A 55,580-nucleotide genomic window follows, 5' to 3' on the forward strand; every position below is an offset into this window, starting at 1 on the left:
GGCGCGGGCCATCGACCGGTGCCGGGCGGCCGTCAGCAGGAAGCGCCACGACGGCACGTGCACCGGCTGCAGCATGTGCCCGGCGAGGGTGCGCACGTTCCAGTCGTTGCACAGCGTGGCGTCGCGAGCGTGGCCCTCACCGAGTGAGTCGAGGACATCGGCGAAGAGCCGCCGGTTGTCGGCGGTCAGGGCGAGGAGCTGGGCGTCGTCCACCGGCCCAGCCTGTCAGGGGCACTCGACAAGAGAAACCCTCCCTTCGCAAGGGTTTGGAACTCCTGCGAAGAGAGGGTTTCTCGGGTGACCCGGAAATCGTGGGGCCGATGTGACGCCTGAGCCGCCTCAGTCCTTCGACGTCTCGCCGGGCAGCGCGAGCATCTGGTCGAGCGCGACCTTCGCCCAGTGGGCGACGTCGGCATCGACGCTGATCTGGTTGACCACGCGCCCCTCGACGAGCGACTCGAGGGCCCAGACGAGGTGGGGCAGGTCGATGCGGTTCATCGTCGAGCAGTAGCAGACGTTCTTTTCCAGGAAGCTGATCTCCTGGTCGGGGAACATCTGCCCGAGACGCTGCACGAGGTTGAGCTCCGTGCCGACGACCCACTTCGTGCCGGCCGGCGCCGCGGCGACGGTCTTGATGATGCTCTCGGTCGAGCCGACCTCGTCGGCGAGCTCGACGACCTCGTGGCGGCACTCGGGGTGGACGATGACCTTGACACCGGGGATCTCCCGCCGGGCGGTCTCGACGGCGTCGACGGTGAAGCGGCCGTGGACCGAGCAGTGCCCGCGCCACAGGATCATCCGGGCGTCGCGGATCTGCTCGACCGTCAGCCCGCCGCGGGGCTGGTGCGGGTCCCACACGACGCAGTCGTCGAGGTCGCGGCCGAGGTCGCGCGCCCAGGTGTTGCGGCCGAGGTGCTGGTCGGGCAGGAAGAGGACCTTGCCCTCGCCGTCGAGGCCACCGGTCTGCTCGAAGGCCCAGGTCAGCGCCGTCCGCGCATTGCTCGAGGTGCAGATCGTGCCGCCGTTGCGGCCGGTGAAGGCCTTGATCGCGGCGCTGGAGTTCATGTACGTCACAGGGACGGTCGTCTCGGCCAGGCCGAGCTCGACGAGCTCGTCCCAGCAGTCCTCGACCTGGTGCGTTGCAGCCATGTCGGCCATCGAGCAGCCGGCGGCGAGGTCGGGCAGGACGACGGTCTGCTCGTCGCTCGTGAGGATGTCCGCCGACTCGGCCATGAAGTGGACGCCGCAGAAGACGATGTACGGCGCGTCGGGTCGCGCGGCCGCCTCCTTGGCGAGCTTGAAGGAGTCGCCGGTCGTGTCCGCGAACTCGATGACCTCGTCGCGCTGGTAGTGGTGACCGAGGACGAAGACGCGGTCGCCGAGCGCCTCCTTGGCGGCGCGGGCGCGCGCGACGAGCCCCGGGTCGGAGGGCGCCGGCAGGTCGCCGGGACACTCGACACCGCGCTCGGAGTGCGGGTCGGTGCCCTGCCCGAGGACGAGCAGGGAGAGGGGCTTCGGCGAGGACTGCGTCGTGGCGCTCACGGCAGGCATGATCCCACAGCGGTGAGCCGGTGCTCGGTACAGTCCACGGGTGCACGTGATCATCGCCCCGGACTGCTTCACCGGCACCCTCACCGCCACGCAGGCGGCCGAAGCGCTCGCCGCCGGGTGGCGCCGCCGGGCACCCGATGATCTCCTGACGCTCGTGCCCCTGTCGGACGGCGGGCCCGGCTTCCTCGACGTGCTGACGGCGAACGTGCCGGGCGAGTCCTCGATCGTCACCACCACGGACCCGCGGGGCCGGGCCGTGCCGGCAGCCCTGCACATCACGACGGACGAAGGGGGTCGACGCACTGCCTGGGTGGAGTCGGCCCAGGCGATCGGCCTGCACCTGCTCGAGGTGCCCGAGCGCGATCCCGGGGTGACGACGACCTGGGGTCTCGGCGAGCTGCTCGCCGCCGCCCTCGGCCAGGGCGTAGACCGGGTGGTCGTCGGCCTGGGCGGCTCGGCGACCAATGACGCCGGAGCCGGGATGCTCGCCGCCCTCGGGGCCGGCCCGCGCGAGGCCCTCGGGGGTGGCGGCGCCGGGCTCATCGCCGTGCGTGAAGCCGACCTCGCGGGGCTGGCGGCCACCCGCGAGCGCTTCGCCGGGGTCGAGCTCGTCGCGGCGACCGATGTCGCCTCGCCGCTCCTCGGCCTGCAGGGCGCGAGCGCCGTCTTCGCCGCGCAGAAGGGCGCCGACCCCGAGCAGTCCCAGGTGCTCGAGGGCGCGCTCGGTCACTTCGTCGACCAGGTCCGCCGGGTCCTGCCCGCCGGTACGGACCTGCTGAGCGGCCGCGGGCGGCGCCTCGACCGCGAGCCGGGGGCAGGTGCTGCCGGCGGCGTCGGCTACGCCCTGATGCTCCTCGGGGCGCGACGGGCCAGCGGTGTGGAGATGGTCCTCGACGCCGTCGGCATGGACGGGCTCGTCGCCGCAGCGGACCTCGTCGTCACGGGGGAGGGGCGGCTCGACTGGCAGAGCCTGCAGGGCAAGGTCGTCGCGGGGGTCGCCGAGCTCGCCCAGCGCCACGCGACGCCCGCCATCGCCGTTGCCGGCCAGGTGCTCATCGGGCGTCGCGAGTCGATGGCCCTCGGCCTGAGCGGCACGTACGCCGTCGCCGAGCGCGAGGAGGACGTCGAGCGGGCGATGGCCGACCCGGTCGGGACCCTGCGCTCGCGCACCGAGCGGATCGCGGCGACGTGGTCACCGCGACGGTGACCCTCCCTCGCCCCTGACGTATGGTGGAGGAGCGGGAACAACCCGCGCACAGCGCGTGTTGACCCCGTCGTGGCGGACCCCGTCACCCACAGTTTCCCCGAGTCGTGAGGACATCGCATGAGCGTCCAGGACACCCAGGCCACCACCACCGAGGCCGTCGAGACGGCTGCCGACAGCCACGGCGTCATCCTCACCGACGTCGCCGCCGGCAAGGTCAAGTCGTTGCTCGAGCAGGAGGGCCGTGACGACCTGCGCCTGCGCATCGGCGTCCAGCCCGGTGGCTGCTCCGGCCTGATCTACCAGTTGTACTTCGACGAGCGCTCGCTCGACGGTGACCTCGTGCGCGACTTCGACGGTGTCGAGGTCGTCGTCGACCGGATGAGCGCCCCGTACCTCGGCGGCGCGACGATCGACTTCGCCGACACCATCGAGAAGCAGGGCTTCACCATCGACAACCCCAACGCGGGCAGCTCCTGCGCCTGCGGCGACAGCTTCAGCTGATCCGCCCGGCCCCGTGACGAAGGGGGGTGCCCACCGCGAGGTGGGCACCCCCCTTCGTCATGCCGGGGCGCAGCCGCACGTCTGTAGGGTGGCCCGGTGCCCATCGCCATCGCCGGATCCATCGCCACCGACCACCTGATGACCTTCTCGGGTCGCTTCGCCGACTCGCTCGTCGTCGACCAGCTCGACAAGATCTCCGTGAGCTTCCTGGCCCACAAGCTCGAGATCCGCCGCGGGGGTGTGGCGGCCAACATCTCCTTCGGCATGGCCAACCTCGGGCAGCGCCCCGTGCTCGTCGGCTCGGTGGGCGAGGACTTCGCCGACTACCGCAGCTGGCTCGAGCGCCACGGCGTCGACTGCGCCTCCGTGCGGGTCTCGGAGACGCAGCACACCGCCCGCTTCGTCTGCACGACCGACGACGACATGGCCCAGATCGCGACCTTCTACGCCGGGGCGATGACCGAGGCCCGCGAGATCGAGCTCGGCCCGATCGCCGCGCGCGTCGGCGGTCTCGACCTCGTCCTCGTCGGCCCGGACGACCCCGAGGCCATGCGCCGGCACACCCGCGAGTGCCGCACGCGCGGCATCCCCTTCGTCGCCGACCCGAGCCAGCAGCTGGCCTTCGGCGACGGCGAGCTGATCCGCGAGCTCATCGACGGTGCCCAGTACCTCATCACCAACGAGTACGAGTCGCACCTCACGGAGCAAAAGACCGGCTGGACGCAGGCGGAGATCGACGAGCGCGTCCGCTACCGCGTGACGACCCTCGGCAAGGACGGCGTGCGCATCACCGGGGGAGACCTCGAGGAGCCGATCGTCGTCGGCGTCGCCCGCGAAGTCACCAAGGCCGACCCGACGGGCGTCGGCGACGCCTTCCGCGCCGGCTTCCTCACCGGTGTCAGCGAAGGGCTGCCGCTGCGCGAGTCCGCCGAGCTCGGCTCGATGCTCGCGACCTACGTCATCGAGACCGTCGGCACGCAGGAGTACGAGCTCGGCACCGCCCGCTTCCTCGAGCGGCTCGCGGAGGCCTACGGGCAGGAGAGCGCCGACCTCATCGCCGGCCACATCACCTGCCCGCGCCCCTGACCGGGCCCCACCCCCGCCGATGAGCCGACCCCCCTTCCCACCCGTCGAGCCGGCGGGCGGCACGGCGCTGTGGGCGGGCTACCTGCGGGCGGGCCTGTCGTCGGCGGAGCTGGCCCCCTCCGACGTCGGTGACGTCGTCGGGGTCGGCGGCACGCTCGACCCGGCGTCCGTGCTCACCGCCTACCGTCTCGGGGTCTTCCCCATGGGTCTGGGCGAAGGGGGGACCCCGCCGATGGGGTGGTGGTGCCCCACGTGGCGCGGGGTGCTGCGACCGGGCCACGTGCACGTCAGCCGGTCGCTGCGCCGGTCCCTGCGAAGCTTCGAGGTGAGCGTCGACGAGGACTTCGCCGCCGTGGTCGCGGCGTGCGCCGACCCCGACCGTGACGGGCACTGGATCACGCCTGACGTCGTCGCGGCCTACACCGAGCTGCACGCCCTCGGCTGGGCGCACAGCGTCGAGGTGCGCGATGGTGACGGGACCCTCGTCGGTGGCCTCTACGGCATCGCCGTCGGTGGGCTCTTCGCCGGTGAGTCGATGTTTCACCACGCCACCGACGCCTCCAAGGCGGCGCTCGTGCACCTCGACCGGATGATCGCCGCCGACGGCGACCCACGGCGGATCATCGACGTCCAGTGGCGCACACCGCACCTGGGCAGCCTCGGCATCGAGGAGATCCACCGGCAGGAGTACCTCGCCCGGCTGCGGCTGGCCCTCGAGGCGCCGACCCCCGACCTCGCGAGCCTCGTCTAGAGGCCGAGCCGGGCCCGGCACGTCGCGACGACGTCGGGCAGCTGCTCGACGAGGGCGGCGACGGCGGCCTCGCGCTCGGGTGCCACCGCGGCGAGCGGCAGCGTGATGCGGACATTGCCCTGGGTGAGGGCGCCCATCGCCGCGAGCACGTGGCTGGGCTCGAGGGTGTCCGACGTGCAGGCCGACCCCGACCCGACCGCGAGCCCGCGCCGGGCCAGCTCGTCGACGATCGTCTCCCCGTCGACGTAGAGCACCGAAAAGGTGCACACGTGGGGCAGCCGGTCGTCCGGGTCGCCGACGACGTCGACGTCCTCGATGGCCGCGGCCGCCTCACGGACCCGCGCCACGAGGGCGCGGGCGGCGCTCCCTTCGTCGTCGGCGACCGCCGCGGTCTGCTGCCACGCCTCCGCGGCCGCGAGGGCCGTCGGGACGTCGACCGGGTCGAGGGCGAGACCCCCTTCGTAGGGGCTCGGCGGGTGGTGGGGTGCGACCCGCGTGCCGGTGCGGACGACGAGCACCCCGAGGCGCGGCCCGCCCCAGGTCGTCGCGTCGCCGACGAGCACGTCGAAGTCGCGCACCGGCAGGTCCCGCCCCAGCCCGGCGCGAGCGTCGACGATCAACGGCACACCGTGCCCGGTCGTGATCACGCGGGCCGCGGCGAGGGGCTGGCGGGTACCGACCTCCTGGTTGGCCGACTGCAGCACCGCGAAGGGGGTCTCCGGGGTGACCGCCTCCGCCCACGCCGTGAGGTCGACCGCGCCGGTGGGGGAGACGGAGACCTCCACCGGGGGCGTCTCGCCCGCCCGCAGCCATCGCAGGACGGCGGAGTGCTCCACGGCCGAGGCCACCGGGGCGCCGGGCAGGCGCCGTCGGCCGCGGGCAAGTAGCTCCAGCGCCGCCCGGGTGGCCTGGGCACCGCTCGCGTGCAGCGTCACCTCGTCGGTGCGCACCCCGAGGCCCCGGGCGACGACCTCTCGGGCCCGGTCGAGCAGGGTCCGGCTGCGACGCGCCGCGGCGTGCCGGGCCGAGGGGTCCGCCCAGGCCACGTCGTGCGCCGCCAGCAGGGTGTCGCGGGCGCCCGGCAGCAGGGGGCCGGGGGTCGCGTCGAGCAGGCCCGACGCGCCTTGCGCGGAGGGGCTGCCGGGTGCCGTGTCGCAGGGGGCGCTCCCGGACGAATCGCTCTGTCTCGCCACGTGTCGAGGCTAATGCCCCCCTTCGCAGGGAGTGTGGGTGACCTGCGGTAACGTGATCCCCGTCTTCTGAAAACTTCGGACCAGTAGTAGGTGCCCCTTGCCTGTGTCTTCGAGCGCGAACTCCCGGCGGACCCGCCGCGGAGTCGGTGCCATCGGACTTGTCATCGCCGTCGTGGCTCTCTCGGCCTGCAGCGCGGTCGGTGTCAACACCGACCCCAAAAACGGGTACCTGCCCGAGGGGGTCACGGATGAGTCCCAGATCGTGGAGAACCTCTGGATCTGGGCCTGGGTCGCGGCGCTCGCCGTCGGGGTCCTCGTCTGGGGCCTGATCCTGTGGTGCATGGCCGCCTACCGTCGCCGTAAGGACGACGACGGCTCGCTGCCGGTCCAGCTGCAGTACAACGTCCCGCTGGAGATCCTCTACACCGTGGTCCCCATGCTCATGGTGGGGGCGCTCTTCTACTACACACAGGACGCCACGACCAAGCTGCAGGACGTCTCGCAGGAGCCGGACCAGACGATCAACATCGTCGGCAAGCAGTGGAGCTGGGACTTCAACTACGTCGACGAGGGCGTCCACGAGGCGGGCCAGATGGCCGAGCTCGACGGCAAGGAGGGCGCGGAGGAGGCTCTGCCGACGCTCTACCTGCCGAAGGGGGAGCGCGTCGAGTTCGTGCTGACCTCCCGCGACGTCATCCACTCCTTCTGGGTTCCGGCCTTCCTCGAGAAGATGGACGTCAACCCGGGCATCGTCAACCGCTTCCAGGTGACGCCCAACCAGACCGGCACCTTCCAGGGCAAGTGCGCCGAGCTGTGCGGCGCCTACCACTCGCAGATGCTCTTCAACGTCAAGGTCGTCGAGCCGGCTGAGTTCGACAAGCACATGGCCGACCTGAAGGCCAAGGGCCAGACCGGCCTGCTCGACAACGGGCTCAACCGCGAGAAGATCAACCCGCGCGACCAGGATCTCCTGGGCGAGGACGACTCCGCGCGCACCTCCGAGGAGAACTGATGTCGACCGCATCCGGCGCACTCGCCAGGAACACGAACGAGGCCGACGTCTCGGAACGCACGATCGCGAGGCGTGAGAAGGCAGGCTCGCAGTTCTTCCGCTACATCACGACGACCGACCACAAGGTCATCGGCAACCTCTACATGGTCACCAGCTTCGTGTGGTTCCTCCTCGGAGGACTCATGGCCCTGGTCATCCGGCTCGAGCTGTGGGCCCCGGGCCTGCAGGTGGTGGACAACCCCGAGCAGTTCAACGAGATGTTCACGATGCACGGCACGATCATGCTGCTGCTTTTCGCGACGCCGGCCTTCGCGGCCTTCGCCAACGCGCTGATGCCGCTGCAGATCGGTGCCCCGGACGTCGCCTTCCCGCGGCTGAACATGTTCGCCTACTGGCTCTACCTCTTCGGCGGCATCATCGCTGCCGGTGGTCTGCTCACCCCCGGTGGCGCGGCCTCCTTCGGCTGGACCGCCTACACGCCGCTGTCCGACCCGACCTACAGCCCCGGGATCGGTGGTGACCTGTGGGTCTGGGGCCTGGCGCTCAGCGGGTTCGGCACGATCCTCGGTGCCGTCAACTTCATCACCACGATCATCTGCATGCGCGCGCCCGGCATGACGATGTTCCGGATGCCCATCTTCACCTGGAGCGTGCTGATCACCTCGGTCCTGGTCCTCATGGCCTTCCCGATCCTGGCCGCCGCGCTCATCGGCCTCGGCGTCGACCGTCGCTTCGGTGGGCAGATCTTCGCTGCGGAGAGCGGTGGAGCACTGCTCTGGCAGCACCTCTTCTGGTTCTTCGGGCACCCAGAGGTCTACATCCTCGCCCTGCCGTTCTTCGGAGTGATCTCCGAGATCCTCCCGGTCTTCTCCCGCAAGCCGATCTTCGGCTACAAGACGCTGGTCTTCGCGACCATCGCCATCGCGGCGCTGTCCGTCTCCGTGTGGGCGCACCACATGTACGGCACGGGTCAGGTCTTCCTGCCCTTCTTCGCGATCATGACGATGGCGATCTCGGTACCGACGGGGGTGAAGTTCTTCAACTGGATCGGCACGATGTGGGGCGGCAAGCTCGTCTTCGCCACCCCGCTGATCTGGGCGATCGGCTTCCTCGTGACCTTCCTCTTCGGTGGTCTGACCGGTGTCATCATGGCCAGCCCCGCGCTGGACTTCCACATCACCGACACCTACTTCATCGTCGCGCACTTCCACTACGTGCTCTTCGGCACGATCGTCTTCTCCTTCTTCGGCGGGCTGTACTTCTGGTGGCCCAAGCTCACCGGCAAGATGCTCGACGAGGGCCTGGGCAAGCTGCACTTCTGGCTGCTGTTCATCGGCTTCCACATGACCTTCCTCATCCAGCACTGGCTGGGCGTCGAGGGCATGCCGCGCCGCTACGCGGACTACATGCCGGAGGACGGCTTCCAGCTCGCCAACCAGATCTCCACGGTCGGCTCGCTCATCCTGGCGGCCAGCTTCCTGCCCTTCTTCTACAACGTGTGGAAGACGGCCGTGAGCGCACCCAAGGTCGAGGTCGACGACCCGTGGGGCTATGGAGGCAGCCTGGAGTGGGCGACCTCCTGCCCGCCGCCACGGCACAACTTCACGTCGATCCCGCCGATCCGCTCCGAGCGTCCGGTCTTCGACATGAACCACCCCGAGTACGCACCGGCTGCCATCCGGTCGCGCCACGAGCGCGCCGCGGTCGCCGCCACCTCCAACACCGACGGTGAGGGCACCCGATGAAGACCGAGGTCAACTTCTTCGCTGGCATCGGCATCTTCTTCGCCGCGGTCGCCGCGTGGTACGGCCTGTGGACCGACTGGTCAGAGCCCGTCGGATGGGTCACGCTCTTCCTGAGCGCGGGCATGGGCCTGATGATCGCCTTCTTCCTGTGGAACACGGCGCGCAAGCTCCCCGCCCGTCCGGACGACGACGAGGACGGCGAGATCGAGATGGCCGAGGGCCCCTACGGTGCCTTCGCCCCGTACTCCTGGTGGCCGCTGTGGCTCTCGCTCTCGGGCTCGATCATCTTCCTCGGCGTGGCCGTGGGCCTGTGGGTTGCCGCCTTCGGCGTCATCCTCGGCGTCTGGGCCGTCTGCGGCTGGGTCTTCGAGTACTACAAGGGTGAGCACGCCCACTGACCTCAGCGCGTACACTGGCTGAAGGGGCCACGGACCACGGTCCGGGCCCCTTCTGTCGTGCGCGGGGCGGGGATCCCGCCCGACACCTGCGTCAAACCTCTGGGGGTGTGTCCGTGCTCGTCGTCCGTCGCCTGCGCCTGATCGCGTTGGCCCTCGTCCTGTCCCTGCTCGTCGCGTCGTGCGCGGGTGGTGGGGACTCGCCCGGTGAGGCCGACGGCTCGTCCGGCAATTCCTCCTCGAGCTCGACCGCAGCCAAGGACCTGCCGCCGGCCGAGATCAAGGTCAACCCCGCCAAGGGCACGAAGGGCGTCATGCCCGACGACGAGATCAACGTCCAGGTCATGCGGGGCACGCTCACGGACGTCCAGGTGACCGGCGCCGGCCGTGCCGTCGAGGGCGAGATCGACGGGCAGTCGTGGACCTCCACGCAGCGGTTGGCTCCCGACACCACCTACACCGTGGCGGTGACGGCGGACGGCCCCGAAGGCGGCTCGACGACCCAGAAGTCGACCTTCACCACGCACGCCCCGGAGGTGACGGCCACCTACGGCATCGTCTACGACCAGCAGACCGTCGGTGTCGGCATGCCGGTGAGCATCCAGTTCGACTCCGAGGTGACGGACAAGAAGTACCGCACGGCGATCGAAAAGGCCGTCTCGGTCAAGACGACGCCGCAGACCGAGGGCTCGTGGGGGTGGCTCGACAACCGTCAGCTGATGTGGCGGCCCAAGGACTTCTGGGCCCCGGGTACCACGGTGTCGGTCGACGCGCCGCTCACCGGCTTCCAGACCGGTGAGGACAAGTGGGTCGCCGAGGACCGCTCCGGGTCGATGACGATCGGGCGCGAGCAGATGACCCGGGTCGACATCGACAAGCACACGATGACCGTCACCCGAGGCGGCAAGCAGGTCAAGTCCTTCCCGGTGAGCAGCGGCAAGCCGGGCAAGGACACTGAGACCCGCTCCGGGATGAAGGTCGTCATCGGCAAGCAGCGCGAGATGACGATGGACTCGGCGACCGTGGGCATCGACAAGGGCGAGCCGGGTTACTACAAGGTCGACACCAACTTCAACGTGCGCGTCACCTGGACGGGGGAGTTCGTGCACTCGGCGCCCTGGTCGGTCGGTGCGCAGGGCAGCAGCAACGTCTCCCACGGGTGCGTCAACGTCGCACCGGCGGGTGCCGAGTGGTTCTACGACAACTCCTTGCCCGGCGACCCGGTCGACTTCACCGGCTCCGAGCGAGAGTTCCTGCCCACCGAGGGCATCGGCGTGTGGCAGTACAGCTACGACGAGTGGCAGGAGCAGAGCGCCACGGCCTGAGGGGCGCCACGCCGTGCGCGACCGTGGCGCTCGGGTCACCCCCAGCCGAGCTCGTGGAGCCGCTCCTCGTCGATCCCGATGTGGTGCCCGGCCTCGTGGACGATCGTGATCGCGATCTCCTCGCGCAGCTCGGCCGCGTCGGCGCACATCCGGGTCAGGGGCCCGCGGAAGAGGATGATCCGGTCCGGGAGCGCACCGGCGGCCCAGCCACCATCACGCTCGGTGAGGGGGGTGCCGAGGTAGATGCCCAGCAGGTCGGTCTGCTCCTCGACCGGCCACGACGGGTCGACGTGCTCGGGGCCCGGCTCCTCCTCGACGAAGAAGGCGACGTTGTCGAGCATGGCGAGCAGCTCCTGGGGCACCTCGTCGAGGGCCTCGCCCACGAGCCGCTCGAAGTCCTCCGCGCTGATGGTGACCACCTCAGACCGCCTCGGGGGTGGTGAGGTCAGTGGCCTCAGGCAGGGTGCGAGAGCCCATGGCCGGTGTGCTGCCCCGGCCGGTGACCCGGTGGATGTGGAAGAGGGCGATCCCGAGCAGGAGCAGACCCAGGCTCGTCAGCGCCAGGCGGGCGAGGGAGGTCGCCGCCAAGGGGACGACCACAGCGGTCAGCGTGGCATTGAGGACGAGCATGACGAAGGTCGAGACCGAGGCTGCCGTCCCGCGCGCGTGCGGCACGGTGTCGAGCAGCGTGAGCTGGTAGACGGGCAGCGAGATCCCCGTGCCGAAGGCGATGGCCGTGGGGCCGACGACGGCCCAGGGGAGCGTCGCCGTCGCCGGCAGCATGGCCAGGACCACGCCCAGCAGCGCCCCGGAGAGGGCCACGACCTGACCCCCGACGATGAGCCGCGCACCGCTGACCCGCTCCGCCAGACGGCCGTTGGTGAAGGACCCGAGGACCATGCCGGCGACCATCGGCACGAAGAAGACCCAGAAGTCCTGCTCGCCGAGCCCGAGCAGCGTCACGATGAAGATCGGCGCGGCCCCGATGTAGAGGAACTGCCCGGCGAAGGAGAGGGCCGAGGCTGCTGACAGCAGCTGGAAGCGGGGCATCCGCGCCACCGAGACGACCCCACCGAGGACGGAACGCACGTCGAGGGGTGTCCGCAGGTGGGGCGGGTGGCTCTCCGGGAGGAGGATGAGCACGGTGATCGCGATGATGGCACCGAAGACCGAGAGGAACCAGAAGACGAGCGGCCAGGGCCCGGCGAGCAGGAGCCAGCCACCGATGATCGGGGCGATGGCCGGGCCGATGCCGAAGATCATCGCGATGGTGCTCATCAGTCGTTGGGCCCGAGCCCCTTCGAAGAGGTCGCGCACCACGGTGCGCGAGACGATCGTCCCCGCCCCGGCGGACATCCCCTGCAGGACGCGGAAGGCGAGGAGGACGGGCAGCGAAGGGGAGAGGGCGCACCCGATCGAGGCGAGGGCGTAGACCGCCGCTCCCGTGACCATCACGGGTTTGCGGCCGATGGCATCGCTGAGCGGCCCGTGGAAGAGGCTCATCAGGGCGAAGGCCCCGAGGTAGGCGCTCACGACGAGCTGCATGGAGGCGTCCGACACCTCGAAGTCCTCACCCATGGACTGGAAGGCGGGGAAGGGGGTGTCGATCGAGAAGGGCCCGAACATCCCGAGCAGGGCGAGCAGCACCGTCGTCACGGCCAGCGGCGCGGTGCGGGGTGGGGCTGCGGAGAGCCGGGATCGGATCATCGGGGTCATCCTCGCACCGGGGGTGACGCCCTTCGTCGGCGGTCTCGCACGCGACACGACGCAGGCCCCGGAGGACAACCTCCGGGGCCTGCGTCGTGAGCGGTGGGGATCAGTGCGTGGAGACCTTGTCCCCGGCCTCGATCGCCTCGTGGCCGTGCTCGTGGTGGGCCGCCTCCAGCTCCGCCGGGGTGACCGGCTGGACGGCCCCGTCGAAGTAGAAGGAGTGCAGCCGGGCACGCAGCTTGTTCTTGCGGGCCTTCTTCTTGTCCTCGACGCCGTTGGCGTCGACGGCCGGCTCGAGCTCCAGGGGAGCGACCGCCTCGTGCTGGACGAGGGTCCAGCGCGTGTGCGGGTCGAGCGGCTCGTGGATCTCGTGGAAGTCGCCGGCGGCACCGCGCTGGATGCGCCCGGTCTCCCGCCCGTGCAGGACGAGGTCGCGGTCGTGGCGCTGCAGGCTCAGGCAGATCCGCTTCGTCGCCCAGAAGGCGATGACCGGGCCGACGAAGGTCAGCACGCGCAGGATCTGCGTGATGTCGTTGATCGACATGCCGAACTTGATGGCGATGATGTCGTTGCTCGCGGCAAACATCAGCACGCCGTACAGGGTCAGCGCCGCCATGCCGAGCGCGGTGCGGGTCGGGGCGTTGCGCGGGCGGTCGAGCAGGTGGTGCTCGCGCTTGTCACCGGTGACCCAGGCCTCGATGAAGGGGTAGGCGATCATGCCGCCGTAGAAGGCGGGGATGACCATGAGCGCACCGACGATGACCGGCCAGGCCCACGTGAAGCCGAAGGTCTCGAACTCCATGAAGCCGGGCAGCAGGCGCAGCGCGCCGTCGGGGAAGCCCATGTACCAGTCGGGCTGGGCGCCTGCCGTCGTCGCGTTGGGCTCGTAGGGGCCGTGCACCCAGACCGCGTTGATCTGGACCAGCGCGGAGATCAGCGCGATGCCACCGAAGACGATGAAGAAGAAGCCACCGGCCTTGGCCGCGTAGACCGGCATGACGGGGAAGCCGACGACGTTGTCGTTGGTCTTGCCCGGGCCGGGGTACTGGGTGTGCTTCTGCAGCGCGACGAGCACGATGTGCACGGTGAAGAGCGCGATGAGCAGCGCGGGCAGCAGGAGGATGTGCACCGAGTACAGGCGCGGGATGATGTCCTCGCCCGGGAAGGTGCCGCCGAAGAGGCCGTAGCTGAGGTAGCTGCCGATGACCGGAGCGGCGACCATGAAGCCCTGCGCGGCGCGCAGACCCGTACCGGAGAGCAGGTCGTCCGGGAGGGAGTAGCCGGCGAAGCCCTCGACGAGAGCGAGGAGCGACAGGACGCAGCCGATGACCCAGTTGAGCTCACGCGGCTTGCGGAAGGCGCCGGTGAAGAACACGCGGAGCATGTGCACCGACAGGGCCACGATGAAGAGCAGCGCGGACCAGTGGTGGATCTGCCGGATGAGCAGACCGCCCTTGACGTCGAAGGAGATGTCGAGGGTGGACGCGTAGGCGCGGGACATCTCGACGCCTTGGAGCGGCGCGTAACTGCCCTCGTACGTCGTGTGGCCCATCGACGGGTCGAACCAGAAGGTCAGGAAGACCCCGGTGAGCATGCACACGATCATCGAGTACATGGCGATCTCACCGAGCATGAAGGACCAGTGGTCCGGGAAGACCTTGCGCATGAGGTACCCGACGCCCTTGGCGGCGCCGGTCCGGTCGTCGATCCAGCCGGCGACGCCGCCGACCTTCTTCACGCCGGGGGAGAGGGGCGCCTTGGCCGGTGCGTCATCGGCACGAAGGGCGTCCGCGGGACGGGCGTTGGCGGTCACGATCAACCACGCTCCCAGAAGCTCGGGCCGACCGGTTCCTGGAAGGGCTGGTCAGCGATGAGGTAACCCTCGCTGTCGACGGTGATCTTCAGCTGCGGCAGCGGGTGGCCGGCCGGGCCGAAGATGACCTCGCAGTCATTGGTCACGTCGAAGGTGGACTGGTGGCAGGGGCACAGCAGGTGGTGCGTGGTCTGCTCGTAGAGGCCGACGGGGCAGCCGACGTGGGTGCACACCTTGGAGTAGGCGACGATGCCCTGGTAGCCCCACTCGCGGGCCTTGCGGCCCTTGTCGGTGTCCTGGAAGTCCTTCGGGTCCAGACGCATGAGCAGGACGGAGGCCTTGCTCATCTCGTTGAGCTTGCCGTCGTGCAGGCTCAGCAGGCCCTCGGGCTGGATGTGGAAGACCGAGCCGATGGTGACGTCGCTCGGCTTGATCGGCGTGTCCTCGGGGTCGCGATGCAGACGCAGCTTTTTGGCGACGTACTTGCCGTCCTTGCCCTTCTCACCGTTCCAGAAGGTGACCGACAGGTCATTGCGCGGCAGCGGGCCGAGCGAGCCACCGATCTGGACGAGCAGCGGGACGGCGAAGAGGCCCATGGCCGCACCGAAGGTCATCTTCAGCAGCGGACGACGGGTGAGCTGCGAGCTCTCGCCGCCCTCGAGCATCGTGTCGACGAAGCCCTGGCGGTCCTCGTCGCTCGAGCGCATCGGGTGACGCATCTCGACGACCTCGGTGTCGGGCATGAGCGTCTTGGCCCAGTGCACGGCACCCAGACCGATGCCGAGCAGGCTGAAGGCCAGGCCCAGCCCGAGGAGCAGGTTGGACAGGCTCATCTCTTCTGTGAAGGGCACCCACACCTGGGTGTCCACGTCGACCATGAAGTAGGCCACGAGGAAGAGCACCGTGCCCAGGATCGACAGCAGGAAGAGGGTCGCGACCTGTCGCTCGGCGCGGTTGGCCGCCTTGTCGTCGAGGTCGGCATTGCGCAGCACGTGGGGCGGCAGCCCCGGGTTCGCGAACCGCTCCGGGATACCACCGGAGCCCTGCACGTGGCCCTGGTCGAGGCGCACCGGCTCGGAGCCCGTGGGCTCCTCCGGCTGTGCCCCTGTCGGGGTGTGCTCACTCATCTGTCGAAGGTCCTGTCTGTGTGGCGATGGTCAGTGATCAGGCGGACTTCTGGCCGAGCCAGACGGCGAAGCCCACGAGGAGGCCCAGGCCGATGGTCCAAATGAAGAGTCCCTCGGGGACCGGGCCCAGGCTGCCCAGCGGGTTGCCTCCGGGGTTGCCGGCCTCCTGCTGCGCCTCGAGGTAGGCGATGACGTCGCGCTTGCTCTCCGGGCTGAGGTTGGCGTCGTTGAAGACGGGCATGCTCTGCGGGCCGGTCTCCATGGCCTCGTAGATGTGCTTGCCCGAGACACCCTGCACGGACGGGGCGTCCTTGCCGCGAGTCAGGGCGCCGCCCGCGCCGGCGCTGTTGTGGCACATGGCGCAGTTGACGCGGAAGATCTGGCCACCCTTGCCCGGGTCGCCCTTCGAGCCGTCGGTGTACTCCTCGTCGGGGACCGACGGGCCGGGGCCGAGCGTGGCGACGTAGGCCGCGATGTCGGAGATCTCCTCGTCGGTGAACTTCACCTGCAGGTCGTCCTTGGCCTGGACGCCGGGCTCGGTCATCGGCATGCGGCCGGTGCCCATCTGGAAGTCGACCGAGGCAGCACCCACGCCGGCGAGGCTGGGGCCGGCCTGGTCGATGCCCAGACCGTTGGCCCCGTGGCAGGTCGCGCAGTTGGCGACGAAGAGCTTCTTGCCGTTGGCGACGCTGTCCGCGCTGGCCACGGAGGCGGTGGCCTCCTTGGGGGCCACCGCGGAGTACGCGGTGCCGGTGACGAAGAGCCCGAGCAGGAGCAGCAGGGCGATCGCCGCGGGGTGACGGCGAGAGAGGGTGGGCATGTGCAGTCCTGTCCTCGTGGAGCGGGTGGATCGGGGGAGGCGGCGCATCGGGGTCATCCGAGCAGGTAGATCGCGGCGAAGAGGGCGATCCACACGACGTCGACGAAGTGCCAGTAGTACGAGGTGACGACGGCACCCGTCTGCTGCGCGTGGCTGTAGTCACGAGTGGTGTACGTGCGGCCGATGATCAGCAGGAAGGCGATGAGGCCACCCGTGACGTGGATGCCGTGCAGGCCCGTCGTCAGGTAGAAGATCGACGCCCACGCGTCGGTCGAGATCGTCACGCCCTCGGTGACGAGGGTGGCGTACTCCAGGACCTGGCCGGAGACGAAGACGGCGCCGAAGATGTACGTGAGGATGTACCACTCACGCATGCCCCAGCCGGCGACGTTGAGCAGCGAGCCGGTGCGCGACTTTTGGCCGTGCTCGGCCTTGAGCACACCGAGCTGGCACCACACCGACGACACCACGAGGATCAGGGTGTTGGCGGCCGCGAAGGGCACGTTGAGCAGCTCGAAGTTGTGCTCCCACAGGTCGGGGCGCATCGCCCGGACCGTGAAGAAGATGGCGAAGAGTCCGGCGAAGAACATCAGCTCGCTCGACAACCAGACGATGGTCCCGACCGAGACCATGTTGGGTCGGCTGACGGGACCCATCGAGGGGTCGGCGGTCGTGTGCCCGGACACGTGTGAAGGCAGGGAGGTTGCAGTGGCCACGGGCCCATTATGTCTGTAACCGGACGCCGGTGTGCGCCACCCCCCTCCGCGAGTCTCGCGAGGCCCCTCACCGCTACGATCACAGGCATGACCGGAAGCTCCCAGCAGACCTCCTCCGCCCCCACCGTCGCGGCCGGGGAAGACGCCTCCGTCGCGGTCCGGGTCCTCGTGCACAGTGACAACATCACCATCCGCGACACGGTGCGCGCGGCGGTCGGTCGCCGGCCCGCGCGCGACGTCGAGGTCCTCTCGTGGCGTGAGTGCGCCACCGCCGACGGGGTGATCGAGGCCGTCGAGGCCGGCGGGCTGGACCTGTTGATCCTCGACGGGGAGTCCGCCAAGCTCGGTGGCATGGGCCTGTGCCGACAGCTCAAGTCCGAGGTGCTCGGGTGCCCTCCGGTCCTCGTGCTCACGGGGCGGCCGCAGGACGGCTGGCTCGCGACGTGGTCCATGGCCGACGCCGCCGTGGCCCACCCGCTCGACCCGATCGCCCTCGCCGACGCCGTCGCCGACCTGGCTCGCCGCGTGGCCGGCCGATGAGCGTACCGGGCGCCCACACCTGGCCCGCACTGCTCACCCGGCTCCTCGCGGGGGACGACCTGTCCGCGGACGAGACGTCATGGGCGATGCGCGAGATGATGTCGGGTGATGCCACGGCGGCGCAGATCGGCGGCTTCCTCGTGGCCCTGCGGGCGAAGGGGGAGACCGTCACCGAGTTGCGCGCGCTGGCCGACATCATGCTCGAGCACGCCGTGCCGATCTCGGTCGACGGTCCGACCCTCGACATCGTCGGCACCGGCGGTGACATGGCCGGCACGGTCAACATCTCGACGATGTCGGCCATCTGCATCGCCGCTGCCGGCGTGCGCGTGGTCAAGCACGGCAACCGCGCCTCGTCGTCGAAGTCGGGGTCCGCGGACGTGCTCGAGTCGCTCGGCGTCTCCCTCTCCCTCCCGGCCGACGTCGTCGGGGAGATCGCGGACCGCGCCGGCATCACCTTCTGCTTCGCCCAGACCTTCCACCCCTCCTTCCGTCACACGGCGGCACCGCGTCGCGACCTGGGGGTCGGGACGGCGCTCAACGTGCTCGGGCCGATGACCAACCCGAGTCGACCGACGTACTCGGTCGTCGGGGTGGCCGACCCGCGCGTGGCGCCCCTCATGGCCGGGGTCTTCGCCGACCGTGGGACCACGGCGCTGGTCTTCCGGGGCGATGACGGTCTCGACGAGCTGACCGTCGCCGACTCCTCCCACGTGTGGTGGGTCGCGGGTGGTTCGATCAGGGAGCTGGACCTGGCTCCGGAGCAGCTCGGGCTCACCCGCAGCCCGCTCGACTCCCTGCGGGGCGGCGACGCCGACTTCAACGCGGACGTGGCGCGACGGCTGCTGGCCGGCGAGCGCGGACCCGTGCGCGATGCCGTGGTGCTCAACGCCGGTGCGGCGGTCGCCCTGGCGCAGACCGGCCCCCACCACCCGGACGACGCGGTCGCTGCGGTCAGGGCGGGCATGGACACGGTCGAGGAGGTCCTCGACTCGGGCCGCGCCGCGGAGCAGCTCGAGCGCTGGGTCACGGCGACGCGGGAGGCCCGGCCAGCCTCCTGAGGGGAGGGGTCAGGGCTGGCCCGCTCGGGCCGGAGCGTCAGGGGGTCGCGGACTACTCGAGGCCGATGCTGAAGGCCGCGTCGAGGTCGTGACGGCTGTAGGCGCGGAAGGCGATCTGCGTCGACGTGTCGACGATGCCCTCGACCTTGTTGAGCCGGCCGGCGATGACGTCGTCGAGCTCCTCGTGCTGGTGGACGCGCACCATGGCGATCAGATCGGCGTCGCCCGCGACGGAGTAGACCTCGCTCACACCGTCGAGGCCGGCCACGGTCTCGGCCACCTCGGGGATGCGTGAGGTCTCGGCGTGGATGAGGACGATGGCAGTGATCACGAGGCCCACCCTAGAGCAGGAGCCAGAGCGCCGTGGGCCGCAGCGGCCCCTCCCACCGGGCAGGTCCACTCGCCGTCGATGTCGACGAGCCGGGTGCCCTCGGTCTCGAGCCAGCGCACGACCAGCTCGGTCTCCTCGGGCAGCGCGCTCGTGCCGGGACCGGTGGGCGCGGGCACGACCTCGGCGCTGGCCCGCAGCGCGGCGACATAGGGCATCGGGTCGGCGCCCGCGGGGGAGTGCGAGCTGCCGGCGAGGCGCCCGTGACGGATGCACATGAGGTCCCAGCCCCCGCGTGGGGTGCGGCGGGCGGCGATGATCTCGGGCGACTCCCGGACCGGCGTCGCACGCTGGCTGCGCGAGGTCGCCCGCACGAGCGAGCCGAGCCGGTCGCGCAGGACCGCCGCCTCCTCGTAGCGCTCGTCGACCGAGAGGGAGGACATGCGCTCACGGACCGCGGCGACCGCGGGTCGGACGTCACCGACGAGCACGGCCGCTGCCTCCGCGACGGTGATCGCGTACTCGTCGACGCCGACCGCGCCGGTGCAGGGGGCGGCGCAGCGGCCCATGTCGGCGAGCGCGCAGGCCGACGTTGGGCGGGTCGGTGACAGTCGGGTCAGGCACTGCCGCAGGGGGACCGCGTCGTGCAGTGCGGCCGCGGCGTCCTCTGCCGCACCGCGGGTGCCGAAGGGGCCAGCCCAGGCCAGGTCGTCGGCACCGATGGTGCGCACGATCGACAGCCGGGGGAAGGCCTCGTCGGTCAGCTTGAGCCACCACACCTTGTCCGGGCGGCGCGAGCGCGTGTTGTAGCGCGGCCGGTGCCGGGCGATGAGACGCAGCTCGCGCACCTGGGCCTCGAGGGTCGTCGCGCAGACGATCGGGGTGATCTCCGCGGCCAGCCGCACCATCTCGCCCATGCGACGACGCTGCTCCGAGGCCGTGAAGTAGCTGCGGGCCCGCGCCCGGATGTCGACCGAGGTGCCGACGTAGAGCACCTCGCCGCGGTCGTCCTTGAAGACGTAGACCCCGGGCGCCGAGGGCAGCCCGTCGGCGAGGACCCGCTTGCGCCGGACCTCGTCGCTGACCCGGTTGGTGTACGAGCCGAGCTCCTCGAGGGTGTCGACCCCGACGGACCCGAGTCGCCCGATGAGGCCGTGGAGCACGTCGACCGTCGCGCGGGCGTCGTGCAGGGCCCGGTGGTCGGGCGTCGTCGTCGCACCGAAGTACTGGGCGAGCGTGCCCAGCTTGTGGTTGCGCACCTCGTCGCGGGAGACGACCTGCCGGGCGAGGTGGACGGTGTCGATGACCTGCGGCCCCGGCCAGCGCAGCCCGTGCGCCGCGCACGCCGCCTTGAGGAAGCCGATGTCGAAGCCGGCGTTGTGGGCCACGAGCACCGCGCCGCGGGCGAACTCGAGAAAGCTGGCGACGGCCTCACCCGTGCTGGGGGCGTCGCGGACCATGGCGTCCGTGATACCGGTCAGCGACTGGATGAAGGCGGGGATCGGCTCGCCGGGGTTGACGAAGGTCTGCAGCTCGCCGAGCTCCTCGCCGCCGCGCACCTTGACCGCGCCGATCTCGGTGATGCCGCAGTCACGGGCGGAGCCGCCCGTGGTCTCGAGGTCGACGACGACGAAGGTGACCTCGGCCAACGGGGTGCCGAGGTCACCGAGCCTGTCCTGGACGACCTCCATGACGACGACCGTAGGTGCGGGCACCGACAACGGGGCGCAGACACGGCGTGGGAGGGTGGCCGCATGCGCGCGATGGACGACCTGGCCGACGTCTCCGACTTCTACCGACACTTCGCCGAGCACGAGGCGAAGGGGGAGTCCGCCACCTTCGAGGACTGGGCGCGGGGGGTCGCGGACGACCCCGAGGTCCGCGCCCTCCTCGAGGAGCTGCCGGTGGGCAAGCGGCAGCCCAACCTCGTCTTCGCGGCGGCCCGCTGGCACGGTGCGCTCACCCCTTCGGCCTACGACGGGCCCGGTGGGCTGCGCGAGGTGCTCCGCGAGCACTGGCCGCGGGTGCGCGAGACGGTGCTGGCCCGCTCGACCCAGACCAACGAGGTCGGTCGGTGCGCGACCCTCCTGCCGGTGCTCGGTGGGCTCGAGGGCCCGCTCGCGCTGCTCGAGGTCGGGGCGAGCGCCGGCCTGTGCCTGCACCCTGACCGGTGGTCCTACCGCTACGTCGGCGAGGCAGGCGACGAGCTGTACCGCCTCGACCCCGCCGACGGGCCCTCACCGGTCGTGCTCGAGTGCGTGCTGCAGGGAGCGGCGCCGGTGCCGTCCGCGCTGCCGGAAGTCGTCTGGCGCGGCGGCATCGACCTCAACCCGCTCGACCTGTCGACTCCGGACACGGCGCGGTGGCTCGAGACGCTCGTGTGGCCTGAGCACGACGACCGGCGGGCACGTCTCGCGGCAGCCTGCGCGGAGGTCGCGGACGTGCCCGTCGACATCGTCCGCGGTGACCTCCTCGAGGACCTCGACCAGCTCGTGGACCGGGCCCGTGAGCAGGCCCCGGACGCGACGCTGGTCCTCTTCCACTCGGCGGTCATCGCCTACCTCGACGACGAGGGGCGGGCACGCTGGCAGCAGCTGGCCCACGACGTCGTCGCCCGCGTCCGCGCCGCCGGCGGCCGCGCCCACTGGGTGTCCAACGAGGGCGCCCGCGTGCTGCCCGACGTCACCGCGACCGCGACGTGCGCGGGGGAGGGCAGCGACTTCTGCCTCGGCCTCGACGGCTCGGCCGTCGGCTGGACCCACGGCCACGGCCGCCGCCTCACCTGGTGCTGATCTTCGCCGCCCGTGACGGTGGGGCAGGGCGGGTTGGTCGCGGACGAAGGGTGGGGCGACACTGCCGACGTCCCTGCGTCCTCCTGTGGCCGGTGCGTCCCCTCGAGACGGTCGCTGCGCGACCTCCTCGGGGAGCGGGAGGTCGTGCAGCGCAGAGGGTTGTCGGGGGTCGCTCCTAGCGTGGTCGGTGTCGGGAAGGACCCGGCGACGACGAGGAGGTGACGGACATGACCCGTCGACCACTGCCGCTGACGATCGACTGCGGCACCTGCCCGGTCCGCGACATCGGCTGCGCCGACTGCATGGTGACCGCGCTGGGGAGCGCGTCCACCCCCGCTGACCCGGACCCGCAGCTCCTGCCGCTCGGTCGGCGGGAGCGCGAGGTGATCTCCCGGCTCATCGCCGTGGGCCTGGTGAGCGCCGAGACGGCGAACGAGGCCCGTGCGGTGCACGAGCCTCGTTCGGACTACGAGGACCTGCGCCGGCACGCGGTCTGACCCGCGCGCCGGCTGGCCGGTGGTCAGCTGCCGTAGAGGCCCTCCACCTCGTCCTCGAAGTCGCGCATGATGACATTGCGCTTGAGCTTCATCGACGGGGTGAGCGTGCCGTTGTCCTCGGTGAAGTCCTCCGCGAGGACGGAGAACTTGCGGATCGACTCCGCCTTGGAGACGGCCTTGTTGGCCTCGTCGACCGCGCCCTGGATCTCGGCGAGGACGGTCTCGTTGGTCCGGGCCTGCTCCACGGTCAGGGAGCCGAGGCCGTTGTTGGCCGCCCAGCCCGGCAGCATCTCCTCGTCGAGGGTGACGAGCGCGGCGATGAAGGGCTTGCCGTCGCCGACGACGAGGCACTGGCTGATGAGCGGGTGCGCGCGCAGCCGGTCCTCCAGGACACCGGGGGCGACGTTCTTGCCGCCGGCCGTCACGAGGATCTCCTTCTTGCGGCCGGTGATCTTCAGGTAGCCGTCCTCGTCGAGCTCGCCGAGGTCACCGGTGCTGAACCAGCCGTCGCGGATCGCGTCCTCGGTGGCCGACTCGTTGTCGTGGTACCCGCGCAGCACGTTGAGGCCCTTGATGAGGATCTCGCCGTCCTCGGCGATCCGCAGGGAGACGCCGGGCAGCGGCGGGCCCACGGTGCCGATCTTCACCTTGTCGGGCAGGTTGACCGTCGCGGGGGCGGTCGTCTCGGTCAGCCCGTAGCCCTCGAGGATCGTCACGCCGATGCCACGGAAGAAGTGGCCCAGGCGGGTACCCAGCGGCGCGCCGCCGGAGACCGCGTACTCGACCTGGTTGCCCATCTTGGCCCGCAGCTTGCTGTAGACGAGCTTGTCGAAGACGGCGTGCTGGACCTTGACCTTGAGCGGGATCGAGCCGGAGTCCTTGCCCTCGGACCACGCGATGGCGGTCTCGGCGGCCTTGGCGAAGATCTTGCCCTTGCCGTCGGCCGTCGCCGTCTCGTTGGCCTTGTTGAAGATCTTCTCGAAGACGCGGGGCACCGCGAGGATGAAGGTCGGCTTGAACGACTGGAAGTCGTCGAGGATGTTGGCGATGTCGGCGCTGTGGCCCATGCGCGCCTCGGCGCTGACCGCGAGCACCTCGATGAAGCGGGCGAAGACGTGCGCGAGCGGGAGGAAGAGCAGCGTCGAGGCGTCCTCACGCTGGACGACGTCGCCGAGCTTGGCCGTCGCGTTTTCCGCCAGACCGAGGAAGTTGTCGTGGGTGAGCTCGCAGCCCTTGGGGCGACCGGTCGTGCCCGAGGTGTAGATGATCGTGGCGAGCGAGCTGCGCTCCTGGGAGGCGATGCGCTCGTCGAGCTGCTCGTCGCCGACCTGCGAGCCGCCGGCGGTGAGCGTGTCGAGGTCACCGTTGTCGATGACGAAGACCTGCTCCAGCGTGGTGAGGTTGGCGCGCGCCTCCTCGGCGACAGCAGCGTGCTTGGCGGTCTCGACGACGAGGAAGCGGGTACCGGAGTCCTTGACGATCCACTCCACCTGCTCGGCCGAGCTGGTCTCGTAGATCGGGACGGGCACGCCGCCGGCCGCCCAGGTGGCGAAGTCGAGCAGGGTCCACTCGTACCGGGTGCGGGCCATGATCGCCAGCCGGTCGCCGGCCTGCAGGCCCTGGGCGATCAGGCCCTTGGCGAGGGCGCGCACGTCGTGGTTGAACTGGGCCGCGGTGACGTCCCGCCAGGCGCCGGCCTCCTTGACCGTGAAGGCCACCCGTTGGGGGTTCTTCTCCGCATTGCGCCCTGGCAGGTCGGCCAGGGAGTCGGAGGGGTCGCCCTCGAAGAGTCGAGGCATGACGCTGTCGTTCACGGGATCTCCTTTGTTCGCCGTGCCAGCAGACCGGAAGCTGGCTCGCGACGAGAGTACCCGTGGTCGTGGCCGACGATTTCGGAGTCGCTCCGTGACCGTGGCCATACTCTTGCCCCTGATCCGCGCCGCCCCGACCGAGAGGCCCACCGTGCTCCTGCGCCGCCCCCGTGCCGTCGTCGACGTCGTCGACGAGACCTATGTGCGTGCGGCCCCCCAGGTCGTGCGCGAGGCGCTCGACGCGCCCGGGCTGCTCGAGGGGCTGTGGCCCGGCCTGGAGCGGCAGGTCGTGCAGGACCGCGGGGCGAAGGGGGTCCGCTGGCGGGTCCGCGGCGAGGTCGAGGGCCGGGCGGAGGTCTGGCTCGAGGCATCGGGTGGCGGCACGATCGTCCACCACTTCGTCCACGGGCAGCAGGTCGGCGGGCCGCGGCGCTGGACGCAGACGCACCGGCGCCGCTGGAAGCACGGCCTCAACGAGATCAAGGATCGTCTCGAGGGCCGTTCGCGATAGTGTCGCCCGCATGGCCGACAGCACCCGATCCAGCATCGTCGTGGACGCCCCGCCCGCAGAGGTCCTCGACATCATCGCCGACCTCGAGGCGTACCCCGAGTGGGCCAAGGAGATCACGTCCGTCGAGATCCTCGCCGAGGACGGCGACGGGTGGCCCGACCAGGCGCGCTTCACGCTCGACGCCGGTGCGATCAAGGACACCTACACCCTCGACTACGCCTGGGACGTCGACGAGACCGGGGTCGGCGTCGCGTCGTGGACCCTCGTCTCCGCAACGATGCTCAAGGCGATGGACGGCTCCTACACGCTCGCGGCCCACGGTGACGGCACCGAGGTCACCTACGAGCTGACCGTCGACGTCAAGGTGCCGATGCTCGGCATGCTCAAGCGCAAGGCCGAGAAGGTCATCGTCGACACGGCGCTGCGCGACCTCAAGAAGCACGCCGAGGCCTGACCCGCACGTGCCTGCCCACCTCGTCGTCGGCGGCGGTGACCACAGCGCCCGCGTCGCCTCACGGTTGGTGGCGGGCGCGGCGCCGCACCGACGGGTGTTGCGCCCGGCGCGGGAGACCCCCTTCGTCGACCCGGTCGTCACCGCGGTCGAAGGACACCTCGACCACGTGCTCTCCGCGCTCGACCTGCCGGCGCCCGTCGTCGCCGACCTCATCGCGGCGATCCTGCCCAGCGAGCTCTCCGACCTGCTCGGCCTCGCCCGGGCGCTGACCCAGGCGGAGGCGGCCGGCGACGAGCTCGTCGCCGACGTCGACATCGAGGTCGCCCGGCTCCTCGACGTGCCGCAGCGCGTGGCACGGGCCTTCGCGGCCTTCGTCCCCGTCATCGCGCGCTGGGAGGTGCTCGTCGCCCCCGAGGGCATCGGGGCCCTGCCCGTGCCCACGCACCCCCTGCTCACGGCCCTGCGGGAGGGCGCGGAGCTGCTCGAGGGACTCGACCGCAGCCTCGCCGACGCCGACGCGACCGCCCTCCACCTCGCGGCCCCCGGCGGCCCGGTCGGCGCTGCCCGTCGAGCCGACGCCGAGGTGCTGCTTGCCCTCATGGGCCGCACCCTCACGGCCGTCCACCCCGGGGGCGGAGCAGGAGTCGAGTACCTGCCGGCCGCCCCGTCCGAGGGCCCGCCGCGACCGCAGCGGGGTCCCGACGGCACTTGGCTGCTGCACATCGCCGTGCCCGGCGTGCCCGCCGCCGACCTCGACCTCGTGCGGCACGACGACGAGCTCGTCCTCGGGTGCGCTGGTCGCACCCGCCGGCTGCGCCTGCCGTCCGTCCTGCGACGCTGCGACATCGACCGGGCCGGCGTCGCCGGCGGCGTGCTCACCCTGACGATGACCCCCGATGCGGCGGTGTGGCCCCGTGGCTGACGACACCCAGGACACCGGCGCGCAGGAGGTCGTCATCCAGCTGCTGCGGGTGCTCTCCGAGATCGACGTCGAGGCGCTCGGTGACGGCCTGCGCCAGCTCGACACCGCGACGACCCGCCGGGCGATGACCGGCGCGAGCCTGCTCGCCGAGGCGCTGACCCGGGCGACCCTCGGCTCCGACACGGTCGCGGCGGCACTCGGCACGGAGCTCACCGAGCCACCCGTCCACGTGCCCCACCGCGAGCGCGGTGTGCGGGTCACCATCCACGACGACGAGGCCGCGAGGGCCGACGACAGCGCGAGCGAGGCGTGATGACGACGAGTCAGGGCACGGCGATCGGCATCGACGTCGGCGGCACCAAGATCTCGGGTGCACTCGTCGACGACGCAGGGCGGATCACCCACCGCGAGCAGGTGGCCACCCCCGCCGACGACACCGCGGCGATCATCGCCGCGACGGCCGAGCTCGTCGGCACCCTCGAGTCGGTAGCCGCCGGACCGGTCGCCGGGGTCGGCATGGCCTGCGCCGCCTTCGTCGACGCCCGCGCCGGGCACGTGTGGTTTGCCCCCAACCTGCCGTGGCGCGACCTCGACCTCGCCGCCGAGGTGGGCACGGCGATCGGTCGAGAGGTCGTCGTCGACAACGACGCCAATGCCGCGGCCTGGGGGGAGTACCGCCACGGGGCGGGCAGCGACTGCGACGACATGCTCCTCGTCACCGTGGGCACCGGCGTCGGCGGCGGGTGCATCGTCGACGACCACCTGCTGCGGGGTGCCTTCGGCATCGGCGGGGAGATCGGTCACGTGACCCTCGACCCGGACGGCCCGCGCTGCGGCTGCGGCAACCACGGCTGCCTCGAGGTCTTCGCCTCGGGCACGGCGCTGGAGCGGGCAGCGCGCGAGCTCGTCGGCACGACGTCGCCGCGCGCCGAGGCGCTGCGCGAGCGGAGCGGCGGTGATGTCGAGGCCCTCTCGGGCCGTGACGTCACCGATCTCGCCCGCGAGGGTGACGTCGCGAGCATCGAGCTGCTCGACGACCTCGGGACCCACCTCGGTCGGGGGCTGGCGTCCATCTGCGCGGTCCTCGACCCCGGCCGCATCGTCATCGGGGGAGGCGTGGCCGACGCCGGCGAGCTGCTCGTCGGGCCGACCCGCACCGCCTTCGCCGCCCACCTCATCGGCCGGGGGCACCGCCCTTCGCCAGACCTGGTCCAGGCCACGCTCGGCAACGACGCCGGCATCGTCGGGGCCGCGACACTCGCCCGGGAGGCACAGGCATGACCACGAGCATCGGCATCGACATCGGGGGGACCAAGGTCTCCGGGGGCGTCCTCGACGCCGAGGGGCGCATCCTCGTGCGCACCCGGTGCGACACCCCCGACCGGTCGAGCGTGCCCCGGGTCGTCGAGGACACCATCGTCGAGGTCATCGAGGAGCTGCTCGTCCTCGCGGAGGAGGCCGGCGCGGAGCCCCCGAGCACCGTCGGTGTCGGCGCTGCCGGGTTCGTCGCCGCCGACCGCTCGACCGTCGTCTTCGCCCCCCACCTGTCGTGGCGCAACGAGCCGCTGCGGGCGGCGCTCAGCCAGCGCGTCGACCTGCCGATCTCGATCGACAACGACGCCAACGCGGCGCTGTGGGCCGAGCACCGCTTCGGCGCGGCACGAGGCGCGACGCACGCCGTGATGATCACCCTCGGCACCGGCATCGGCGGCGCCATCATCGTCGGCGGGCACCTCGTGCGCGGCCGCTACGGCATCGCCGGCGAGTTCGGCCACATGCAGGTCGTGCCCGGCGGGCAGCGCTGCGAGTGCGGCAACCGCGGCTGCTGGGAGCAGTACTCCTCGGGCAATGCCCTCGTCCGCGAGGCCCGCGGCCTGGCCATGGCCAACTCGCCGATGGCCACCGACCTGCTCGCCCACGTCGGGGGCGACCCCGCCTCGCTCACCGGTCCGATGATCACCGAGGCCGCCCGCGCGGGGGATGCCACCGCGACCGAGCTGCTCGCCGAGATCGGCCACTGGCTCGGCGTCGGTATCGCCAACCTCGCGGCCGCACTCGACCCCGAGGTCTTCGTCATCGGTGGTGGCGTGAGCGCCGCCGGCGACCTGCTCCTCGGCCCCGCCCGTGACACCTTCGCCCGGCAGCTCACCGGTCGGGGCTACCGGCCCGCGGCCACGATCGTCGCGGCTCGCTTCGGCCCCGATGCCGGGCTCATCGGTGCGGCGGCGCTGGGGGCCGAGGAGCAGATGTGAGCCTGCGCATCGCCTCGTACAACCTGCGCGCGCTGCAGGACGACGTCGCGGCGCTGGCCCGCACCGTCCGGGCCGTCGACCCGGACGTGCTGTGCCTGCAGGAGGTTCCCTGGATCGGTCCGGTCGACCACAGGATCGCCGACTTCGCCGCCCGCTGCGGGCTCGTGTGGTCCGGGCGCAGCCAGCGCGCCGGCCAGACGAGCGTGCTCACCAACCTGCGGACCAACGTCCTGTCCGTGACCCACCACCGGCTGCCCGCCCGGACGTGGCGTGACCGGCGCGGCTTCGCGGTGACGCGGGTGGCTCCCTTCGGCCACGTCCCCATCTCGATCGCGAGCGTCCACCTCAGCCTCGACGCCGACGAGCGGCTGGTCCACGCCCGCCAGATCATGGAGGGCCTGGCCGCCCACCCCGGCCCGGCGCTGCTCGCCGGCGACCTCAACGAGCAGTCCGACGGCGCCGCGTGGCAGTACCTCGGCGGGTCGATGCGCCCGGTGAGCCCGCTCGTGCCGACCTACCCCTCGGCGAAGCCCGACCGGGTGCTCGACGTCGTCTTCGCCACCCCGGACGTCACCGTCCTGCCGCACCGTGAGGTGCCGTGGGTGTGGGAGGACCTCAAGGCCGCGACCGACCACCGACCGGTGTGGGTGGACATCGAGACCACGCCTCTGCCCGAAGGGGCCGGGACCCGCACGGGGGAGTGACCGCAGCGCCTGCGGTGGTCCTCAGACGACGGCGCCGTTGCTCGGGTCGTCGTCACGGTCGCGCGGCTGGCGCACGACGACGCACACGAAGCCGCCGACGAGCAGACCCACGACAAGGACCGTCGCCCACCGGCCGACGTCCGGGCGGGCGATGGCCAGCCACAGCAGCCCGAGCACGCCCAGGGCGAGCCCGAGGAGGCCACCCCAGAAGAGGCGGTCCGTCGGTGGGGGCAGCGGCTGCGGCGGGGGCGGGGAGTAGCACTCGTCGGCATCGCCCTCGCCGGGGTCGTCGTCACCTCGCAGCAGGGCGTCGGCGACGGAGTTGGTCGGGTCGACCCGCCACGGCACGTCCGGGGTGCGGGGTCCCTCGGACCGGGCCGGCGGGAGCCGGACGTCACCGGTGGACTGGGTCGGCCGCCGTGGCGGGGCATCGAGGGGGCGCGGGAGCTGGTCGTGCTCCGGCGCGGAGCCCTCGGTCGACTCGTCGTCCCACCGGGCGATGATCGCCTCGAAGGCGGCGTCGACGTCCCGGTCGTCGGGGTGGTGCCGCTCCGCCATCTGCTGATCCGCTCGTCTCGACGTCGTCCTCGCCTCGCGGACATCCTCGCACGCGTCACCACAGCCGCCGTTACCGTAGAGTTCGCTAGCGATCAGGAGGTGGTGCGACAGTGCTGTACTGGATGCTCAAGAGGGTCTTCATCGGGCCGCTGCTCAGGGTCCTCTTCCGACCCAAGGTCGAGGGGCTCGAGCACATTCCCGCCGAGGGGCCGGCGATCCTGGCCAGCAACCACCTGTCCTTCTCCGACTCGATCTTCCTGCCGCTCGTCATCGACCGGCGGCTGACCTTCCTCGCGAAGTCCGACTACTTCACCGGCCCCGGCCTCAAGGGGTGGCTCACCGCCGCCTTCTTCCGGGGCGTCGGCCAGCTGCCCATCGACCGCAGCGGCGGCAAGGCGAGCGAGGCCGCACTGCGTGCCGGGCTGGCCGTGCTCGGTGAGGGCGACCTCCTCGGTCTCTACCCCGAGGGCACGCGCTCGCCCGACTCGCGCCTCTACCGCGGACGCACCGGTGTCGCGCGCATGGCCCTGATCGCCGGCGTGCCCGTCATCCCCGTCGCGATGATCGACACCGACAAGGCGCAGCCCACCGGTCAGATCGTCCCCAACATCCGTCAGGTCGGCGTCAAGATCGGCGCCCCTCTCGACTTCTCCCGGTACGAGGGGATGGAGGGCGACCGCTTCGTCCTGCGCTCGATCACCGACGAGATCATGTACGAGCTCATGCAGCTGTCCGACCAGGAGTACGTCGACATGTACGCGACGTCGATGAAGGAAAAGTTGCTCACCAAGGCCCGCCGGCGCGCTCGCGAGCTCCAGGAGGCCGCCCGCCCCGGTCGTGCCGTGCCCGAGCTCGAGGACATCATCGAGCAGGGCGACCGACCCGGCGAGGGCCCCTGGTCCGAGGAGAGCAAGGACGGGCTGTAGGCCGATGCTGCTGGACCCGGGGGAGAGCTCGCTGCGGCGGCACTACAACCCCTCGCCGCTCATCGACAGCGCCGGGGGGCGCGGGCTGGCGCTCTACCGCTTCGTCGCCCTCGTCTACGCCGGGATCCTCGTCGGCATCCACCAGGAGCACGTCATCCGGTGGTGGCCGATCCTGCTGTGGGGTGCCTGCGCCCTCGTCTGGTCGGTCGTCGCCCCCCTTCGCCCCCGGCCGACGACGACGGCGATCGTCCTCGAGCTGTGCCTCGCCGGCGTCGGCATCTTCGTCACCAACGTCGTCTACGACCCCGTCGAGGTGAGCAACGGCATCTCCACCGTGCCCGGGGTGTGGGCCGCCTCGCCGGTCATGGCGGGGGCCCTGCTCTCCGGGATCAAGGGGGGTGTGCTCGCCGCTGCCGTCATCGCGGCGACCAACCTCGGGCAGGCCGAGCACCCGAGCCAGCTGACCTGGCACAACATCTTCCTGCTCTTCATCCTCGGCGTGCTCGTCGGGCTCGCCGTCCAGCTCGCCCGGGAGAGCCAGCGACGCCTCGAGCAGGCGCTCGCCGTGAGCGAGCGGCTCGCCGAGCGCGAGCGGATCGGCCGGCAGGTGCACGACGGGGTGCTGCAGGCCCTGGCGCTCATCAACCGTCGCGGTCGTGAGATCGGCGGCGAAGGGGAGGCCCTCGCCGATCTCGCCGCCGACCAGGAGCGGTCGCTGCGCAGCCTCATCACCCGCTTCGAGCCGGCGGCGGGGGAGACCTCCGGCACACCCGAGAGCGAGCAGGTCACCGACCTCGCGGCCCGCCTCGCGGCGCTGCGCTCCGCCCGGGTCGAGGTCGTCCTGCCCGCCGGGGCGGTCCGGCTGCCCGCCGCCGTGACCCAGGAGGTCGAGGCCGCGGTCGTCGCCGCCCTCGACAACGTCAGCCGACATGCAGGAGAGCAGGCTCGCGCGTGGGTGCTGCTCGACGCCGACGACCAGGGCGTCGAGGTCGTCGTCCGTGACAACGGGGTCGGCATGGCCCCCGACCGGCTCGTCCGCGCCGTCGAGGAAGGGCGCCTCGGGGCGAGCAGCTCGATCCGCGGGCGCATGCTCGACCTCGGCGGCGACGCCAGCTGGCGCTCGCCCGGCACCGGCGGCACGACCGTCACCCTCACCGTGCCGGCCCATCACGTGGCAGGCTCCACCCCATGAGCGAGCCCAGCACACCCCTGAAGGTCCTCGTCGCCGACGACCACCCGCTGTGGCGGGATGCCCTCGTCCGAGACCTCGAGGAGGCCGGCTTCGAGATCGTGGGCACCGCCGCCGACGGGCCCTCGACGGTGCGCCGCACCCGCGCCACCGTCCCCGACGTGCTCGTCCTCGACCTCAACCTGCCCGAGATGCGCGGCGACGAGGTGTGCACCGCCATCGGCGACCTGACGACCAAGGTGCTCATCCTCTCGGCCAGCGGCGAGGAGCCGGACGTGCTCGCGGCCGTCAAGGCCGGGGCGAGTGGCTACCTCGTCAAGTCCGCCTCGCCCGCGGAGATCCGTGACGCCGTCACGGCGACCGGTGCCGGCGACGCCGTCTTCACCCCCGGTCTGGCCGGGCTCGTCCTCGGCGAGTTCCGCGAGATGAGCAGCCGGGCACGCACCGAGCCGGAGCCGGCGACCGCCGAGCCCAGCTCGCCCGTGCCGGAGCTCACCGAGCGCGAGACGGAGATCCTGCGCTACGTCGCCATGGGGATGACGGCCAAGGAGATCGCCGCCGACCTGGTCATCTCGCACCGGACGGTGCAGAACCACGTGCAGAACATCCTCGGCAAGCTCCACCTGCACAACCGGGTCGAGCTCACCCGCTTCGCGATCAGCCGGGGACTCGACAAGCCGGAGTGACCTCCCTTCGGTCCTGTGCGTGGACGGGTGCCGAGGCGCCGCCACGCCCGGCCTATCCTGTGGGGGTGACCACTGCAGTGCCCGCCCCCATGACCGCCGCCACCATCGACAGCGACCTGCCTGCCGCGCAGCAGCCGAGCTGGCCGGACCGTGCGGCCCTCGACAGTGCCGTGGCGCAGCTGGCGACCTATCCACCGCTCGTCTTCGCCGGCGAGTGCGACGACCTGCGCGACCGGATGGCTGCGGCGTCCGTCGGTGAGGCCTTCGTGCTCCAGGGTGGCGACTGCGCCGAGACCTTCGTCCACGCCACCGCCGACAACATCCGCGACCGGATCAAGACCGTGCTGCAGATGGCCGCCGTGCTCACCTACGGCGCTGGCATGCCCGTCGTCAAGATGGGCCGGATGGCGGGGCAGTTCGCCAAGCCCCGCAGCAAGGACGCCGAGACCCGCGACGGCGTCACCCTGCCCGCCTACCGCGGCGACATGGTCAACGACTTCGCCTTCACCCCCGAGTCGCGCGAGCCCGACCCGCAGCGCCTGCTGCGCGGGTACCACACGAGTGCGGCGACGCTGAACCTCGTGCGCGCCTTCACCCAGGGCGGCTTCGCCGACCTGCGCCGCGTGCACGACTGGAATGTCGGCTTCGTCTCCAACGCCGCCAACCGGCGCTACGAGGGCCTGGCCCGCGAGATCGACAAGGCGATGCGCTTCATGGCCGCCTGCGGTGTCGACTTCGAGGCGATGCGGGCGACCGAGTTCTGGTCCGCCCACGAGGCGCTGCTCCTCGACTACGAGCGCCCGATGACCCGCGTCGACTCGCGCACCGGCAACCTCTACGACACCTCGGGTCACTTCCTGTGGATCGGGGAGCGGACGCGTCAGATCGACCACGCGCATCTCGACTTCGTCAGCCGGATCCGCAACCCCATCGGCATGAAGGTCTCCGACAAGGCCGACCCCGACGAGCTGCTGCGGATCATCGACCTGCTCGACCCGCACCGCGAGCCCGGCCGCCTGACCTTCATCACCCGCATGGGTGCCGGCAAGATCCGCGAGGCGATGCCCGCCATCGTCGAAAAGGTCCGCGACTCCGGTGCGATGGTCACCTGGATCTGCGACCCGATGCACGGCAACACCTTCGAGTCGGCGTCCGGCTTCAAGACGCGTGACTTCGAGGACGTCGTCGACGAGGTCCGCGGCTTCTTCGAGGTGCACCGCGCGCTCGGCACCGTCCCCGGCGGTCTGCACGTCGAGCTCACCGGCAACGACGTCACCGAGTGCCTCGGCGGCGCCGAGCGGATCCTCGACGAGGACCTCAACAAGCGCTACGAGAGCGTGTGCGACCCGCGCCTGAACCACCAGCAGAGTCTCGAGCTGGCCTTCCTCACGGCGGAGATGCTCAGCCAGGGCTGAGCCCTCTCGTCCGACCTGCCGAAGACCGGGCCGCCCGGCGAAGGGTGGGGTCGATGCTGGGGAAAAAGTCCGGACCGCTTGGTCTGCCTCTCACGGGGCGCAGGCAGTCCGGACTTTTCCTTGAGTCGCGTCGACCCCACCCTTCGTCGTGCTGGCGGCGGCGCCCCCTTCGTCCTGCTGATGGTTGTGTGTTGAACAGGGAGTTCAGCGAGCCGGCGGCGCTCACCGGGCGCTGCCGGCACCCGGCGCTACCGGTTGACCACACAACCACCTGTCGAGTCAGCTGGGTCCCGTTGGGGGACAAGGGCACTCGTGGGGTCCGGATCGCGAGACAGGCAACTCCTGCTCTTGCAGTAGGAGATGGATCTGCGTAGGTTCTTCATCAGGTCACGAGTTCCAGCGTCAAGCCCCGGCTCGCTGGACAGCAACCCTCCAACTCGCGGTGGGGTGCTCCGGGTGAGGACCTGGCTCCGGTCACTTCCGGTCGGAGCAAGCGCGAGGCCCTCGCCGGCCTCCCGACGAGAAACGGGATCTCCCATGAGCACCACTGCCAGGACCGCACCGCGGTCGCTGCGCCCGGCGCTGCGGCGCCACGTCGACCTGCTGAGGGTCAACAGCGCGCTCTGTCGCTGACCTGAACCCGTATTTCCCTAGGGAAATACGGCCCCACCTGCGCATTTCCCTAGGGAGATGCGGCGCCACCTGCGCGTTTCCCTAGGGAAATGCGACATCACCCCCACCAACCCCGGTCCGGTGACGAGACCCCCTTCGTCGACCGTCGATCCGTCATGCCCACAGAGAGGCACCCCCATGGCTGTCATCGCCACCATCTCCAGCAGTCCGTCCACCTCGTCGCGGACCGAGGCGGTCCTCGGCGACCTGTCGCACCGCGTGCAGCGCGCCGGTCACCTCATCGCCCCGATCGTCTTGCGGGACCTGCCCGCCGAGCCGCTCCTGCGAGCCGACACGGACGACGACGACATCGCTCGCGCGGCCTGCACCCTGGCCCGCGCCGATGCCGTCATCGTCTCGACGCCGGTCTACAAGGCGGCGTACAGCGGCCTGCTCAAGGCCTTCCTCGACCTGCTGCCGCAGACCGGGCTCAAGGACAAGGTGGTCCTGCCGATCGCCACCGGCGGCAGCCCCGCCCACGTCCTCGCGGTGGACTACGCCCTGCGCCCCGTGCTCGCCAGCCTCGCGCCGAGCGCCATCACGCCGGGGTGGTTCGTCCTCGCCTCCGAGGTCACCCGACACGACGGCGGTGAGGTGAGCATCGCCGAGTCCGCCGCCGGCCCGCTGGCCGAGGTGACCCGCGTCTTCCTCGACGCCGTCGCCGGTCGCTCGCTCGTCGCGGCCGCGGAGGCCGCCCACCGCGGCGACCTCCTCGCGCGCTCCGTGGCGGTGGCCTGATGAGCACCCACACCTCACGCCGCTCCGTCCTGCTCGGCCTCGCCGGGATCGCGACGACCTCCGCCCTCGCCGGCTGCACCCTGCCCACGAGCGATGCCGCAGGCACCGGGCCCGGGGGCCGCGTGACCTTCCGATACCAGGGCAGCGCCAACAACGTCACCTTCCCCGAGCTGGCCGACGACCTCGGCTACTTCCCGACCATCGACCTCGAGTACGTCGGCGCGACGGTGAGCGGGCCACAGGACATCCAGTCCGTCGCGACCGGGCAGACCGATGTCGGTGGCGCATTCTCCGGAGCGATCGTCAAGCTCGCGCAGGCCGGGTCGCCGATCACCGCGGTCATCAACTACTACGGCTCGGACAAGAAGTCCTACCAGGGCCTCTACGTCCGCAAGGACAGCGGAATCCGCAGGCCCAAGGACCTCGTCGGCAAGAAGATCGCCGTCAACACGCTGGGGGCCCACGCCGAGGCCTTCATCGAGACCTGGCTGACCACGGCCGGCCTCACCAGCCGGGAGATCGACCAGGTGCAGCTCGTCGTCCTGCCACCCAACGACACCGAGGAGGCCATCCGTCGCCGGCAGATCGACGTCGGTGCCCTCGGCGGGGTCCTGCAGGACCGGGCGCTCTCGCAGCCCGACATCCGCGAGCTCGTGCGCGACACCGAGGTGCTCGGTCACGAGCTCAACGGCGGCCAGTACGTGCTGCGTGACGACTTCATCGACCAGCACCCGGGCGCCGTCCGCGAGTTCACCACCGGTGTCGCCAAGGCGATCGAGTGGGCCCGCAGGACACCCCGCGCCACCGTCCACGCGCGCTTCGAGCGGATCATCGAGGGCCGCGACCGCAACGAGAGCACCGACAACGTCCGCTTCTGGAAGAGCACCGGTGTCCCGGCGAAGGGCGGGGCGGTCTCCGACGAGGACTTCACCCAGTGGGCGGCCTGGCTGGAGAGCACCGGGATCGTCGACCAGGCAGACCTCGACCCGGCGTCGATCTACACCAACGAGTACAACGACCTGGCCAAGGAGGGGACGAAGTGACCTCGAGCATCGAGCTGCGCCACGTCACCAAGGAGTTCGTCGTCCGCCCGACGAAGGACCAGCCGCGCGCGAGCGTGCTGCGGGCCGTCGAGGACATCAGCCTCACCGTCCCGGCAGGGGAGTTCCTCACCCTCGTCGGACCGAGCGGGTCGGGCAAGACCACCCTGCTCGACCTGCTCGGCGGGCTGAGCACGCCCACCAGCGGGGAGGTGCTCGTCGACGGCACACCCGTCACGGGACCCGGCCTGGACCGCGGCGTCGTCTTCCAGCAGTACGCCCTGTTTCCGTGGCGCACGGCATTGGCCAATGTCACCTTCGGGCTCGAGCAGCTGCCGCTCACCCGCAAGGAGCGCACCGAGCGGGCGCGCGAGTACCTCGCCCTCGTCGGGCTCTCCGGCTCCGAGGACCGGCTCCCGCACGAGCTCTCGGGCGGCATGAAGCAGCGCGTCGCGATCGCCCGCAGCCTCGCCTACGAGCCGGGGATCCTCCTCATGGACGAGCCCTTCGCCGCGCTCGACGCCCAGACCCGCGAGCAGCTGCAGGACGAGCTGCTGCGGATCTGGCGCACCACCGGCACGACCGCCGTCTTCATCACCCACGGCATCGAGGAGGCGGTCTACCTCGGCCAGCGCGTCGCGATCCTCTCCTCGCGGCCCGGGCGGCTCAAGCAGGTCGTCGACATCGACCTGGGTGACCGCGAGGGCGAGCGCGACCTGCGCTCGGACCCGGACTTCGTCGGTTACCGACACCAGATCTGGAGCCTGCTGCACGACGAGGTCGAGCGGGCGCAGCGCGCCGGCCACCACAAGATCCAGCCCGACGGCACCGAGAGGGCGGCCTGATGAGCACCGCGACCCTGACTCCGACGACCTCCACCACCTCGACCAGGGCGGAGGGACCCCCTTCGTCGCCCGAACTGAGCCCGCCCGCGGAGCCGACCCGTACCCGACGCGCCCTCGGGGCGCTGCGCACCGGCGCCCGCCGGTCCGCCGCGGTCGTGCTCTTCCTCCTCCTGTGGGAGTACGGCACCCAGTACCTGCTCGAGCCAACCCGCCGCGTCTTCCTGCCACCCCTGCACGTCGTGCTCGAGGCGCTGTGGGACCTCGTGCGGACCGGTCAGCTGCAGGAGCACCTCCAGGCAAGCCTGACGCGGTCGGTCATCGGCTTCGGCCTCGCGGTCGTCGCCGGCGTCGTCCTCGGCATCGCCGTCGCCTGGTACGAGGGCCTGCGCGAGTTCCTCACCCCGCTGCTCGAGCTCTTCCGCAACACCGCGGCCCTGGCGCTGCTGCCCGTCTTCACCCTGCTCCTGGGCATCGGTGAGCTGAGCAAGGTCTCGATCGTCGCCTTCGCGGCCTTCTTCCCCGTGCTGCTCAACACCGTCGCCGGCGTGCGGACCGTCGACCCGCTCCTCGTCCGGGCCGCCCGGACGCTCGGGCTGAGCAACCTGCAGCTCTTCCTTAGGGTCGTCCTGCCCTCCGCGGTCCCGACGATCTTCACCGGGGTCCGCATGGCCGGCACCGCGTCGATCCTCGTGCTCATCGCCGCCGAGATGGTCGGGGCCAAGGCGGGCCTGGGCTACCTCATCGTCAACGCGCAGAGCAGCTTCCAGATCCCGCAGATGTACGCGGGCATCCTCACCGTCTCCATCTTCGGGCTGGCCGTCAACACGTCACTGTTGCGCCTCGAGCGGCGCTTCTCCGGGTGGCGCACGACGCCGCACGGCAACTGAGACCGGACCCAACTCCCTTCGACCGCAAAGGAATCCACGACATGAGCACGCGACGACAGCTCCACCTCAATGCCTTCATCATGCCCAACGGCCACCACGAGGCGGCTTGGCGCCACCGCTCGACCCGACCCACGCAGGCCCTCACCCTGCAGCACTACGTCGACATCGCACGGACCGCCGAGCGGGGCCTGCTCGACTCCGTCTTCCTCGCGGACACGGTCGCGCTCGGCGGCAACGTGCGGCACAACTCGCACTCCGCCTTCGAGCCGCTCACCCTGCTCTCGGCGCTGGCCGCGAGCACCGAGCGGGTCGGGCTCATCGCCACCGCCTCGACCACCTACAACCACCCGTACACCCTCGCGCGGGCCTTCGCCTCCCTCGACCACCTGAGTGGTGGCCGCGCCGGGTGGAACATCGTCACCTCCGGCACCCGCGACGAGGCCGCCAACTTCGGCATCACCCGACCCGACCACGGCCGGCGCTACGAGCGGGCCGCGGAGTTCGTCGAGCTCGCAGCGGCCCTGTGGGACAGCTTCGGCGACGGGGCGGTGCTCGCCGACGCCGAGCGCGGGATCTACGCCGACACCGACCTGATCCACCGCGTCGACCACCACGGCGAGCACTTCGACGTCGCCGGCCCGCTCAACGTGCCCCGGCCCGTGCAGGGCTACCCCCTGCTCGTCCAGGCCGGGTCCTCCGCGACCGGACGGGCGTACGCCGCCCGCTACGCCGAGGCGGTCTTCACCGCACAGCAGACCCTCGAGGAGGGCATCGCCTTCTACGCCGACCTCAAGGGGCGCCTCGCCGACCACGGCCGCAGCCGCGACGAGCTGCTCGTACTGCCCGGCATCTCGCCGGTCATCGGGTCCACGCAGGAGGAGGCCCGCCGGCTCGAGGCGGAGATCAACGCCGGCATCGTCCCCGCCTACGGACTGGCGCAGCTGAGCTCGATGCTCGACATCGAGCTCACCGAGGACCAGCTCGACGAGCCGCTGCCGCACATCGACGAGGTGACGCAGGGCAACCAGAGCCGCTTCACGCTCGTCACCGAGCTCGCCCGCCGCGAGCAGCTCACCGTGCGCCAACTCATCGAGCGACTGGCCGGGGGACGAGGGCACCGCGTGCTCGCCGGCACCCCCGAGCAGTTCGCCGACGACCTCGAGACCTGGTTCACGAAGGGGGCGGCTGACGGCTTCAACATCATGCCGCCGACCTACCCGCAGGGGCTCGAGGTCTTCGTCGACACCGTCGTGCCGATCCTCCAGCAGCGCGGTCTCTTCCGCACCGAGTACACCGGCACGACCCTGCGCGAGCACTACGGGCTGGCCCGACCGTCGGCCGGCCACATCGCGACCACCATCACCTCGAGCAAGGAGCAGGCAGCATGAGCACCACGACCACCATCCGCGACATCCGCAAGATCACCGGCCGCATCGGCGCCGAGGTCATCGGGGTCGACGTCACCCAACCCCTCGCCGCCGAGACCGTCACCTACCTGCGCGAGGCGCTCGCCGAGCACAAGGCGCTCGTCTTCCGCGGGATGCCGCTCGACGACGCGGCGCAGGAGCGCTTCGCCACGTCCTTCGGCACCGTCACCGGCGCCCACCCGACGGTCGCGTCCGTCGAGGGAGCGCCCAGGGTGCTACCCGTCGACAGCGAGCGGGGCACCGCCAACCACTGGCACACGGACGTCACCTTCGTCCACGCGCCGCCGCGGGCGACGACCCTGTCGAGCAAGGTCGTGCCGCCCCACGGCGGTGAGACGCTCATCGCCAACACCGGTGCCGCCTACCGCGACCTGCCCGAGCCGCTGCGGGTCCTCGCCGACTCGCTCCGGGCCGTGCACACCAACGACTACGACTACGCCACCCCGCCGGAGCAGCAGGACGAGGCGCTCAAGGAGCGCCGCGCGGAGTTCACCTCACAGGTCTTCGAGACCGAGCACCCCGTCGTGCGCGTCCACCCGGAGACGGGGGAGCGCGGCCTGTACCTCGGCGGCTTCGTCCGACGCTTCGTCGGCCTCTCCACGACCGAGAGCCGTGATCTGCTCCGCCTGCTCCAGGCCTACGTGACCCGGCCGGAAAACGTCGTGCGCGTCACCTGGGAGCCTGACCAGCTCGTCATCTTCGACAACCGGATCACCCAGCACTACGCCCCCGACAACTACGACGGGCTGCCCCGCCGCCTGCACCGGGTCACCGTCGCCGGCGAGGTGCCCGTGGGCATCGACGGTGAGCCCAGCCGTTCGCTCGTCGGGGATGCCTCGCACTACGCGCCGGTGGCCTGACCCCCTTCGCGTCTGATCACCCGGCCGGCCGGGTGATCAGACGACGAGGATCGTGACCGTCGAGCCCTTGGGGGCGGTACCACCGCTCGGACGCGACGCGCGGACCTCGTCGAGGGGGCCGCCGAGGAAGGTCTGCACCGAGACCGTAAAGCCGGCGTCCTGCAGCTTCTTGGTCGCCGCGGACCGGCTGAGGCCCTCGACCTCGGGCACCGCGACCATCTCCGGCCCCTTGGACACCGTGATCGTCACGGTCTCACCGGGCAGCAGGGTGCCGCTCGCCGGGCTCTGGCTGATGACCGACCCCTTGGGCACCGTCGTGGAGTAGGCGTCGTCGCCGCGGGAGACCTTGAGCCCCGCCCCCTCGATCTTCGTCGTGGCAGCCTCGGCCGTCGTCCCGGTCACGCCCGGCACGACGATCGGCTGGGGTCCGCGCGAGACGACGATGTCGACCGTCGCGTCACGCTTGAGCTCGGTGCCGGCGGCGGGCGAGCTGGAGACGACCTGTCCCTTGGGCACGTCGGCGTCGTAGGCCCGGGTGGTCCGACCGACGCCGAGGTGCTCGGCCTCGAGGTCGGCGGTCGCCTGGCTGGCCGTGCGGCCGCCGAGGTCGGGGACCTCGTAGCGCTCCGGCCCCTTGGACACGACGATGGTGACGTCCGCTCCCTTCGACAGCTCGGTGCCGACCGGCGGGGTGGTCGTGATGACGTCACCCTGCGGGACCTGCTCGTCGAAGGCGGTCTGCTCCGTGGGGGAGAGCTCGTGCCGGGTGAGCAGCGCCTGCGCGTCCTCGCTGGTCTGGCCGGAGACCTCCGGGACGAGGACCGTGCTCCCCGGTCCTTCATGGGTCCACCGCCAGCCGCCGCCCGCGGCGACGAGGGCGAGCAGGAGCAGCGCGACGAGCCCGCCGCGCCACCGCGATCTCCGGGACGAAGGGAGCGCCGCCCCCGTCGGTCCGCCGTCCCCGTCGTCGGCGCTGTCGTCGATGCCGTCGACACCGGCCGTGGCACCGGTCGTCGCGAGGGCCGTCGTCGGACTCGGGCGAGGGTGGGCGACCGTGGCGGCACCCGCGGGCGCCGTGCTGCGGGTCGCGCCGGCGGGCCGGCGGTCGAGCTCGTCGGAGGTGAGGTCGGCACGCACCCGCTGCAGCTCGGCGAGGTAGTCGGCAGCATCGCGCGGCCGGGCGTCGGGGTCGCGGTGGGTGGCCAGGGCGACGAGGTCGTCGAGGCTGCTCGGGAGTCCGTCGACCCGCTCGGAGGGCACCGGGACCGACCCGTGCACGTGCTGGAAGGCGACGTGGATGGGCGACTCGCCCTCGATGGCCCGCCGCCCGGTGAGCAGCTCGAAGAGGATGAGCCCGGCTGCGTAGACGTCGCTGCGGGCGTCGGCGATGCCGCGCTCGACCTGCTCGGGGGACAGATAGGCGACGGTGCCGAAGAGCACGCCGTCCTCGGCCGTCGTCGTCTGCGAGGTGACCGCCCGTGCCAGTCCGAAGTCGGCGACCTTGACCAGGCCGCCCTCGCCGATGAGCACGTTTTCGGGCTTGACGTCGCGGTGGATGTAGCCGGCCGCGTGGGCCGCCGCGAGCCCGGTGAGCACCGGCTCGAGGATGTCGAGCGCGGCCCGGGGGGTGAGGGCGCCCTCGGCGTCGATCACCTCGCGGGCGGTGCGTCCCTCGACGTACTCCATCGCGAGGAAGACCTGCCCGTCGTCCTCGCCCTGGTCGAAGACCGGGACGACGTGGGGGTGGCTCAGACGGGCCGCGGAGCGGGCCTCACGGCGAAATCGCGAGACGAAGGTCTCGTCGGCCGCGAGGTCGGGACGCATGACCTTGAGCGCCACCTCCCGGTCGAGCCGGGTGTCCGTGGCGAGCAGGACGGTCGCCATCCCGCCGTCGGCGAGGTGGCGCAGCACGCGGTACCGGCCGTCGACGAGGGCGCCGACGAGCGGGTGCGTGGAAGCGGTGGTCACGCCCAAAGTCTAGGTTCGCCCCCTTCGTCCGTCCGTCACATCCGGCTTCGGAGTGCCTTGACGTTGCTGACGTACTGCTTGGTGTCGCTGTACATGCCGTTGGCCTCGACGGAGGCGAGCCCCTGGTAGTAGCCGGCGATGGCGTCCGAGGTCGTGTCCGCCTGCTCGGTGAGGACCTTGAGCAGGAGCACGCCGGCGGTGATGTTGTCGTCGGTGTCGAGCAGGTCGAGGTCGCGACCGGCCATCTGCGAGGCCCACTCGCCCGAGCTCGGGATGACCTGCATCGTGCCGACGGCATTGGCCACGGAGACCTGGCGCTGGTCCCAGCCGGACTCCTGGTAGGAGATGGCGAGCGCGATCGACGGGTCGAGGCCGTGCTGTCGGGAGATGCGGGTGATCTTGGCCTTGGTCTCCGCACGGCTGGGGACGGCGCGGGTGGCGAGCGTGCGGCGGTTGCGGTCGGCGGCGTCGACGATGTCGTCGGAGTAGGTGCGACCGGCGAAGGTGTTGCGCTGGGTGGCCGTGGGCTTGGTGGTCGCGGGCTTGCTCGACGCAGGCGTGCTCGACGCCGTGCCGGTGACCTTGAGCGTGGTGCCGGGGTGGATGAACTCGCCGCTGGCGACGTGGTTGAGCTTGGCCAGGCGGGTCACCGACATGTCGTGACGGGCGGCGATGCCGGTGAGGGTCTCGCCGGAGCGGACCGTGTGCGTCGTGGTGGTGCGGCCGGTGGTGGCGCGCTTGGCGGGCTTGACGGCGGTGCCGGTGACCCGCAGCGTGTCGCCGGGGTGGATGAAGCCACCACCGAGGCCGTTGAGGGAGCGCAGCCGCTCGACGCTCATGTGGTGGCGGGCCGCGACACCGGTCAGCGTGTCGCCGCTGCGCACGACGTACGTGCGGGTGGCCCCCGAGCGGGCCGGCTTGGCCGACGAAGGGGAGGACCCGCCGGAGCGATCCGGCACCGTCAGGCGCTGGCCGGGGTGGATGAAGTCGCCGGAGGAGAGGTGGTTGCGCGAGAGGAGGGCGCCGGGGGAGACGCGGTAGCGGGCGGCGATGTCGTAGATCGTCTCGCCGTCGCGGACGGTGTGGTGGCGCGTGCCCTGGGAGGCGGTGGCCTGCATGGTCGTCTCGGTGGTCAGGTCGAGGGCCGGGACCACGGGAGTGGCCGGGACGGGGACGATAAGCGGAAGGACCATGTGGGGGACTCCGATGTCGGGGGCGCAGGGGACGCCCTGGCTGCGGGAGGTCGGCACCGCCTGTGGTGCCTGTGACGCGTGTGACGTATGTGGTTTCGCCGTCGACCGTACCGAAGGTGAGAGCGCCGCGCGCGCTCTGCCACACTGACCGGCGTGACCAACACCCCTGATCTCGCCCTCTGGCTGCCCCTCCCCGACGTCGCCGAGCGCCTCGGCGTGCGTCTGTCCGACGTGCGGAGGATGGTCGACGAGCGGCAGCTGATCGCCCTGCGTCGCGGGGAGCGCAAGGTGCTGTCGGTGCCCGCAGCCTTCCTCGGCGAGAGCGAGCCCTTGCCGGAGCTCGCGGGGACCTTCACGGTCCTGGCGGATGCCGCCTTTTCCGACGAGGAGATCGTCGAGTGGATGTTTGCCCGCGACGAGAGCCTGCCCGGTGGCCCGACGCCGATCGAGGCGATCCGCGCGGGGTTCAAGACCGAGGTGCGGCGCCGCGCGATGGAGGAGGCCTGAGGCCTGAGGCCTGAGGCCTGAGGCCCGTGGCGCGGCGCACCGTGCGTCGCGCAACCGGGCCGGCGCGGCTCAGGTGCTGCGGGCCGTCGTCAGGTCGATGAGCTCGTCGAGCACCCGTCGGGCGGGCTCGGCGACGCCCGTCGCCTCGGCGAGCGCGGCCCGAGCGGTCTCGGCCCCGTGGCTGATGTCGGCCTCGACGCTCTCGAGCGCGCCGGTGTCGACGATGAGCGCGCGGAAGGAGTCGACCTCGCTGCTCGTCAGGTCGGGCGCGCCGAGCCACTGGTCGACCCGCGTCGTCGACACGTCGTCGGCGCCGGCGAGGGTGCGGGCGATGAGCACGGTGCGCTTGCCCTCGCGCAGGTCGTCGCCGGCCGGCTTGCCCGTGACGTCCGGGTCGCCGAAGACGCCGAGCACGTCGTCGCGCAGCTGGAAGGCCACGCCGAGCGCCACCCCGTAGCGGGAGAGCGCCGCGAGGTCGCTCGGGCCGAGCCCGCCGGCCGTGGCGCCGATGAGGAGGGGGTGTTCGATCGAGTACTTGGCGCTCTTGTAGGTGATGACGTGGCGGGCCTGGTCGACCCGTGCGTCGTCGGCGAGCTGGTGCCAGGGGCGCATCGAGGTGACGATGTCGAGGAACTGGCCGGCCATGAGCTGGCCGCGCATCCGCTCGAAGGCGGGGCGTGCGGCGGCGAGCGCCTCGGGCGGCAGCCCCGAGCCGGCGTAGAGGTCGTCGCACCAGCCGAGGCAGAGGTTGCCGGCGAGGATCGCCCCGGCGACGCCGAAGCGGTCGGGGTCGCCGTGCCAGGCGCGCTCGGCGTGGGCGCGGGAGAGGGTCCGGTGCGTCGCGGGCTGGCCGCGACGGGTCTCGCTGTCGTCCATGACGTCGTCGTGGATGAGTGCAGCGGCCTGGAAGAGCTCCATGGAGGCGGCGAGCGAGATCGCGCCCTCGTGGTCGTCGCGGCCGGCGGCGCGCCAGCCCCAGTAGGCGAAGCCGGCCCGCAGGCGCTTGCCGCCCCGCAGGAGGGTGCGCACAGGAGTGGTCAGGTCGGCGACCTCGGGGCCGACCTCGGCGAGCTCGACCTCCCAGCGGTCCAGCTCGGCGTCGATGCGGTCCTGGACCCGCGAGCGCAGGTCGTCCAGGTCCAGCGGGTGCGGCACGTCGGCTCCAGGTGGCGAAGGGGGGTGTCGGTGGCCCGTGATCGCATCACGGGATCGCGACCAGCCTACGTCGACCGGGGTTGACGCGATGTCCGCCCCCCGGGCTACTGTGTTCGAACAGGTGTTCGAGTGGAGGGAGCGGTCATGGTCAGGGTCGTCGAGGAGCCCATCGAGGTGCGCGTGGGGGGTGCCTCGCCGGAGCAGTTCCTGTGGCGGGGGCGGCTCTACCGGGTGATGGAGGTCGTCGACCACTGGGAGGAGCGGTGCGCGTGGTGGCGCGGGGCCGACCGGCCGCTCGCCCAGGTCCCGCTGACCCGGCAGGTCTGGCGGGTCAGCGCCCAGCGCGGCCGCAGCAGCACCCCGGGGGTCTACGACCTGGGCGTCGACGCGTCGGACGAGGCCACCCCGGGTGGGGGCGCCCCCGGCTGGCTGCTCCTGCGGACCCAGGACTGAGGTGACGGTGATGGGTGCTCTGCCCGTGCTCGACCCCGATCGTCTCGATGCCGCGCTCGACCTGCTCGCCGCAGCCGGCGAGAGCCTGGCCGCGGCCCACATGGCCGCCTCCGTGGCCGGTCGCAGCGCCGGTACCAAGCTGGCCGTCCTGCGGGCGGCGGCCGCGGTGCTCTCGGCGCGCGGTCGTTCGCCGGGGGCCGCCCGGGGACACGGTCCGGTCGACGTGTGGCACCTGCTGCCGCGGGTCGCGCCCGAGCTGACCGAGTGGGCGGACTTCTTCGCGACCGTCCTGCCCGAAGGGGGCTCCCGCCCCGGCCACGGGGCGTCCGGGCCGATGTCGGTCCGGGAGGTCGACGACCTGCTCCGCCAAGGGGAGGACTTCGTGCGGATCGTCTCCGGCGTGCTCGGGCTGCCCCCGGTCCGGGTCGTCGGGGAGCTGGCCGCGATCCCCCCTTCGCACGACCTCGCAGCGCACGACCTCGCAGCGCACGACCTCGAGGACGCGCGGCGAAGGGGTGGTGCCGGGTGACCTTCGCCCACCTGCACGTGGCCTCGGGGTTCTCCCTTCGCCACGGCACGACGACACCGGAGGACCTCGTGGCCCGGGCCGCGGAGCTCGGGCAGCCGGCACTCGCCCTCACCGACCGCGACGGGCTCTACGGGGCGGTGCGCTTCGTCCGGGCCGCGACCGCGGCCGGCATCGCGCCCGTGCTCGGGGTCGACCTCGCGGTCGACGGCGGCGGGCGCGCCCCCGAGCGTCGGCGCACCCCGGTGCGCGGGGGAGCCGAGGTCGACCCGCGTCACCCGCGGGTCACCGTGCTCGCCCGGGGGGCGGGTGCCGGGGTGCCGCACGGGGTCGGCTGGGCGCGGCTGTGCCGGCTCGTCAGCGAGGTGCACCTCACGGGTGAGCGCGGCGAGGCCGTCGCGACCGCGGCGATGATCGCCCGGCACGCCGCGGCCCCCGGGGCTGACGAGCCGGCCCCGCTGCTCGTCCTGCTCGGCCCGACCTCCGACGTCGGCGCCGCGCTGCTCGCCCGACGTCCCGACGTGGCCCGCGAGCGGCTGCAGGCCTGGCAGCGGGTGCTGCCGGCCGGGGCGCTCGCCATCGAGGTCGTCGACCACGGCGGACCGCCCGGCACCCCCGCGTCGACCGGGCACGCCGCCCACCTGCTCGGGCTCGCTGACGCCTGCGGGGTCCCGGCCGTGCTCACCGCGGCAGTGCGTCATCTCCACCCGCACGACGCGACGACCGCCGACGTCCTCGACGCGACCCGACGACTCGTCGTCCTCGACGCCCGGCACCTCGACCGGGTGACGACCGCCGGGCACCTCGCCGACGACGCGACGATGGTCGAGCACGCCCACCGGGTGGCGAGCGTGCTCGGTGGCGGTGCGGGCGGCTTCGCCTGCGCGAGTCCCCGGCAGCGGGCCGCGGCGCTGCTCGAGGCGACGGTGCGCACGGCGGTGGAGTGCGCGCTCGACGACCGCAAGGACCTCGGCATCGGGCGGGTCCACCTGCCCGAGGCGAGTGTGCTCGGGCTGCCCCCCGACGCGGACCCGCAGGTGGTGCTCGCGCAGCGCTGCCGGGCCGCGATCGGCGCGCGCTACCCCGATGCGTCGCCGGCGGTGCTGCGGCAGGTCGAGGAGCGTCTGGCCGACGAGCTCGACGTCGTCGAGGCGCTGGGCTACCCGACCTACTTCCTCACCGTCGCCGAGGTCGTCGACCTCATCACCGGCGCGGGGGTGCGGGTCGCCGCCCGTGGCTCCGGCGCCGGCAGCCTGATCAACCACCTGCTCGGCATCAGCGCGATCGACCCGATCCGGCACGACCTGCTCATGGAGCGTTTTTGCTCGCCTCTACGGGCCGAGCTGCCCGACATCGACATCGACGTCGAGTCGGCCCGCCGCACCGAGATGTACGAGCTGATCCTCCAGCGCTTCGGCCGCGACCGGGTGACCTGCGTGTCGATGATGGACACCTACAAGGCACGGCACGCGATCCGCGACGTCGGCGCCGCGCTCGGGGTGCCCCCGGCCGAGGTCGACGAGATCGCCAAGGCCTTCCCGCACATCCGGGCCAAGGACGTGCGCTCGGCGATGGCCGAGCTGCCCGAGCTGCGCACCCGCAGCCTCGACGGCGGACGCCTGACGACGCTCTTCGACCTCGTCGAGCGGCTCGACGGGCTGCCCCGGCACATCGCCCTGCACCCGTGCGGGGTCGTCCTGTCCGATGGCGGGCTGCTCGACCGCACCCCGGTCGAGTCGAGCTGGCTGGGCTTCCCGATGAGCCAGTTCGACAAGGACGACGTCGAGGCGCTCGGGCTGCTCAAGCTCGACGTCCTCGGCATCCGGATGCAGTCGGCGATGGCGCACGCCGTCGGCGAGGTCGAGCGGGTCACGGGGGAGCGGGTCGACCTCGACGACCGCTCCGACGTGCCGCTCGACGACCCGGCGACCTTCGCGATGATCCGCACGACGCGCACGCTCGGGTGCTTCCAGATCGAGAGCCCGGGGCAGCGCGAGCTCATCGGCAAGCTCGCGCCGAGCGTCTTCGACGACCTGATCATCGACATCTCGCTCTTCCGCCCCGGCCCGGTGAAGTCCGACATGATCCGCCCCTTCCTCGAGGCGCGGCACGGGTGGAGCCGGCCGCAGTTCCTCCACGACCGGCTCGTGCCCGCGCTCGCCGAGACCGAGGGGGTCGTCGTCTTCCACGAGCAGATGCTGCGGATCATCGCCGAGACGACCGGCGCGACCCTCGCCCAGGCCGACGAGGTGCGCCGCACGATGGGCAGCCCCGACGGGCAGGCGCGCATCGAGGCGTGGTGGCGTCCGGCGGCGGCCGCGCGCGGGTACCCGCCGGAGGACGTCGACCGCATCTGGGCGGTGCTCGCGGCCTTCGCGTCCTTCGGCTTCTGCAAGGCGCACGCGGCGGCCTTCGCCATGCCGACCTACCAGTCGGCCTGGCTCAAGGCGCACCATCCCGCGGCCTTCCTCGCCGGCGTGCTCACCCACGACCCGGGCATGTACCCCAAGCGGCTGCTCCTCGAGGAGGCCCGGTCGCTCGGCATCACGGTCCTCGGCGTCGACGTCAACGCGAGCACGGGGGAGTACCGCGTCGAGCGCGCCCCCGTCCCCGGTCGGGCACCGGACGATCCCGACCTGCCCGACGGGTCGCCGTGGGCGATCCGGCTCTCGCTGGCCGACGTCAAGGGCATGAGCGAAGGGGAGGTCGCCCGCGTCGTCGCCGGGGCCCCCTTCGACTCGCTCGCCGATTTTTGGCAGCGGGCGCAGGTGAGCCGGCCGGTCGTCGAGCGGCTCGTCCTCGTCGGGGCCTTCGACGCGGTGCACGGCACCGGCGCCGACCGGGCCGGGCCGGGGCTCGGCAGCCGCGGGCGGCTCACCCGGCGGGACCTGCTGCTGCATGTCGCCGAGCTCGACCGGTGGTCGCGGGCGAGCGCGGGTCGGTCACGCGGCGCGCGGGGCCGGGGTACCGGTGGCCTGGGTGCGCGGGGACGGTCGTCCGAGGCGCCGGCCTGGGCGGCCGGACGGCCGGGCGCCCAGCAGGTGCGCACGGGCACGACGACCACGCCGGTCGCGAGCCAGTTGACCCTCGACCTCGGCGACTCCCCGGAGCTCGGCGAAGGCGTCGGTCTGCCCGAGATGAGCATCCCCGACCAGGTGAGCGCCGAGCTGGAGATCCTCGGGCTCGACGCCTCGCGGCACGTCATGGACTTCTACGCGCCGATGCTCGAGGCGCTCGGGGTGACCCGCAGCGCGGACCTGCTCTCGGTGCGCAGCGGTGCCCAGATCCTCGCTGCGGGGGTCAAGGTCGCGACCCAGACCCCACCGATCCGCTCCGGGCGTCGGGTCGTCTTCCTCACCGTCGACGACGCGACCGGGCCGGTCGACGCGACCTTCTTCGAGGACGTGCAGGGGCCCTACGCGGCGACGATCTTCCACTCCTGGCTGCTCCTCGTGCGCGGCACGATCCGGCGCGCGGGGCCGCGCGGGGTCTCGGTGCTCGCCTCCGGTGCGTGGGAGCTGTCGACGCTGTGGGAGGCATGGCAGCGCGGCGGCATCACCGCCGTGCACGCCGCGCTCGACGAGGCCGACGAGCTCGCCCGGGCCCGTGATGCCGCGCACCAGCAGCCGGCCGGGCACCGGGTGCTCGTCCACGCCTCGGGCTTCCGGCAGTCGCCGTGGGCCGACACCCGACCGGCGGGCACCGGTGTCGAGCCCCCGCGCAAGCTGTGGCACTCCTCGCCCGGCAGCTCCGGCCACTGACGGGCGCAGATCCGCCGGGTCAGCCCCCTTCGCCCTGGGTCGAGGTATCCCCGACCGGATAGTCGGTCGCAGGTACCTCGACCCCGAGCGGGGAGGCGCAGCGGGTGTTGGTGGCGACCTGTACTTGAATGTCCACATGGATGACTTGGCGCTGATCACGGTCCTGGACCTCGAGCGCGAGCTGCAGTCGCCGCAGACGCGGGCCGATGCCGGGCGTCTGCGCGACCTCATCGCCCCGGACTTCGAGGAGGTCGGGGCGTCTGGTCGGGTCTGGGACCGCGACTCGATCCTCGCGATGCTCGAGTCGGAGTCCGCGGACCCCGACTCGCCGACCATCGAGATCGACGACCTGCGAGCCCGGACCATCGCACCAGGCGTCGTCCGGGCCTCGTGGACGTCGGCCCAAGGGGAGCGCCGCGCGCGACGCACGTCGATCTGGTGCGAACGGGATGGAGGCTGGCGCCAGGTCCATCACCAGGGGACTCTCCTGACCTGACGGGGCGGGGAGGCCGAAGGGGGTGTCACCCCCGCCGACTAGGGTTGGAGGCATGAACGACGAGCGAGCGTGGCGCCGTGGCGGCAGCGGGGTCGAGGGCAATGTCCGGACCGCCGCGATCTGGACCCAGGTGCGCGCGCTCAGCGAGTCCCGTCAGCGTGAGCTCTCCCGGCCGCTGCGGGTCCTCGACCTCGGCGGCGGCACGGGTGGGCTGGCCGTCGCGCTCGCAGAGCAGGGCCACACCGTCACCGTCGTCGACCCCAGCCCCGACGCGCTCGCCTCGATGAGTCGCCGGGTCGCCGAGTCGCCGGCCGCCGAGCGGATCACCGCCGTGCAGGGCGACGCCGACACCCTCGCCGGCATCGCCCCGCCCGGCACCGTCGACCTGCTCTCCTGCCACGGCACCCTCGAGTACGTCGACGACCCCGAGGCCACCCTCGCCCGCATCGCCGAGGTCCTCGCCCCCGGTGGGCACCTCTCGCTCGTCACGGCGCAGCGCGTCGCCGCCGTCATCTTGCGAGCCCTCGCTGGGCGCTTCGACCAGGCGACCACTGCCCTCACCAGCCCCGACGGACGGTGGGGCGACGAGGACCCCGTCCCGCGCCGCTTCGACCGGGCCGCCCTGACCGAGATGCTCACGCGAGCCGGCTTCACGACCCTCGAGACACGTGGGGTGCGCATCTTCAGCGACGTCGTGCCGAGCACCTTCGTCGACACCGAGGCCGAGCGCCGAGCGCTGCTGGCCCTCGAGGAGCTCGCCTCCGCCGACGCCGGTCGCACCGGTCTGTCGGCGCTCGGTGGCGCCGTCCACCTCATCGCCCGCCGCGACTGACCGCTCATGAGCCGGCGTCAGTACCGGCCCCCACCGCGGGCCGGCCAGGGCCCCCCGGATGACACCGGGTGCACGATCCTGCACGTCGACATGGACGCCTTCTTCGCGTCCGCCTCCCTCATCGCCCACCCCGAGCTCGTCGGCACCCCCGTCATCATCGGCGGCGGCAACCGCGGCGTCGTGCTCTCCGCGACCTACGAGGCCCGGGCCTTCGGGGTCACCTCGGCCATGCCGATGGGCCGTGCCCGGCGGCTGTGCCCGCAGGCGACCGTCCTGCCGCCCGAGCACGAGCTCTACTCGCGGATCAGCGCGGCGATCATGGCGACCTTCGCCGACATCACCCCCTTCGTCGAGCCGCTGAGCAGCGACGAGGCCTTCCTCGACGTCGCTGGCGCCGTGCGCCTCATGGGCTCGCCGGCGACGATCGCCCAGCGCATCCGCGACACCGTCGCCGACGAGCAGGGCATCACCTGCTCCGTCGGCGTCGCGAGCACGAAGTTCGTCGCCAAGCTCGCCTCCGGTCTGGCCAAGCCCGACGGGCTGCTCGTCATTCCCGCGGACGAGGTCGTCACCTTCGTCCAGCAGCTGCCCGTCGGGGCCCTGTGGGGAGTCGGCGACAAGACCGAGGAGGCGCTCGCCCGCCTCGGGCTGAAGACCGTCTCCGACATCGCCCACACCCCCCGCGCCACCCTGGTCCGTGCGCTCGGCGAGGCGACCGGCAACCACCTGCACGACCTCGCCTGGGGGAGGGACCCGCGGTCCGTCGAGCCGGTGCGCCGTGAGCGCTCCATCGGCAACGAGCGCACCTTCGACCACGACGTCGACGACCCCGAGGTCGTCCACCGCGCCCTGCTCGCGCTCGCGGACAAGGCGGCCTCCCGGTTGCGGGCCGCCGGCCTCGTCGGGCGGACGGTGAGCATCAAGGTGCGCTTCGCGGACTTCACGACGATCAGCCGCTCCCGCTCCCTTCGCGATGCCACCGACGTCTCCCGCGACATCGCGGCGCTGGCCCGTGAGCTCTACGACGCCCTCGGCCTGCAGCGGGCCAGGGTGCGGCTCGTCGGGGTGCGCGTCGAGCAGCTCTCCGAGGCCTCGTCCACGCCGGTGCAGGTGGCGCTCGATGAGCCCGAGCACGGCTGGCGGGAGGCCGACCGCGCGGTCGACCGCGCGAGCGCGCGCTTCGGGGCGGGCAGCGTGCGCCCGGCCAGCCTGCTCGGTGACCGGGGCCGAGCGGGACGCCGGCCTACCGCAGGCCGCGGCCGCGACCTAGACTGAGGAGACCACGGCGGTCCTTTCGCCGTGGGGACCCGCGGGCACCGCCCGCACGAGACCAGGTTCGTAGGGAGGTCACCGTGGCGCTGTCAGAGCGCGAGCGGCAGATGCTCGAGGAGATGGAAGAGGCCATCCGGGCCGAAGACCCTCGCTTTGCCTCGCAGATGAAGGGGACGCACTCCGGTCATGACCGGCGCCGTGTCGCCATCGGCGTCATCGGCGCCATCGTCGGGCTCGGCCTGGTGCTGCTCGGCATCAACACCACCCTGTGGGTCGGCGTCGCCGGCTTCGCGCTCATCGTCGCCTCGGTCGCGGTCGCCGTCACCCCCGGTGGCGGCAGCGAGGGCAGCGGCGGTCTCGGACTCGTCGGGGACGACGGCACGGTCCGCCCGGCCCGTCAGCGCAAGACGAAGGGGGCCAAAGCTCGCGTGTCCGCCCGGTCCGGCACCTTCATGCAGCGGCTCGAGCAGCGCTGGGAGGAGCGCCGCAGCAAGGGTCAGGGCTGGTAGTCCTTCGCGACGGCCGCGGGCAGATGTCCGGGGTCGTCAGTGGGCGACGATGCCCACGGTCCACGTGACCGCGATGAGGAGCGCCGCGGACAGCTCGATGCCCATGCTGTGCAGGACACCGCGCAGCGCGGCCTTCGTCGCCTGCCAGGCGCGGTCGAGATCGCGGAAGCGGACGTACTCGGCGGCGAAGACCCCGAGGACGAAGCCGACCGGGAGGCCGACGACCGGGATGACGAAGAAGCCGATGATCGCGCCCACGACGCCCAGGGTGAGCGTCAGACCGCCGACACCGTCGCGCTTCATGCGCCGCCCCGGGATGAGGAACTGCAGCAGTAGCGTCACCGCGTAGATCACCGCGACGACGCCGAAGGTCACCCAGGCCGTCGTGCCGCCCGTGAAGCCGGCCCACACGAGGACGGCGGCGACGCAGAGCAGGAGACCCGGCAGGACCGGGATGACGATGCCGAGGACACCGATGACGAAGATGACGATGCCGACCGCCAGGGCGATCGACGTCGGGTCGTGGGTGGCCTCGGCAGCGAGGGTCAGCACGGCGGGAGCCCGCTCAGCGCTCCTCGACCGGGGCCGAGGCGGGGGTGCTCTCGTCGAGCCGGGCGGAGTCGTCGTCGATCTCGGCGAGGTCCTTCAGCGCCGGGATGTGCTCACGCCCGTGGTGGGCGCAGAAGAGCAGTTCGCCCCCGGCGTGGAGCCGAGCGCGCACGTAGGCCTTGGCTCCGCAGCGGTCGCAGCGGTCGGCTGCGGTCAGGGGGCTGGCCAGAGTCGCGTTCACGTGGTGCCTCATTTCATGCGTCGTTCCGTGGACGTCCGAGACAACAGTCAAACACGCCGATCCCTTCCCGACCTGCACCCGCGGGGTCGTGGCGTGACCGAGGGCACAGGGGTCCGGGACTGCGACACCACCGAGGTGCAGCCTCCCGGGCGGTGTCGGCGGCGCGGACTACCCTGCGAGACGTCCACCTCCGACCGACGACAAGGCAGGCTACCTTCGTGCCTCCGGCAGCCAGCACCGCCAAGAAGACCGCGAGCAGCAAGACCGCGCAGGACTACACCGCGCACCACCTGCAGGTCCTCGAGGGGCTCGAGGCCGTCCGCAAGCGGCCGGGCATGTACATCGGCTCGACCGACCAGCGCGGCCTCATGCACTGCATGTGGGAGATCATCGACAACGCGGTCGACGAGGCCCTCGGCGGCCACGGTGACCGGATCGAGGTCCTCCTGCACGCCGACGGCTCGGTCGAGGTCCGGGACAACGGTCGTGGCATCCCGGTCGACATCGAGCCGCGCACCGGTCTGACCGGCGTCGAGGTCGTCTACACCAAGCTGCACGCCGGCGGGAAGTTCGGCGGCGGCTCGTACACGGCCTCCGGTGGACTGCACGGCGTCGGCGCCTCGGTCGTCAACGCGCTCTCCTCGCGCCTGGACGTCGAGGTCGATCGCGCCGGCAAGACCTATGCCATGAGCTTCCGCCGTGGGGAGCCCGGCACCTTCTCCGACGTCGCCGGTGCGAAGGGGGCGAAGTCCCCGGACAACGACTTCAGCCCGTACGACAAGGGCAGCGAGCTCGAAGTCGTCGGCAAGGCCAAGCGCGGGGTCACCGGCACCCGGGTGCGCTACTGGGCCGACCCCCAGATCTTCCTCAAGGGTGCCGACATCGACCGCGAGGCCCTGGCCGCGCGCGCCCGCCAGACCTCCTTCCTCGTGCCGGGGCTGACGATCGTCGTGCGCGACGAGCGCGGTGACGAGGCGATCGAGGAGGTCTTCCACCACGAGGGCGGCATCAGCGAGTTCGTCGACTACCTCGCGCCCGATGCGCCGGTCACCGACGTGTGGCGGCTCGAGGGCACGGGCACCTTCACCGAGACGGTGCCGGTCCTCGACGCCAAGGGGCACATGACCCCGACCGAGGTCGAGCGTGAGTGCGGGGTCGACATCGCCCTGCGGTGGGGCACCGGCTACGACGCCAAGGTCTCCTCCTTCGTCAACATCATCTCGACGCCGAAGGGCGGGACCCACGTCTCCGGCTTCGAGCAGGCCCTGCTCAAGGTCTTCCGCAAGCAGCTCGAGGTCAATGCCCGCAAGCTCAAGGTCGGCAACGACAAGGTCGACAAGGACGACGTGCTCGCCGGACTGACCGCGGTCGTGACCGTGCGCCTGGCCGAGCCGCAGTTCGAGGGGCAGACCAAGGAGGTGCTCGGGACCAATGCCGTGCGCTCGATCGTCAGCAAGGTCGTCGAGACCGAGCTGACCAGCCTGCTCACCTCGACCAAGCGGGCCGAGAAGCAGATGGCCGGTCAGCTGCTCGAAAAGGTCGTCGCCGAGATGAAGTCGCGCATCTCCGCGCGGCTGCACAAGGAGACCCAGCGCCGCAAGAACGCCCTCGAGACCTCGTCCCTGCCGCCGAAGCTGCGCGACTGCCGCAGCAGCGACGTCGAGGCCACGGAGCTCTTCATCGTCGAGGGCGACTCGGCGATGGGCACGGCCAAGGAGGCGCGCAACAGCGAGTTCCAGGCCCTGCTGCCCATCCGCGGCAAGATCCTCAACGTGCAGAAGGCCGCGGTCGGCGACATGCTCAAGAACGCCGAGTGCGCCTCGATCATCCAGGTCATCGGGGCCGGCTCCGGCCGCAGCTTCGACGTCGACGCCGCGCGGTACGGCAAGGTCATCATCATGACCGACGCCGACGTCGACGGCGCCCACATCCGCACGCTGCTGCTCACCCTCTTCTTCCGGTACATGCGTCCCCTCGTCGAGGCGGGCAAGGTCTTCGCGGCCGTGCCGCCGCTGCACCGCATCGAGGTCGTCAACCCGGGGTCGAAGAAG

Annotated in this window: 56 protein-coding genes and 1 riboswitch (2 of these 57 running past the window's edge); of the genes, 38 read left to right on the plus strand and 18 right to left on the minus strand. The window is 71.7% G+C overall.

Features of this window, described 5'->3' with window-relative positions; all coding sequences use genetic code 11:
* A protein-coding gene (locus AB4Y78_RS02130; RefSeq protein ID WP_007929117.1) for a hypothetical protein crosses the window boundary here: on the minus strand, window positions 1-213 show its start. 450 nt of this gene lie to the left of the window's left edge; only the first 213 of its 663 coding nucleotides appear in the window; it begins with the start codon at window positions 211-213; its stop codon lies off the left edge, out of view.
* A gap of 126 nt (window positions 214-339) precedes the next feature.
* Window positions 340-1,551, minus strand: coding sequence for a quinolinate synthase NadA (nadA, locus tag AB4Y78_RS02135; RefSeq protein ID WP_441736834.1), 1,212 nt, complete (start codon window positions 1,549-1,551; stop codon window positions 340-342).
* A gap of 40 nt (window positions 1,552-1,591) precedes the next feature.
* Here nadA and AB4Y78_RS02140 point away from each other — a divergent pair, with 40 nt between their 5' ends.
* From AB4Y78_RS02140 to aat, 4 genes are all read left to right on the plus strand, one after another.
* Window positions 1,592-2,758, plus strand: a complete 1,167-nt coding sequence (locus AB4Y78_RS02140; RefSeq protein ID WP_441714388.1) for a glycerate kinase family protein — start codon at window positions 1,592-1,594, stop codon at window positions 2,756-2,758.
* Window positions 2,759-2,875: 117 nt separating this feature from the next.
* Window positions 2,876-3,259, plus strand: coding sequence for a HesB/IscA family protein (locus AB4Y78_RS02145; RefSeq protein ID WP_007929120.1), 384 nt, complete (start codon window positions 2,876-2,878; stop codon window positions 3,257-3,259).
* A gap of 96 nt (window positions 3,260-3,355) precedes the next feature.
* Window positions 3,356-4,345: a carbohydrate kinase family protein gene (locus AB4Y78_RS02150; protein WP_441714390.1), complete on the plus strand. Its 990-nt coding sequence runs from the start codon at window positions 3,356-3,358 to the stop codon at window positions 4,343-4,345.
* 19 nt (window positions 4,346-4,364) lie between these two features.
* Window positions 4,365-5,096 (plus strand): leucyl/phenylalanyl-tRNA--protein transferase, encoded by a 732-nt coding sequence (gene aat, locus AB4Y78_RS02155; RefSeq protein ID WP_441714392.1) that lies wholly within the window; start codon window positions 4,365-4,367, stop codon window positions 5,094-5,096.
* On the opposite strand, the gene AB4Y78_RS02160 is transcribed toward aat, so the two are convergent.
* Complete coding sequence (locus AB4Y78_RS02160; RefSeq protein ID WP_441714394.1) at window positions 5,093-6,289, minus strand: aminotransferase class V-fold PLP-dependent enzyme; 1,197 nt, start codon at window positions 6,287-6,289, stop codon at window positions 5,093-5,095. The genes aat and AB4Y78_RS02160 overlap by 4 nt on opposite strands.
* Before the next feature lie 103 nt (window positions 6,290-6,392).
* Between AB4Y78_RS02160 and ctaC the strand changes: the two genes are divergently transcribed.
* The 4 genes from ctaC (at window position 6,393) to AB4Y78_RS02180 (ending at window position 10,766) form a co-directional block, all read left to right on the plus strand.
* Window positions 6,393-7,301 (plus strand): aa3-type cytochrome oxidase subunit II, encoded by a 909-nt coding sequence (ctaC, locus tag AB4Y78_RS02165; protein ID WP_438591198.1) that lies wholly within the window; start codon window positions 6,393-6,395, stop codon window positions 7,299-7,301.
* Window positions 7,301-9,046 (plus strand): aa3-type cytochrome oxidase subunit I, encoded by a 1,746-nt coding sequence (ctaD, locus tag AB4Y78_RS02170; RefSeq protein WP_282070244.1) that lies wholly within the window; start codon window positions 7,301-7,303, stop codon window positions 9,044-9,046. The genes ctaC and ctaD overlap by 1 nt, the downstream gene beginning before the upstream one ends.
* Window positions 9,043-9,444 (plus strand): cytochrome c oxidase subunit 4, encoded by a 402-nt coding sequence (locus tag AB4Y78_RS02175; RefSeq protein WP_259908658.1) that lies wholly within the window; start codon window positions 9,043-9,045, stop codon window positions 9,442-9,444. Before ctaD ends, AB4Y78_RS02175 begins: the two co-directional genes overlap by 4 nt.
* 113 nt (window positions 9,445-9,557) lie before the next feature.
* Window positions 9,558-10,766, plus strand: a complete 1,209-nt coding sequence (locus AB4Y78_RS02180) for an Ig-like domain-containing protein (RefSeq protein WP_441714397.1) — start codon at window positions 9,558-9,560, stop codon at window positions 10,764-10,766.
* 35 nt (window positions 10,767-10,801) lie between these two features.
* Here the strand turns inward: AB4Y78_RS02180 and AB4Y78_RS02185 are convergent, their stop codons facing one another.
* The 6 genes from AB4Y78_RS02185 to ctaE all read right to left on the minus strand — a co-directional run bounded on the left by AB4Y78_RS02185 (window position 10,802) and on the right by ctaE (window position 16,892).
* Window positions 10,802-11,185, minus strand: a complete 384-nt coding sequence (locus AB4Y78_RS02185) for a metallopeptidase family protein (protein WP_282070251.1) — start codon at window positions 11,183-11,185, stop codon at window positions 10,802-10,804.
* Window position 11,186: 1 nt separating this feature from the next.
* Window positions 11,187-12,473, minus strand: coding sequence for a multidrug effflux MFS transporter (locus AB4Y78_RS02190; protein WP_441714399.1), 1,287 nt, complete (start codon window positions 12,471-12,473; stop codon window positions 11,187-11,189).
* Window positions 12,474-12,582: 109 nt separating this feature from the next.
* Window positions 12,583-14,289: a cytochrome bc1 complex cytochrome b subunit gene (gene qcrB, locus AB4Y78_RS02195; protein ID WP_282070253.1), complete on the minus strand. Its 1,707-nt coding sequence runs from the start codon at window positions 14,287-14,289 to the stop codon at window positions 12,583-12,585.
* Between the two features lie 2 nt (window positions 14,290-14,291).
* Complete coding sequence (gene qcrA, locus AB4Y78_RS02200) at window positions 14,292-15,416, minus strand: cytochrome bc1 complex Rieske iron-sulfur subunit (protein WP_259908654.1); 1,125 nt, start codon at window positions 15,414-15,416, stop codon at window positions 14,292-14,294.
* Between the two features lie 37 nt (window positions 15,417-15,453).
* The gene (qcrC, locus tag AB4Y78_RS02205) at window positions 15,454-16,236 is read right to left on the minus strand and encodes a cytochrome bc1 complex diheme cytochrome c subunit (protein WP_007929737.1); all 783 of its coding nucleotides are present in this window, start codon (window positions 16,234-16,236) and stop codon (window positions 15,454-15,456) included.
* 53 nt (window positions 16,237-16,289) lie between these two features.
* Entirely contained in the window at window positions 16,290-16,892 is a 603-nt protein-coding gene (ctaE, locus tag AB4Y78_RS02210; protein ID WP_051988105.1) for an aa3-type cytochrome oxidase subunit III, read from the minus strand.
* Between the two features lie 147 nt (window positions 16,893-17,039).
* Between ctaE and AB4Y78_RS02215 the strand changes: the two genes are divergently transcribed.
* Together AB4Y78_RS02215 and trpD are read left to right on the plus strand one after the other, a co-directional pair.
* Window positions 17,040-17,492, plus strand: a complete 453-nt coding sequence (locus tag AB4Y78_RS02215) for a response regulator transcription factor (protein WP_007929735.1) — start codon at window positions 17,040-17,042, stop codon at window positions 17,490-17,492.
* Window positions 17,489-18,553, plus strand: coding sequence for an anthranilate phosphoribosyltransferase (trpD, locus tag AB4Y78_RS02220; RefSeq protein ID WP_441714401.1), 1,065 nt, complete (start codon window positions 17,489-17,491; stop codon window positions 18,551-18,553). The genes AB4Y78_RS02215 and trpD overlap by 4 nt, the downstream gene beginning before the upstream one ends.
* 52 nt (window positions 18,554-18,605) lie before the next feature.
* Here trpD and AB4Y78_RS02225 read toward each other — a convergent pair whose 3' ends face one another.
* Window positions 18,606-18,884, minus strand: a complete 279-nt coding sequence (locus tag AB4Y78_RS02225) for an Lrp/AsnC family transcriptional regulator (RefSeq protein WP_265231858.1) — start codon at window positions 18,882-18,884, stop codon at window positions 18,606-18,608.
* On the minus strand, window positions 18,881-20,572 hold the full coding sequence (locus AB4Y78_RS02230; protein ID WP_265231860.1) for a DEDD exonuclease domain-containing protein: 1,692 nt from the start codon (window positions 20,570-20,572) through the stop codon (window positions 18,881-18,883). The genes AB4Y78_RS02225 and AB4Y78_RS02230 overlap by 4 nt, the downstream gene beginning before the upstream one ends.
* A gap of 63 nt (window positions 20,573-20,635) precedes the next feature.
* Between AB4Y78_RS02230 and AB4Y78_RS02235 the strand changes: the two genes are divergently transcribed.
* On the plus strand, window positions 20,636-21,673 hold the full coding sequence (locus AB4Y78_RS02235; protein ID WP_282070262.1) for a DUF2332 domain-containing protein: 1,038 nt from the start codon (window positions 20,636-20,638) through the stop codon (window positions 21,671-21,673).
* A 227-nt stretch (window positions 21,674-21,900) separates the two neighbouring features.
* Entirely contained in the window at window positions 21,901-22,170 is a 270-nt protein-coding gene (locus tag AB4Y78_RS02240) for a hypothetical protein (protein ID WP_441714404.1), read from the plus strand.
* Window positions 22,171-22,193: 23 nt separating this feature from the next.
* Here the strand turns inward: AB4Y78_RS02240 and AB4Y78_RS02245 are convergent, their stop codons facing one another.
* Window positions 22,194-23,984, minus strand: a complete 1,791-nt coding sequence (locus AB4Y78_RS02245; RefSeq protein ID WP_438591199.1) for an AMP-dependent synthetase/ligase — start codon at window positions 23,982-23,984, stop codon at window positions 22,194-22,196.
* 91 nt (window positions 23,985-24,075) lie between these two features.
* Between AB4Y78_RS02245 and AB4Y78_RS02250 the strand changes: the two genes are divergently transcribed.
* The 7 genes from AB4Y78_RS02250 to AB4Y78_RS02280 are packed head-to-tail and all read left to right on the plus strand — an operon-like array spanning window position 24,076 to window position 28,824.
* Window positions 24,076-24,492 carry a hypothetical protein gene (locus AB4Y78_RS02250; protein WP_282070263.1) on the plus strand — a complete coding sequence of 139 codons (417 nt, stop codon included), beginning with the start codon at window positions 24,076-24,078 and terminating at the stop codon, window positions 24,490-24,492.
* 10 nt (window positions 24,493-24,502) lie between these two features.
* Window positions 24,503-24,946 carry an SRPBCC family protein gene (locus AB4Y78_RS02255; protein WP_282070264.1) on the plus strand — a complete coding sequence of 148 codons (444 nt, stop codon included), beginning with the start codon at window positions 24,503-24,505 and terminating at the stop codon, window positions 24,944-24,946.
* A 7-nt stretch (window positions 24,947-24,953) separates the two neighbouring features.
* Window positions 24,954-25,868: an ArsA family ATPase gene (locus AB4Y78_RS02260; protein ID WP_282070266.1), complete on the plus strand. Its 915-nt coding sequence runs from the start codon at window positions 24,954-24,956 to the stop codon at window positions 25,866-25,868.
* Complete coding sequence (locus AB4Y78_RS02265; RefSeq protein ID WP_282070268.1) at window positions 25,861-26,181, plus strand: hypothetical protein; 321 nt, start codon at window positions 25,861-25,863, stop codon at window positions 26,179-26,181. Before AB4Y78_RS02260 ends, AB4Y78_RS02265 begins: the two co-directional genes overlap by 8 nt.
* Window positions 26,181-27,149, plus strand: coding sequence for an ROK family glucokinase (locus tag AB4Y78_RS02270; RefSeq protein ID WP_282070270.1), 969 nt, complete (start codon window positions 26,181-26,183; stop codon window positions 27,147-27,149). Before AB4Y78_RS02265 ends, AB4Y78_RS02270 begins: the two co-directional genes overlap by 1 nt.
* The gene (locus AB4Y78_RS02275; protein ID WP_441714407.1) at window positions 27,146-28,120 is read left to right on the plus strand and encodes an ROK family glucokinase; all 975 of its coding nucleotides are present in this window, start codon (window positions 27,146-27,148) and stop codon (window positions 28,118-28,120) included. The genes AB4Y78_RS02270 and AB4Y78_RS02275 overlap by 4 nt, the downstream gene beginning before the upstream one ends.
* Window positions 28,117-28,824: an endonuclease/exonuclease/phosphatase family protein gene (locus AB4Y78_RS02280; RefSeq protein ID WP_265231876.1), complete on the plus strand. Its 708-nt coding sequence runs from the start codon at window positions 28,117-28,119 to the stop codon at window positions 28,822-28,824. Before AB4Y78_RS02275 ends, AB4Y78_RS02280 begins: the two co-directional genes overlap by 4 nt.
* Before the next feature lie 21 nt (window positions 28,825-28,845).
* Here AB4Y78_RS02280 and AB4Y78_RS02285 read toward each other — a convergent pair whose 3' ends face one another.
* Window positions 28,846-29,382 carry a hypothetical protein gene (locus AB4Y78_RS02285; RefSeq protein WP_282070275.1) on the minus strand — a complete coding sequence of 179 codons (537 nt, stop codon included), beginning with the start codon at window positions 29,380-29,382 and terminating at the stop codon, window positions 28,846-28,848.
* Between the two features lie 110 nt (window positions 29,383-29,492).
* Here AB4Y78_RS02285 and AB4Y78_RS02290 point away from each other — a divergent pair, with 110 nt between their 5' ends.
* From AB4Y78_RS02290 to AB4Y78_RS02335, 10 genes are all read left to right on the plus strand, one after another.
* Window positions 29,493-30,308, plus strand: coding sequence for a lysophospholipid acyltransferase family protein (locus AB4Y78_RS02290; protein WP_282070276.1), 816 nt, complete (start codon window positions 29,493-29,495; stop codon window positions 30,306-30,308).
* Between the two features lie 4 nt (window positions 30,309-30,312).
* The gene (macS, locus tag AB4Y78_RS02295) at window positions 30,313-31,500 is read left to right on the plus strand and encodes a MacS family sensor histidine kinase (RefSeq protein ID WP_128277132.1); all 1,188 of its coding nucleotides are present in this window, start codon (window positions 30,313-30,315) and stop codon (window positions 31,498-31,500) included.
* Entirely contained in the window at window positions 31,497-32,183 is a 687-nt protein-coding gene (locus AB4Y78_RS02300; protein WP_441714410.1) for a response regulator, read from the plus strand. Before macS ends, AB4Y78_RS02300 begins: the two co-directional genes overlap by 4 nt.
* A gap of 89 nt (window positions 32,184-32,272) precedes the next feature.
* Entirely contained in the window at window positions 32,273-33,598 is a 1,326-nt protein-coding gene (locus tag AB4Y78_RS02305) for a class II 3-deoxy-7-phosphoheptulonate synthase (protein ID WP_441714430.1), read from the plus strand.
* Between the two features lie 385 nt (window positions 33,599-33,983).
* Window positions 33,984-34,100, plus strand: a riboswitch (SAM riboswitch).
* 308 nt (window positions 34,101-34,408) lie between these two features.
* A complete protein-coding gene (gene ssuE / locus AB4Y78_RS02310) occupies window positions 34,409-35,008 on the plus strand; it encodes an NADPH-dependent FMN reductase (RefSeq protein WP_007929703.1) in 600 nt (199 codons plus the stop codon).
* Window positions 35,008-36,051, plus strand: coding sequence for an ABC transporter substrate-binding protein (locus AB4Y78_RS02315; protein ID WP_441714413.1), 1,044 nt, complete (start codon window positions 35,008-35,010; stop codon window positions 36,049-36,051). The genes ssuE and AB4Y78_RS02315 overlap by 1 nt, the downstream gene beginning before the upstream one ends.
* On the plus strand, window positions 36,048-36,893 hold the full coding sequence (locus AB4Y78_RS02320; RefSeq protein ID WP_441714414.1) for an ABC transporter ATP-binding protein: 846 nt from the start codon (window positions 36,048-36,050) through the stop codon (window positions 36,891-36,893). The genes AB4Y78_RS02315 and AB4Y78_RS02320 overlap by 4 nt, the downstream gene beginning before the upstream one ends.
* The gene (locus AB4Y78_RS02325; protein WP_441714416.1) at window positions 36,893-37,780 is read left to right on the plus strand and encodes an ABC transporter permease; all 888 of its coding nucleotides are present in this window, start codon (window positions 36,893-36,895) and stop codon (window positions 37,778-37,780) included. The genes AB4Y78_RS02320 and AB4Y78_RS02325 overlap by 1 nt, the downstream gene beginning before the upstream one ends.
* A gap of 41 nt (window positions 37,781-37,821) precedes the next feature.
* Window positions 37,822-39,168, plus strand: a complete 1,347-nt coding sequence (locus AB4Y78_RS02330; protein WP_441714418.1) for an LLM class flavin-dependent oxidoreductase — start codon at window positions 37,822-37,824, stop codon at window positions 39,166-39,168.
* The gene (locus AB4Y78_RS02335; RefSeq protein WP_259908634.1) at window positions 39,165-40,067 is read left to right on the plus strand and encodes a TauD/TfdA dioxygenase family protein; all 903 of its coding nucleotides are present in this window, start codon (window positions 39,165-39,167) and stop codon (window positions 40,065-40,067) included. The genes AB4Y78_RS02330 and AB4Y78_RS02335 overlap by 4 nt, the downstream gene beginning before the upstream one ends.
* Before the next feature lie 36 nt (window positions 40,068-40,103).
* On the opposite strand, the gene pknB is transcribed toward AB4Y78_RS02335, so the two are convergent.
* The gene (gene pknB / locus AB4Y78_RS02340) at window positions 40,104-42,035 is read right to left on the minus strand and encodes a Stk1 family PASTA domain-containing Ser/Thr kinase (protein WP_441714420.1); all 1,932 of its coding nucleotides are present in this window, start codon (window positions 42,033-42,035) and stop codon (window positions 40,104-40,106) included.
* A gap of 35 nt (window positions 42,036-42,070) precedes the next feature.
* Window positions 42,071-43,228: a LysM peptidoglycan-binding domain-containing protein gene (locus AB4Y78_RS02345; protein WP_441714421.1), complete on the minus strand. Its 1,158-nt coding sequence runs from the start codon at window positions 43,226-43,228 to the stop codon at window positions 42,071-42,073.
* Between the two features lie 153 nt (window positions 43,229-43,381).
* Here AB4Y78_RS02345 and AB4Y78_RS02350 point away from each other — a divergent pair, with 153 nt between their 5' ends.
* Window positions 43,382-43,735: an Rv2175c family DNA-binding protein gene (locus AB4Y78_RS02350; protein WP_007929394.1), complete on the plus strand. Its 354-nt coding sequence runs from the start codon at window positions 43,382-43,384 to the stop codon at window positions 43,733-43,735.
* A 69-nt stretch (window positions 43,736-43,804) separates the two neighbouring features.
* On the opposite strand, the gene AB4Y78_RS02355 is transcribed toward AB4Y78_RS02350, so the two are convergent.
* The gene (locus AB4Y78_RS02355) at window positions 43,805-44,890 is read right to left on the minus strand and encodes a polyprenyl synthetase family protein (protein WP_441714423.1); all 1,086 of its coding nucleotides are present in this window, start codon (window positions 44,888-44,890) and stop codon (window positions 43,805-43,807) included.
* A 144-nt stretch (window positions 44,891-45,034) separates the two neighbouring features.
* On the opposite strand from AB4Y78_RS02355, the gene AB4Y78_RS02360 reads away from it, so the two are divergent.
* The 7 genes from AB4Y78_RS02360 (at window position 45,035) to AB4Y78_RS02390 (ending at window position 52,739) form a co-directional block, all read left to right on the plus strand.
* Window positions 45,035-45,343 (plus strand): DUF6504 family protein, encoded by a 309-nt coding sequence (locus tag AB4Y78_RS02360; protein ID WP_128277128.1) that lies wholly within the window; start codon window positions 45,035-45,037, stop codon window positions 45,341-45,343.
* Between the two features lie 10 nt (window positions 45,344-45,353).
* On the plus strand, window positions 45,354-45,872 hold the full coding sequence (locus AB4Y78_RS02365) for an SAV_6107 family HEPN domain-containing protein (protein ID WP_441714426.1): 519 nt from the start codon (window positions 45,354-45,356) through the stop codon (window positions 45,870-45,872).
* Window positions 45,869-49,630, plus strand: coding sequence for a DNA polymerase III subunit alpha (locus tag AB4Y78_RS02370; RefSeq protein ID WP_128277126.1), 3,762 nt, complete (start codon window positions 45,869-45,871; stop codon window positions 49,628-49,630). The genes AB4Y78_RS02365 and AB4Y78_RS02370 overlap by 4 nt, the downstream gene beginning before the upstream one ends.
* Window positions 49,631-49,766: 136 nt before the next feature.
* Window positions 49,767-50,126, plus strand: coding sequence for a nuclear transport factor 2 family protein (locus tag AB4Y78_RS02375; RefSeq protein WP_441715028.1), 360 nt, complete (start codon window positions 49,767-49,769; stop codon window positions 50,124-50,126).
* 52 nt (window positions 50,127-50,178) lie between these two features.
* A complete protein-coding gene (locus tag AB4Y78_RS02380) occupies window positions 50,179-50,958 on the plus strand; it encodes a class I SAM-dependent methyltransferase (protein WP_441715029.1) in 780 nt (259 codons plus the stop codon).
* A 6-nt stretch (window positions 50,959-50,964) separates the two neighbouring features.
* Entirely contained in the window at window positions 50,965-52,233 is a 1,269-nt protein-coding gene (gene dinB / locus AB4Y78_RS02385; RefSeq protein ID WP_441715030.1) for a DNA polymerase IV, read from the plus strand.
* A gap of 77 nt (window positions 52,234-52,310) precedes the next feature.
* Window positions 52,311-52,739, plus strand: a complete 429-nt coding sequence (locus AB4Y78_RS02390; RefSeq protein WP_441715032.1) for a DUF3040 domain-containing protein — start codon at window positions 52,311-52,313, stop codon at window positions 52,737-52,739.
* 36 nt (window positions 52,740-52,775) lie between these two features.
* Here AB4Y78_RS02390 and AB4Y78_RS02395 read toward each other — a convergent pair whose 3' ends face one another.
* Both AB4Y78_RS02395 and AB4Y78_RS02400 read right to left on the minus strand, forming a co-directional pair.
* Window positions 52,776-53,291, minus strand: coding sequence for a DUF456 domain-containing protein (locus AB4Y78_RS02395; protein WP_441715033.1), 516 nt, complete (start codon window positions 53,289-53,291; stop codon window positions 52,776-52,778).
* Between the two features lie 13 nt (window positions 53,292-53,304).
* Complete coding sequence (locus AB4Y78_RS02400; RefSeq protein ID WP_223277818.1) at window positions 53,305-53,529, minus strand: DUF7455 domain-containing protein; 225 nt, start codon at window positions 53,527-53,529, stop codon at window positions 53,305-53,307.
* A gap of 218 nt (window positions 53,530-53,747) precedes the next feature.
* On the opposite strand from AB4Y78_RS02400, the gene AB4Y78_RS02405 reads away from it, so the two are divergent.
* A protein-coding gene (locus AB4Y78_RS02405) for a DNA gyrase/topoisomerase IV subunit B (RefSeq protein WP_007928914.1) crosses the window boundary here: on the plus strand, window positions 53,748-55,580 show its 5' portion. Its footprint extends 303 nt past the window's final position; only the first 1,833 of its 2,136 coding nucleotides appear in the window; its start codon is at window positions 53,748-53,750; its stop codon lies beyond the right edge, outside the window.

The organism is Janibacter sp. RAF52 (genome assembly GCF_052114035.1).
Taxonomy (GTDB): domain Bacteria; phylum Actinomycetota; class Actinomycetes; order Actinomycetales; family Dermatophilaceae; genus Janibacter; species Janibacter hoylei.

Excerpts from the sequence above, each read along its gene's own strand:
- nadA (WP_441736834.1), bottom strand. The coding sequence starts at position 1,551 with ATGCCTGCCGTGAGCGCCACGACGCAGTCCTCGCCGAAGCCCCTCTCC.
- AB4Y78_RS02145 (WP_007929120.1), top strand. The coding sequence starts at position 2,876 with ATGAGCGTCCAGGACACCCAGGCCACCACCACCGAGGCCGTCGAGACG.
- aat (WP_441714392.1), top strand. The coding sequence starts at position 4,365 with ATGAGCCGACCCCCCTTCCCACCCGTCGAGCCGGCGGGCGGCACGGCG.
- ctaD (WP_282070244.1), top strand. The coding sequence starts at position 7,301 with ATGTCGACCGCATCCGGCGCACTCGCCAGGAACACGAACGAGGCCGAC.
- AB4Y78_RS02175 (WP_259908658.1), top strand. The coding sequence starts at position 9,043 with ATGAAGACCGAGGTCAACTTCTTCGCTGGCATCGGCATCTTCTTCGCC.
- AB4Y78_RS02190 (WP_441714399.1), bottom strand. The coding sequence starts at position 12,473 with ATGATCCGATCCCGGCTCTCCGCAGCCCCACCCCGCACCGCGCCGCTG.
- qcrA (WP_259908654.1), bottom strand. The coding sequence starts at position 15,416 with ATGAGTGAGCACACCCCGACAGGGGCACAGCCGGAGGAGCCCACGGGC.
- qcrC (WP_007929737.1), bottom strand. The coding sequence starts at position 16,236 with ATGCCCACCCTCTCTCGCCGTCACCCCGCGGCGATCGCCCTGCTGCTC.
- ctaE (WP_051988105.1), bottom strand. The coding sequence starts at position 16,892 with ATGGGTCCCGTCAGCCGACCCAACATGGTCTCGGTCGGGACCATCGTC.
- AB4Y78_RS02215 (WP_007929735.1), top strand. The coding sequence starts at position 17,040 with ATGACCGGAAGCTCCCAGCAGACCTCCTCCGCCCCCACCGTCGCGGCC.
- trpD (WP_441714401.1), top strand. The coding sequence starts at position 17,489 with ATGAGCGTACCGGGCGCCCACACCTGGCCCGCACTGCTCACCCGGCTC.
- AB4Y78_RS02230 (WP_265231860.1), bottom strand. The coding sequence starts at position 20,572 with ATGGAGGTCGTCCAGGACAGGCTCGGTGACCTCGGCACCCCGTTGGCC.
- AB4Y78_RS02235 (WP_282070262.1), top strand. The coding sequence starts at position 20,636 with ATGCGCGCGATGGACGACCTGGCCGACGTCTCCGACTTCTACCGACAC.
- AB4Y78_RS02240 (WP_441714404.1), top strand. The coding sequence starts at position 21,901 with ATGACCCGTCGACCACTGCCGCTGACGATCGACTGCGGCACCTGCCCG.
- AB4Y78_RS02255 (WP_282070264.1), top strand. The coding sequence starts at position 24,503 with ATGGCCGACAGCACCCGATCCAGCATCGTCGTGGACGCCCCGCCCGCA.
- AB4Y78_RS02270 (WP_282070270.1), top strand. The coding sequence starts at position 26,181 with ATGACGACGAGTCAGGGCACGGCGATCGGCATCGACGTCGGCGGCACC.
- AB4Y78_RS02275 (WP_441714407.1), top strand. The coding sequence starts at position 27,146 with ATGACCACGAGCATCGGCATCGACATCGGGGGGACCAAGGTCTCCGGG.
- AB4Y78_RS02285 (WP_282070275.1), bottom strand. The coding sequence starts at position 29,382 with ATGGCGGAGCGGCACCACCCCGACGACCGGGACGTCGACGCCGCCTTC.
- macS (WP_128277132.1), top strand. The coding sequence starts at position 30,313 with ATGCTGCTGGACCCGGGGGAGAGCTCGCTGCGGCGGCACTACAACCCC.
- AB4Y78_RS02300 (WP_441714410.1), top strand. The coding sequence starts at position 31,497 with ATGAGCGAGCCCAGCACACCCCTGAAGGTCCTCGTCGCCGACGACCAC.
- AB4Y78_RS02305 (WP_441714430.1), top strand. The coding sequence starts at position 32,273 with ATGACCGCCGCCACCATCGACAGCGACCTGCCTGCCGCGCAGCAGCCG.
- ssuE (WP_007929703.1), top strand. The coding sequence starts at position 34,409 with ATGGCTGTCATCGCCACCATCTCCAGCAGTCCGTCCACCTCGTCGCGG.
- AB4Y78_RS02315 (WP_441714413.1), top strand. The coding sequence starts at position 35,008 with ATGAGCACCCACACCTCACGCCGCTCCGTCCTGCTCGGCCTCGCCGGG.
- AB4Y78_RS02325 (WP_441714416.1), top strand. The coding sequence starts at position 36,893 with ATGAGCACCGCGACCCTGACTCCGACGACCTCCACCACCTCGACCAGG.
- AB4Y78_RS02330 (WP_441714418.1), top strand. The coding sequence starts at position 37,822 with ATGAGCACGCGACGACAGCTCCACCTCAATGCCTTCATCATGCCCAAC.
- AB4Y78_RS02335 (WP_259908634.1), top strand. The coding sequence starts at position 39,165 with ATGAGCACCACGACCACCATCCGCGACATCCGCAAGATCACCGGCCGC.
- AB4Y78_RS02345 (WP_441714421.1), bottom strand. The coding sequence starts at position 43,228 with ATGGTCCTTCCGCTTATCGTCCCCGTCCCGGCCACTCCCGTGGTCCCG.
- AB4Y78_RS02360 (WP_128277128.1), top strand. The coding sequence starts at position 45,035 with ATGGTCAGGGTCGTCGAGGAGCCCATCGAGGTGCGCGTGGGGGGTGCC.
- AB4Y78_RS02365 (WP_441714426.1), top strand. The coding sequence starts at position 45,354 with ATGGGTGCTCTGCCCGTGCTCGACCCCGATCGTCTCGATGCCGCGCTC.
- AB4Y78_RS02375 (WP_441715028.1), top strand. The coding sequence starts at position 49,767 with ATGGATGACTTGGCGCTGATCACGGTCCTGGACCTCGAGCGCGAGCTG.
- AB4Y78_RS02380 (WP_441715029.1), top strand. The coding sequence starts at position 50,179 with ATGAACGACGAGCGAGCGTGGCGCCGTGGCGGCAGCGGGGTCGAGGGC.
- dinB (WP_441715030.1), top strand. The coding sequence starts at position 50,965 with ATGAGCCGGCGTCAGTACCGGCCCCCACCGCGGGCCGGCCAGGGCCCC.